This window comes from Streptomyces sp. NPDC003635 (assembly GCF_053587635.1).
On sequence record NZ_JBSFOK010000014.1, the window covers coordinates 112,569 to 170,239 of the forward strand.

Here is a 57,671-nt window from a genome sequence, read left to right on the forward strand (position 1 = left end):
TCGACCTCGTAGCCGCGCCGCTCCAGGATCTCCTTCCACAGGAAGGTGGAGGCGACGCCCTCGTCCCAGGGGATGTAGCCGATGCTGATCTTCTTGCCCTGGCCGACGTCGTCGCCGCCCGCGACCGGCTCGGTCCTGTCTCCGGCGAAGACGCCCATGCCGCCCGCGACGAGGGCGAGCACGACGACGCCGACGACGGCGACGGAGGCGCGTGGGCGGTAGGACCAGATCTTCAGGCCCTGGGCGGCGCGCAGCCGGGCGGCGGCACGGCGGCCGAGCGGGGACACCTGGGTGCCCAGGGCGCTGGTCATGCGGTCCAGGTAGATCGCGAGGATCACGATGGCGAGGCCCGCCTCGGCGCCGAGGCCGATGTTGAGCTGGCCGATGGCCTCGTTGACGTCGCCGCCGAGGCCGCCGGTGCCGACCATGCCGGCGATGGCCGCCATGGACAGGCCGAGCATGATGACCTGGTTGACGCCGGCCATGACGGTGGGCAGCGCCAGCGGGAGCTGGACCCGCAGCAGGGTGTCGCGCGGGGTGGTGCCGAAGGCCTCGGCGGCCTCGACCAGTTCCTTGTCGACCTGGCGGATGCCCAGCTCGGTCATGCGCACCCCGGGGGCGAGCGCGAAGACGAGGGTGGCGACGATGCCGGCGGCGGCGCCGGAGCCGAAGAACAGGATCGCCGGGATGAGGTAGACCATCGCGGGCAGCGTCTGCATCAGGTCGAGGCCCGGCCGTACGAGCGCGCTGACCCGGTGGGAGCGCGCCGCCCAGATGCCCACCGGCACCGAGATCAGCAGCGCGATGACCGTGGCGACGAGGACCAGCGACAGCGTCACCATCGCGTCCTCCCACAGGTCGAGGGAGATCACGAAGGCGAAGCCGACGAAGGTGAGCACACCGGCGAGCGTGCCGCGCAGCCAGAACGCGATCACCGCGAAGATGCCCACGAGCAGCAGCGGCTCGGGGGCCTGGAGGACGGCGTCGACACCCTCGTAGGCGCCGCGGAAGACCTGCTCGAAGAAGTCGAACAGCCAGCCCATGTGAGTGGTGAGCCACTCGACCGCGTCGTTGACCCACGAGCCGAACTCGATCCTAGGCACGGGTCACCTCCGGCATGCCCTCGCCGAGGAAGCCGACGAGGCGGCTGCTCGGGACCACTCCGACGAGCTTGCGGCTGTCGTCCAGGACCGCCACGGGGTGCGTCAACCGGGCGCTGATCGCGCAGAGTTCGGTGAACGGCGTGTCGGGGCGCGCGGTCTCGCACCCGCTCTCGCACCCACAGTCGGCCTCGTCGCCGCTGACGTCACGGTCCATGACGGAGGCCGCGGTCAGCACGCGCGAGCGGTCGACGTCCTGGGTGAAGGAGGCGACGTAGTCGTCGGCGGGGCGGACCAGGATGTCCTCGGCGGTGCCGATCTGGACGATCCGGCCGTCGCGCATGACGGCGATGCGGTCGCCGAGGCGCATCGCCTCGTTGAGGTCGTGGGTGATGAAGACGATGGTCTTCTTCAGCTTGGTCTGGAGTTCGAGGAGCTGGTCCTGCATGTCACGGCGGATCAACGGGTCGAGCGCGCTGAACGACTCGTCCATGAGCAGCAGGTCGGCGTCGGTGGCGAGGGCACGGGCGAGGCCCACGCGCTGCTGCATACCGCCGGACAGCTCGTCGGGCCAGGACTTCTCCCAGCCCTTCAGGCCGCACAGGTCGAGGGCCTCGGTGGCCCGCTCCAGGCGCTCGGCCCTGGCGACGCCCTGGACCTCCAGGCCGTACGCGGCGTTCTCCACGACACTGCGGTGCGGGAACAGCGCGAAGTGCTGGAAGACCATGCTGATCTTGTGAGCGCGGACCTCGCGCAGGTCGCGGGCGCTGAGCGCGGTCAGGTCCTGGCCGTCGAAGCGGACGTGTCCGGCGGTCGGCTCCAGCAGACCGTTGAGCATGCGCAGCAGCGTGGACTTGCCCGAGCCGGACAGGCCCATGACGACGAAGATCTGGCCCGGTTCGACGGTGAAGGAGGCGTCGATGACGGCCGCGGTGGTGCCGTCGGCGCGCAGTTCCTCCCGATCGGCTCCGTCACGGAGCCGCTCCACGGCTTCGTCCTGTCGTCTGCCGAACACCTTGTAGAGATGTTCGGCCTCTAGCCTGGCTGACACGCGTACCTTCTCGTCTCGACGGCAAGAACCTCGATACCGGGGGCGAACCCCAATAAAGAGGGAGCGACGCGGCGCACGTGGCGGCATCGCTCCGAGGCCGCGCCTCCCCTCGATCCCCGGACCCAAACGCACAAGTGGTCCAGGCCACATCGCGGGCCGCTGTCAGTGGCGTACGGCATGATGCGAGGCGTGACCGGACGACTGATGCTGCTCGACACCGCCTCGCTCTACTTCCGCGCCTACTTCGGCGTGCCGGACTCCGTGAAAGCCCCGGACGGCACCCCGGTGAACGCCGTGCGCGGACTGCTGGAGTTCATCGACCGTCTGGTGAAGGACCACCGGCCGGACGCCCTGGTGGCCTGCATGGACGCCGACTGGCGCCCCCAGTGGCGGGTGGAGCTGATCCCCTCCTACAAGGCGCACCGGGTGGCCGAGGAGCACGAGACCGGGCCGGACGAGGAGGAGGTGCCCGACACGCTCTCCCCGCAGGTGCCGGTCATCGAGGCGGTCCTGGACGCGCTCGGCATCGCGCGCGTGGGCGTCGAGGGGTACGAGGCGGACGACGTCATCGGCACCTTCACCGCCCGGGCGAAGGGCCCGGTGGACATCGTCACCGGCGACCGCGACCTGTACCAGCTGGTGGACGACGCGCGCGGGGTCCGGGTGCTGTACCCGCTCAAGGGTGTCGGCACGCTCCAGCTGACCGACGAGGCGTGGCTGCGCGAGAAGTACGGCGTCGACGGCCGTGGGTACGCGGACCTGGCGACGCTGCGCGGCGACCCGAGCGACGGGCTGCCGGGCGTGCCGGGCATCGGGGAGAAGACGGCGGCGAAACTGCTGGCCGAGTTCGGGGACCTGGCCGGGATCATGGCGGCGGTGGACGACCCGAAGGCGAAGCTCACCCCGAGCCAGCGCAAGCGCCTGGACGAGGCGCGGCCGTACATCGCCGTGGCGCCGACGGTCGTCAAGGTCGCCGACGACGTCCCCCTGCCGGACGTGGAGACGGCACTGCCACGCGTTCCGCACGATCAGGCTGCGCTCCAGGGGCTGGCGGAGCGGTGGGGGCTCGGCGGATCCTTGCAACGGCTGCTGGCGACGCTGGCCGTGTGAAAGACGTTCCCCATCGAGTGAATGAGGTTCGATGGGCAGGGAATTCGTCCCTTAAATTCTCCTTCACGCGCTTTGCCTCAGGGGGCCATCACCGGGCGAAGGTGCTAACTTAGGTAAACCTAAGCTTATGACGAGGGAGGCCGTCATGGCAGAACGCCCTGCCCGCAAGCCGCGTACGCCCCGCTCCGCGCAGGTCGTCCGTACCGAACGGCTGACCCCGCACATGCAGCGCGTGGTGCTCGGCGGGGAGGGCTTGGCCGACTTCACGGCGGACACCTGCACGGACCACTACGTGAAGCTGCTCTTCGGCCCGGAGAGTGTCACCTACCCCGAGCCCTTCGACCTGGAGCGGATCCGGGAGGAGTTCCCGCGCGAGCAGTGGCCGGTCACCCGTACCTACACCGTGCGGGCCTGGGACCCCGAGCACCTGGAGCTGACGCTGGACTTCGTCGTCCACGGCGACGAGGGCCTCGCGGGCCCCTGGTCCCTGCGGGCCCGACCGGGCGAGACCGTGCGGTTCATGGGCCCGGGCGGCGCCTACGCCCCCGACCCCACCGCCGACTGGCATCTGCTCGTCGGCGACGAGAGCGCCCTGCCCGCCATCGCGCGCTCCCTTGAGGCCCTGCCGGCCGGCGCCAAGGCCTACGCCTTCGTGGAGGTCTCGGGCCCGGAGGAGGAGCAGAAGATCGACTCCGACGTGGACGTGACCTGGGTGCACCGCGGGAACCGCCCGGTGGGCGAGACGCTGGCCGAGACGGTCCGCGCGCTCGACTTCCCGGAGGGCCGACTGCACGCCTTCGTGCACGGCGAGGCGGGCTTCGTTAAGGACCTGCGCCGACTGCTGCGCGTCGAGCGCGAGATCCCCCGCGAGGACCTGTCGATCTCCGGCTACTGGCGTCTCGGCCACAACGAGGACGGCTGGCAGGCCTCCAAGCGGGAGTGGAACGCCCGCATCGAGGCCGAGCAGGAGGGCGCGCCGGCGGCGTGAGGAGCGGGGCCCGCGCAGGCGGGCCCGCACGGCTCTGTCGCGGTCCCACACCCGCGCCGGCTCATGCGCTCCTGGTCGGCCCCATGATCGTCGTCGCGCCGTACCCTTGATCGTGATGAGACGCCGGACCCCTCCCCCGCCTTCCCCCCTGCCGCAGCGCGACGGGGTGGACCCGGTACGGGTGCGGCTGCCGGGGGACGGACGGTGGGCCACCGTCCGGGAGCATCTCGTCGAGCGGCTCGCCGCCACGAACGGCGTGGTCGATCGGATGTTCGCACAGGGGCTGTTCGTCGGGGCCGACGGACGTGCGCTCAGCGCAGAGACGCCCTACGCGCCGGGGATGTTCGTGTGGTTCCACCGGCAGATCGCCGACGAGGTGCCCGTGCCGTTCGCACTGGACGTCGTGTACCGCGACGAGCACATCGTCGTCGTCGACAAACCGCACTTCCTCGCCACCACCCCGCGCGGCAGCCATGTGAGGCAGACCGCGCTGGCCCGGCTGCGGCGGGAGCTCGGGCTGCCCGCCCTCGGGGCCGCGCACCGGCTCGACCGGCTCACCGCGGGACTGGTGCTCTTCACCGTGCGGCCCGAGGAGCGGGGTGCCTACCAGACGCTGTTCCGGGACCGGCTGGTGCGCAAGGAGTACGAGGCCGTCGCGCCGTACGAGCCCTCACTCCCCCTGCCCACGACCGTGCGGAGCCGCATCGTCAAGGAGCGGGGGGAGCTGGCGGCGCGGGAGGTGGCGGGGGAGGTCAACGCCGTGAGCCGGGTCGAGCTCGTCGAACACCGGCGCGAGGGGGCCGGTCAGGACCGGCAGGAGGAGGCCGGTCAGCACCGGCACGAGGGGCTCGGGCGGTACCGGCTCACCCCCGCCACCGGGCAGACCCATCAGCTGCGGGTCCACATGAACGCCCTCGGTATCCCGATCCTCGGGGATCCGCTCTATCCCGTGGTGGCCGACGCCGTGCCGGCCGGTGACTTCCGGCGGCCGCTGCAACTGCTCGCGCGAGCGCTGGAGTTCACCGATCCGGTCACGGGGGCCGAGCACCGGTTCCGGAGCGGGCGGGTGCTCGGGGCCTGGGCGTCGTACGAGAGCTGGCTCGGCTGAGGCCGAGCCGCTCGCGGCCCGGGACGGTCAGTATCCCCTCCACCAGCGCACGAAGCGGCGCCAGGCGCTCGGCCCGCGGGCGGGTTCCGGGGTCGCCACGGGCGCCGGCTGTGCCGGTGGGACCGGCTGAGGGCTCGGTGCCGTGCCGACCGACCAGACCGGGCGCTGCTGCGGCAACGGGTTGAGGCTCGGCTTGTGCGTCACGTCCTGCTGGGGCCTCGGCTCGAAGGCGACCGGTAGTTCCACCAGGTGCCGGGAGGCGATGGACTGACGCCAGGTCAGGTCCTCCTCGGGGCAGTCGAGCCGGATGTCCGGCAGCCGCAGCAGCAGCGCGTCGACGCCGACGTCGGCGATGCCACGGGCGATGTCCTGGCCGGGGCACTCGTGCGGACCGCCGCCGAAGGCCAGGTGCGAGCGGTTGCCCTGCATGTTGACGGCGAGGTCGGGCCGGATCCGCGGGTCGACATTGCCCGGCGCGATCCCGAACAGCAGCCCGTCGCCCTTGCGGATGCGCTTGCCGCCCAACTCCGTGTCCTGCTTGGCGTAGTAGGCGAACACGGTGCTGAACGGCGGCTCGTCCCACAGGGACTGCTCGACCGCCTCCGGCACCGTCATCGTGCCGCCGTTGAGCCGGGCCCGGAAGCCGGGGTTGGTGAGGACCACCCGCAGCACGTTGGCGATGAGGTTGGCGGTCGCCTCGTAGGCCGCCATGAGGACGACCCAGATGTGCTTGGTCACCTCGTCGTCGGTGAGCCGGGCCGGGTGGCTCATCAGCTGGCTGGTGAAGTCCTCGGCGGGCTCGGCCCGGCGGCGCTCGGTGAGCCGCTGCAGGGTGCTCATGACGAAGGCGTGGCTGGCGATGGCGGTCTCGGTGCCGCGCAGCATGTCACGGGTGGCCTGCACCATCCGGTCGCTGTACTCCTCGGGCATGCCGAGGATCTCGCACAGCACCGCCATGGGCAGATGCTCCGCGAACTGGCCGACCAGATCGGCCGTGCCCTGTTCGCAGAACTGGTTGACCAGCCGCTGGCTGGAGCGGTTGATGTACCGCCGCAGGGCGCGCTGGTCGATGGTCGCCATGGCGGCGGTGACCGCGGCGCGCAGCCTGAGGTGCTCGTCGCCCTCGGCGTAGGAGCAGATCGGCTCCCAGGCGATGTGCGGCATGAGCGGGTGGTCCGGCTTGACCATGCCCTCCAGCAGCGGGTTCCAGATGCGGCTGTCCCGGCAGTACTGCGAGGGGCTGCGGATCATGTGCAGGTTCTCGGCGTGTCCGAGGACCACCCACATCGGCACGTCGTCGTGGAGCAGCACGGGCGCCACCGGGCCGTGCTCCTCGCGCAGTTCCTCGTAGAGCCGGTCCAGCTCCTCGGCGCCGGGGCCGTAGAGCCGGCGCAGTCCGCCGGGCCCGGTGTTGTGGGCGGGGCAGCCGGGGGGCGGTCCGGAGCGCGGGTCGTCGGTGCCGGTCAGGGAGTGGGATTCAGACGTCACGTGGTCGCTCCGAAGTGGATCCGGTGTCAGGGGGGTTCGGGTCGGATACGTCGGTCAGGTGAGCGCGCCCGACATGGCGAGCGAGTGCAGGAAGCGCATGAGGGTCATGAGGGTGTCCCGGCTGGAGGCTCGGCGCCGGGCGTCGCACTCCACGATGGGGATCTCGGGCGGCAGGTCGAGCGCCTGGCGCAGCTCCTCGATGGGGTAACGCGGGGCGTCCGGGAAGGAGTTGACGGCGACGACGAAGGGCACGCCACGCTCCTCGAGGCGCCCTATGACGTCGAAGCTGACCTCCAGGCGGCGGGTGTCGATCAGCACGACCGCGCCCAGCGCGCCCTCGAACAGGCCGTTCCACAGGAACCAGAAGCGTTCCTGGCCGGGGGTGCCGAAGAGGTACAGGACCAGTTTCTCGGTGATGCTGATCCGGCCGAAGTCCATGGCGACGGTGGTGGCGGTCTTGGTGTCGGAACCGAAGTTGTCGTCGACACCGATCCCGGCCTGCGTCATGGTCTCCTCGGTGGTCAGCGGGCGGATCTCACTGACCGAACCGACCATGGTGGTCTTCCCGACGCCGAAGCCCCCCACGATCACGATCTTCACCGCGGCCTGAGCCGTCTGCGGCAGCCGGTCCTCGGCCCGTGGGCCGGGGATGGTGTCAGAGCTTTTGAAGTCCATGCATCACCGCTTCGAGGAGGGAACGGTCGGCGACCGACTGCCGCGCGAGCGGCTGGTGCGCCTTCACCAGGTTGTCCGCCAGCATCTCGGTGAGCACGACGGACACCACGCTGAACGGAAGGCTGAGGTAAGCGGACAGCTCGGCCACCGACAGGGGGGCCGTGCAGAGCTCGAGCAGCGCCGTCTGCTCGGGCGTGGCGGAGGGCGGTGGATCGGCGCGCGCCACGATTAAGGTGACCAGGTCGAGTTCGGAGCGCGGTGCGCCGTCGCCGCCGAACACGAACATCCGCTCGGGGTTCGGGCGGTCGCCTTCCTTGGCCGGGGTCTGGAGCTCGGGCGGCGGGACGGGCTGTGGTGCGGGGGAGCGCCTCTGGCGTCGCGGAGGAGTCATACGGTCTGCCCGTTGCGCCGGGGCGGGCTGGTCAGGTGCGGTCCGATCCGGTCCACCAGGTCCCGCATGCGGTTGCTCATCAGTCCGGGTTCGGCGAACGTGTCGGAGAGCACCGACAGGTAGGCGTTGGGCCCCGCGGCCATCAGATAGAAGTAGCCGTTGTCGATCTCGATGATGACCAGTTTCATCGAGCCGTCGCTGTTCGGGATCTCCTGGGCGACGGCGGTCGCAAGGCTCTGCATGCCCGCACAGGCCGCGGCCACGCGGTCGGCGGCGTCGGGATCGCCGCCGTGCCGGGCGATGCGCAGACCGTCGGCGGAGAGCACCACGATCATCTCGATGCCCGGTACGCCGTCGGCAAGATCCTTGAGGATCCAGTCCAAGTTGGCTCGCTGCTGGATCACTTGAGGTCCCCCTCGTCATCGGCCGAGGCGCGGGCCGGTTCGTCGGTCGGTTTGTCGGTGCGGTAGGCGTTGGGAAACGCGTTGGGGTCGGGGTCGCGCTTGAGGCCCTCCCAGAAGGCCTCGACCCACATGCCCGGCGGGGTGTCGTCCTTCTTCACCGGCTCGGGGTCGGGGGTGGCGGGCTTGGGCTTGATCGCGTCGCCCCACAGGGGCTTCTCACCACGGGCGATGCGCTCCGCGTCCTCGCGCTCGGCCTGGGCCTGCGCCGCGATCCGCTCGCTGAGGGAGGTCTTGACCCGGCTGCGGCGCTGCGGCAGGCCGTTCGCCGTCCACTCGGTGACGACCGGGACGTCGTCCTCCATGGAGAGCCCGGCGGGGAGCTTCGGATTGGTGGGACGCCGGGTCTTGGGCGTCCGCTTGGGACCCTCGACGGCGCCGAGTTCCGGCATGGGCGTGGCGCTGACGCCGATGCCGTGGGCGAGACCGACACCGGGGTCGCTGGTGATCATCTCGCGCGGGATGACGAGGACGGCGCGGACTCCGCCGTACGCCGAGGTGCGCAGCGAGACCTGCATGTCGAAGGCGGTGCACAGGCGGCCCACGACGGCGAGGCCGAGGCGGGGGGTGGTGCCGAGGTCCTGGATGTCGACGCCGCGCTTGGCGTCCTCCAGCATGCCCTCGACCTTGGCCCGGGCCTCCTCGCTGAGGCTGACGCCGGCGTCCTCGATCTCGATGGCGACACCGGTCTGCACCTCGGTGGCGGTGACGTGGACCTTGGACTCGGGCGGCGAGTAGCGGGTGGCGTTGTCGAGGAGTTCGGCGACGGCGTGGATGACCGGTTCGACGGAGATGCCGCGGATGTTGACCTTAGCGATGTTCTCCAGCTTGATGCGCCGGTACTGCAGGATGCGCGACATGGCGCCGCGCAGCACGCTGTACAACACGACCGGCTTGGGCCACTGACGGCCGGGCCGGCCGCCGCCGAGGACGGAGATGGAGTCGGCGAGCCGGCCGATCAGCGCGGTGCCGTGGTCGAGGCGCAGCAGGTCGTCGAAGACGTCCGGGTTGTTGCCGTGGTCGTACTCCATTTCCAGCAGTTCGTTGTTCTGCTGGTGCACGATCGCCTGGACGCGGCGGGCGATGCTGACGAAGGAGCGCTGGGCGGAGTCCCGCAGGGCTTCCTCGTGGTCGATGATCTGGAGCACGCGCTCGATCAACTTCAGTTGCGGCGGGGTGAGTTCGCGGTACGAGGGGTCCAGGTCCCCGAGGTCGCGAATCACCTCCCGGGGGGAATTGCCGCAGTGCAGGTAGTCGATCGCCGCGGGCATGATCTCCCGGGCGAGCCGCTCCATCTCCTGCTCGTGGACGGCGACCCGCCGCTCCAGATACGCGGTGGCACGGGCGTGCTCCTCGCGCGCGGCGCGCAGCTCGCGGCCGCGGCGCACGACCTGGGCCGCTGTGGCGATCACCAGGACCGTGGCGACGGCGCCGCACCAGCCGACGGCCGCCCGAGCGGGCCCCGTCACCAGGGCGGCTGCGGCTCCGGTCGCCGCGGCCATCAGTATGGCTGGGAGCAACAGCACGCGCGCGTAAGGCAGTTCACGGCGTCGGGGCTGGGCTGCGGGAGGAGGTTGAACACTCACCATGTGGGCCCTCTGAAAGGAATCGGCTGGGAGTCGGGGGACTTGCAGGGGGGTACGCGTCATGGAACGTTCTGGGTGTACGGAAGGTTCTGCACCAAGGGGAGGTTTGGGAACAAGCACACGAATACGCCTCAACTCGGTGCGCTGCGGGCGAGCTTAGTCCGACCGGATCATCGCCGTGTCATATTCAGCAAGCACCTGAAATCACCCCTGATGCAGGAGTACGCTCAACTCCTTTTGCACACAGGGAAATCACTCGCACACGGCGCGTCACGGCGCACGCCGGTGCGAGAACACTCACCGTCACGAGTGAATGTCGCCCCACACACGAAAGGGGCCGGACCCCAGTGGCCCGGCCCCGTCTCCTGCTGCCCGTCGTCCGGGCCGTCACCCCACCGACGAGTACGCCACAACCCCCCGCAACAGCTGATCAACAGCCTTGCGCGCGGTCTTCGCCACGGAAGACCCCTCCACAGGAGCAGCCGCGGAGATCTGGCCCAGCACGTCGATGACCTGCTTGCACCACCGCACGAAGTCACCGGCCGGCATCTCCGCCTCCCGGAGCACCTCGTCCAGCCCCTTGCCGCTGGCCCACATGTACGCGGCCCAGGCGAACCCGAGATCGGGCTCCCGCTGCCCGACTCCCTCGGTCTGATTGATCCGGAAGTCCTCCTCGAGGGCGTCCAGCCGCCCCCAGATCCGAACCATCTCCCCCAGCGCGGCCTTGGCGTTGCCCGAGGGCAGCTTCGGCGCCATCGCGTCGTCCCCGACCCGCGCCTCGTACACCAAGGCGGAGACGCACGCGGCGAGTTCGGCCGGACCGAGGCCTTCCCAGACCTTCGCCCGCAGACACTCACTGGCCAGCAGGTCCAGCTCGCCGTACAGTCGCGCCAGCCGCTTGCCGTGCTCGGTGACCTCGTCACCCCGCAGATAGTCCAGCTCGGTCAGCAGCGCGACGATCCGGTCGAAGGTCCGCGCGATGGTGTTCGTGCGCCCCTCGATGCGCCGCTCCAGCTGCGAGGTGTCCCGCAGCAGGCGGTGATACCGCTCGGCCCAACGCGCGTGGTCCTCACGGTCGTTGCACCCGTGGCAGGGGTGGGAACGCAGCGCGGTGCGCAGCCGGTTGATCTCCCGGTCGTCGGCGGCCTGCGACCGCTTCTTGCGAGCCCGCTCCGGCGGGATGTGCCCGGCCTTGGTGCGCAGCGCTGAGGCGAGGTCCCGACGGGACTGCGGGGAACGGGGGTTGAAGGACTTCGGGATCCGCATCCGCTCCAGCGCCTCGACCGGCACCGGGAAGTCCATCGACGCCAGCCGCTTGACCTGCCGCTCGGCGGTGAGCACCAGCGGCCGCGGACCGTCGTGGTGCTCGAAGCCCCGGTGGCCGTTGGACCGCCCGGCGGGCAGCCCCGGGTCCAGTACCAGCGCGAGACCGGCGTACTTGCCGGTCGGGACGTGGATGACATCGCCCGGCTTGAGCTTCTCCAGCGCGACCGCGGCCTCGGCACGCCGCTGGTTCGCGCCCTGCCGGGCCAGCTCGTTCTCCCGGTCCTTCAGTTCGCGCCGCAGGCGCGCGTACTCCTCGAAGTCGCCGAGGTGGCAGGTCATCGACTCCTTGTAGCCCTCGAGCCCTTCCTCGTTGCGCTGCACCTGCCGGGAGATCCCGACGACCGACTTGTCGGCCTGGAACTGCGCGAAGGAGGTCTCCAGCAGCTCGCGCGAGCGATGCCGCCCGAACTGCTCGACGAGGTTGACCGCCATGTTGTACGACGGCTTGAAGCTGGAGCGCAGCGGGTACGTACGGGTGCCGGCGAGCCCGGCGAGGTGCTCGGGGCTCATCCCCCGCTGCCACAGCACCACCGCGTGGCCCTCGACGTCGATACCGCGTCGGCCCGCGCGCCCGGTCAACTGCGTGTACTCACCGGGTGTGATGTCGGCGTGCTGCTCGCCGTTCCACTTGACGAGCTTCTCCAACACCACCGACCGCGCGGGCATGTTGATGCCCAGCGCCAGCGTCTCCGTGGCGAACACGGCCTTCACCAGTCCGCGTACGAACAGCTCCTCCACGACCTCCTTGAAGGTCGGCAGCATGCCCGCGTGGTGGGCGGCGATTCCGCGCTCGAGGCCCTCCAGCCACTCGTAGTACCCGAGGACGTGCAGATCCTCGGTCGGGATGGACGCCGTGCGCTCCTCGACCAGGGCGCGCACCTTCTCCCGCGCCTCGTCGTCGTTCAGCCGCAGTCCGGCGTACAGGCACTGCTGCACGGCGGCCTCGCAGGCGGCGCGGCTGAAGATGAAGGTGATGGCGGGCAGCAGGCCCTCGGCGTCGAGCCGCTCGATGACCTCCGGCCGGCCCGGGGTCCACACCCGGGAGCGCTGTCTGCGCTCCCGCTCGCGGTCGGCCTCGCGCATGGCCCGCCCGCGACGGCGGTCCTGGTACGAGGGCCGGGTCGCCTCCATGCGGGCCAGCCGCGTCAGATCGGGGTTGACGGCCTTCTTGTGGCCCTCCCCCTCCTCGAACAGGTCGTACATCCGGCGGCCGGCCAGCACATGCTGGAACAGCGGGACGGGCCGGTGCTCGGAGACGATCACCTCGGTGTCGCCGCGGACGGTGTCGAGCCAGTCGCCGAACTCCTCGGCGTTGGACACGGTGGCCGAGAGGGACACCAGGGTCACCGACTCGGGGAGGTGGATGATCACCTCTTCCCATACGGCGCCCCGGAAGCGGTCGGAGAGGTAGTGCACCTCGTCCATGACCACATGGCCCAGGCCGATGAGGGTCTGCGAGCCCGCGTACAGCATGTTCCGCAGCACCTCGGTGGTCATCACGACCACGGGGGCGTCGGAGTTGACGCTGTTGTCGCCGGTGAGCAGGCCGACCTTGTCGGCGCCGTAGCGACGGCACAGGTCGGAGTACTTCTGGTTCGACAGCGCCTTGATGGGTGTCGTGTAGAAGCACTTCTTGCCCTGCTGCAGGGCGAGGTGGACGGCGAACTCGCCCACGATCGTCTTGCCGGAGCCGGTGGGGGCGGCCACCAGCACGCCCTTCCCCGCTTCGAGTGCCTGGCAGGCCTCGATCTGGAAGGGGTCGAGGCCGAAGTCGTACATCTCGCGGAAGGAGGCGAGCGCGGTGGCCTGCTCGGCGGCCCGCAGACGGGCAGCCGCATACCGCTCGGCCGGTGAGAGGTCCTCTGTCATCGTGCTTTCGAGCGTACCGGGCCCCACTGACAACAGGACGATCATTATCCGGATCCAGGCTCCGTAAACCCTGGATCCGCGCAGCTCACGGCCCTACGACCCGTACCGCCCCGGGTACGCAGCGTGCGGTCAGCGGCAGCGGCCCGAGGGGCTCGCCGTCGGCGTACCCGGTGACGGCCTCGGCGGCGATCTCGACCTGGGCGGCCCGGACGACGGTGACCTTGGGATGGCTGACGTGACCGCCCCGGTAGACGCTGGGGAAGACCCTGAGCAGGGTGGCGCGGGAGCAGTCCCCGACGATCGTGATGTCGAACAGCCCGTCGGTGAGGTCGGCGCCGGGACAGATCCGCATGCCGCCGCCGTAGGAGGATCCGTTGCCGACGGCCACCAGCGTGGCCTCGATCTCGCGGACCTCGCCGCCGTCGAGCGTGATCCGGTACGGGAAGGGCCGGAAGGCCGCCAGCTCGGCGAGCATCGCGAGGTCGTACTTCAGGCGGCCGGTGGGCCACCGCATCCGGTTGCCCCGGTCGTTGACCCGGGAGTCGAAGCCGGAGGCGAGGACGGTGCCGAACCAGCGGTCGCCGATCTGCCCGAGGTCGATGTCGCGCAGCCGGGCGCCCTTGAGCCCCTCGGCGATCGTCCGGCCCGCGGCGGCCGGGTTCCGGACGGGCAGGCCGAGCGCGCGGGCGAAGTCGTTTCCGGTGCCGACGGCGACCAGGCCGAGCGGGACGCGGCTGCCCGCGACGGCCTGGAGCGCGAGGTTCGCCATGCCGTCGCCCCCGACGGCCACCAGCGCGCCGGTGCCGTCCGCGACGGCGGACCGGGCGCGGACGAGGGCGTCCCGCGCGTCCTCGCCGATGACGGTCCGCACGCTGAATCCGGCTGCCCGCAAAGCGGAAGCGGCCGGCTGCGCCGCACTGGCGCCCCGGCCGCGACCCGCGGTGGGGTTGACGAAGAGAGTGATCTCGCTGCTCACGGAAGAGACCCTATGAGCTGCCCGGAGATCTTCAGGTCACGTCGTCATAACCGTTGATTCGCTCCGTCGTCGCCTGCTCGGGCAGGGCCCGGCTGGCGGAGACGGTCTCGACCTCGCCGATCTCCTCGGGGGTGAGATCGAGGTCGGAGGCCTCGTCGTCGGCGGGGCCCAGGGCGTCGCGGTGGCGCCTGCGGCGGTCGTTGAGCAGCGAGACCAGGACCGCGGCGAAGTACAGGACCCAGATCGGTCCGGCGAGCGCCAGCATGGTCAGCGGGTCGGTGCTCGGCGTTGCGATGGCCGCGAACACGGTGATGCCCATGATCATGCCGCGCCACCAGCCGAGCATGCGCTGGCCCGTGATGGCGCCGCTGAAGTTCAGCATGACCAGCAGCAGTGGCAGCTCGAAGGAGAGGCCGAAGACGACGACCATGCGCGTGACGAGGTCGAGCAGATCGTCCAGCGGCAACAGGTTGTCCACGCCGAACGGTGTGAACTCGATCAGCACCTTGGCGGTGGTGGGCAGCACCTTGTACGCGAAGAAGGCACCCATGAGGAACAACGGGAAGCCCGTGGCCACGAAGGCGTACGCGTACTTCTTCTCGTGCTTGTGCAGACCCGGGGCGACGAAGGCCCACAGCTGGTAGAGCCAGATCGGGGAGGCCAGGACGACGCCGGCCATCAACGACACCTTCAGCGCGAGGGTGAAGGGGGTGAGCAGACCGTTGATCGTGATCTGCGCGCACTGCTCTTCGGTGCTGGTCTTCGCCAGTTCCTCAAAGCTCTTCGCACAACCGACCGACTCCAGGATCGGCTTGGTGAAGAAGCTGATGATGTCCATGTAGAAGAAGGCGGCGACGATCGTCACGGCGACGATGGCCAGCAGCGCCTTGGCGAGCCGGTTGCGGAGCTCGCGAAGGTGCTCCGCGAGGGGCATGCGCCCCTCGGGATCCTTCTCCTTGGTGCGGGCAGGCTTCAGCAACCCACGTTCCCATCTCGTGCGGCGGGCCGGAGGTCACCGGCCCTGCGTCAGCGCTTGGTCGTGTCCGTCGGCTCGTTGACCGGGCGCGAGCTCGTCACGTCGCCGGGGGCCGCCTGGATGATGCGCTGGGCCGGGGGCTGCTCGTCGGTGTTGTTCGGCGGGTCGGCCGGGGCGGTGGTCTTGCCGTCGTCCTTCATCGCCTTGGCCTCGCTCTTGAGGATGCGAGCGGACTTGCCGAGCGACCGAGCCATGTCCGGAAGCTTCTTCGCGCCGAACAGCAGGATGATGACGACGAGGATGAGAATGATCTCGGGGGCTCCGAGCCTTCCGAACATAAGTCTTTACCTTCTCACCGAGGCGGCTTGGGTTGGGTGCTGTCCGACCGGTCGGACAAGTGTCCGAACGATCGTGTTGCCAGCGATCGTAACGCTCAGGGGTGAACGCGAGGCAATCCCCGTGCGTACTCCCGGTCCGCGGTCCGGGCCTCGTTCTCCGAGCCGCGACCAGCAGCGTACCTGGCACAGGCGCCAGGTTGACAGGGCGAAGTGGCCCAAAACGCATGCGGCGCAGGACTCACACCTGGTTCTCAGCCGGACTCACAGGGAGTCCACAGTCCGCGCCGTGCTCACGGCCGCCCGCTCCAGGTCCTCCGCCGCCCTGTTGATGCGCCGCGCGGACTCGGAGACCTGCCTGCCGAGGCGCTGGGCCTCCAGGAAGACCCGCACCGCGAGCACACCAAGAACGACAAGACCCAGAAATCCGACAGCTACCGCGAACATCGGCCAGAACATGACGCCGAGCCTAGAGGGTCGAGTGGAGTCGCAAGGTGCGGACCCCACCTCCGGTGAGCAGCTCGACGATCCGCTCCCCGGCCGGCTTGCGCACGGACGCGCCGCACTCCGGGCAGGTGAAGGAGTAGAAGGTGGTGCGGCTCGTGGCGCCGATGGCCAGGCGCAGAGCGCCGGCGGCGAGTTCGAACCGGCCCCGGCAGTCCGGGCAGCCGGCCCTGAACACCACGGGGGCCACGCTTCTCATCCCCGCGAACGCCGATGCCACGGAGACGCCGGACAACACGGAATCACTCAAGACCATCCACCCCTTCTGATCGGTCGTTCACCCACGGGCGGCGGATGCCGGTGGCGGGAGCGCGACGGTGCTCGGCCCTTCCGGACCTCCGCGCGCTCGCGCCCTCACTCCCGGTCGCCGTCCTCCCGCGCGCCCTGTGCCTCGATTCCGTCGTAGGCCGCGAGCGCTTCCCGGGCCGCCCGGCGGGCGCTCTCGGCCAGCTCGGCCGGCGCGACGATACGGCCGTCGCGACCGAGCCGGAGCGCGAGCCGCCGCAGCGACGCCGGATCGGGCGTGCGCAGAGAGATACGCAGCCCGCCGTCGGGCAGCTCATCCGCACTGTCGTGCGGGTAGTACTCGGCGACCCAGCGGCCGCCCGGACCGACCTCGACGACCACCTCGGGATCCTCGGCGGCCGGCTGCACCAGCCCCTCGGACAGGTCCCGCAGCTCGACCTCCGGCGGCGCGGAGGGCTCGTCGAGGATCTTGATCTCGGCGACCCGGTCGAGCCGGAAGGTGCGGCGTGCCTCGGAGCGGCGGCACCACGCCTCGACATAGGTGTGGCCGACGCTGACCAGCCGGATCGGGTCGATCTCGCGCTCGGTGACCTCGTCGCGGGCCGGGGAGTAGTAGCGGATCCACAGCCGGCGGCGCTCGGAGATCGCCCGGTCCACGTCGGCGAAGACCCCGCCCTCGGACTCGAAGGTCACCGAGAGCCGGGCGCTGGCCCCGGCCGCCTCACCGGCCGCCGTCTCCACCTTGGCGGTGGCCCGCAGCAGTGCCTGCCGGTCGCCCTCGCGCAGCCCCGGCAGTGTGGACACCGCGCGGGCGGCCACCAGCAGGGCCGTGGCCTCGTCGGAGGCCAGCCGCAGCGGCTCGGCGACATCGTCGGGGTTGTGCCACCAGATGCGCTCGCCGTCGGTGTCGATGTCGAGCAGGTCCCCGCCGCGGAAGCTGGTGCCGCACATGGGCAGCACGTCGAGGTCCGAGACCAGCTCGTCCTCGGTGATGCCGAAGGCGCGCGCGACGTCCTCGACCCGGGCCCCGGGACGCTCCTTCAGGTAGGTCACCAGGGAGAGCATCCGCCGGGTCTGGTCGATGGCGTTCACGGGCCTGACCGGTTTGCCTGCCACTGTCTTCGTCCGCTCCCCCTCAGCCCTTGGCCACGGCACGCAGCCGGTCCATCACATCGGCCCGCAGTTCGGCGGGCTCCAGCACCACCACGTCCGGGCCGAACTCCACCAGCCAGGCGTCCAGGCCGTGCCCGTACGGAATCTCCAACTCGTCCCAGCCGTCGCCGAGTTCCCGCACCCAGGTGGCTTTCGCCCGCAAGGGGTACCCGGCGCCGGTGCGCAACCGGATCAGCGCCGAGCGGTCCGCGGTCTCCCCCGCCCAGCTCGCGACCGTCTCCCGGACGGTGACGACGTCCGGGACCGGCGCGCTGAACCTGCCGCCGCGCGACCGTACCTTGCCGGTGATCCGGGAGAGCCGGAAGACCCGCTCGGCGCCCCGTTCGCGGTCCCAGCCCGCCAGGTACCAGTGGCCGCGCCAGCACTCCAGCGCCCACGGCTCCACATGGCGGGGCTCGGGGCGGGCGGCGGTGGCCTTGCGGTAGTCGAAGACGACCGGCCGGCGGTCCCGGCAGGCCAGCATCAGCGGCTCGAAGGCGGCCTCGTGCACGGGGATCCGTGGCTCCAGCGCCCCATGGGCCTCGTACGGGTCGACGTCCTCGGGCAGGCCCGCCGCGCGCAGCTTCTGCAGGGCACCGCTGGCCGCCCCGGCGAGCCGGGCCTGCTGCCACACCTTGGCGGCCAGGCCCAGGGCCGCGGCCTCTTCCGCGTCGAGGGTGATGGGGGGCAGCCGGTTGCTGTCGCGGCGGGCCAGGTAGCCGATCTCACCGTCGAGGCTCTCGACGGTCTCGATGACCAGGCCCAGCTCGCGCAGATCGTCCTTGTCCCGCTCGAACATGCGGTTGAAGGAGTCGTCGGAGCCGGCTTCCAGGTAGGCCTCGATGGACTCACGCAGCTCGCGCTTGCTCAGCGGCCGCCGCGTCCCGAGCAGACACAGCGCCAGATTCATGAGCCGCTCGGCCTTGGCAATGGCCATCGACGCCCTTCGCCTCCCTATGGTGCTTACGACCGATGACCGTACCGCCCCCAGGTGGCGCGGCAAAAGCCGAGGGCCCATGCCCGGACAGGCATGGGCCCCAGGTGATCGGGTCCGGTCGTACCACGATCGGTCGTACGACGATCAGACCCCAAGTGATCAGACCAAATGATCAGACCCGGAAGGCGCGCTGAAGCGGGCAGGCCCAAGGGGTCGGACCCAAGTGATCGGACGGCGAGGCTCAGACGCCCAGCAGGTCGACCACGAAGATCAGGGTCTCACCCGGCTGGATCGCCGGCGTCGGGCTCTGGTTGCCGTAGGCGAGGTGCGCGGGGATGGTCAGCTGACGACGGCCGCCGACCTTCATGCCCTGCACGCCCTGGTCCCAGCCCTTGATGACGCGGCCGCCACCGAGCGGGAAGCGGAACGGCGTACCGCGGTTCCAGCTGGCGTCGAACTCCTCGCCGGTGCTGAAGGCCACGCCCACGTAGTGCACGGTGACGGTCTGACCCGCCTGCGCCACCTCGCCGTCGCCCTCCCAGATGTCCTTGATCTCGAGATCCGCCGGCGGCGCGCCCTCGGGGAAGTCGATCTCGGGCTTGTCGATGCTCACGTCTTCAGCTCCATGCTTGTTGTGAAAAGGCAGCGGTCACAGTCTTACATCCCGCACGGCGTCACATCTTCGCGAGGATGTCCACCGAGAAGACCAGCGTGGAGTCCTTCTTGATGCCGCTGCCCTGCGGAGGGTTGTCGCCGTAGCCGAGGTCCGGCGGAATGACGATGAGGACGCGGCTGCCGACCTTCTTGCCGGTCAGGCCCTGCGCCCAGCCCTTGACGACCTGCTGGAGCGAGAAGGAGGCGAGCTGCTTGTTGGTGTAGGTGGCGTCGAACTCCTTGCCGCCGTCCCACAGCACGCCCTTGTACTGCACCAGCACGCTGTCCTCGGCTCCGACCTCGGCGCCGTCGCCCTCCAGGACGTAGTTCGCCACGAGCTTGGTCGGGGCGTCCGCGTCCGGGATCTCGATGGAGGGCGCCTTGCCGTCGGTGTTGGTGCCGACCTTGGGCAGGTCCACGTTGTCCTGGGCGACCTCGGTGCCCTTGGCGGAGCTCTTGGCGTTGAAGGTGCCCTCCACGTCCACCACGAACACCAGCGTGTCGGTGCCCTTGATGCCCGCCTGGCTGTTGCCCTGGGTGCCGTAGCCCCAGGTCGGGGGCACCGCCATCTGCACGCGGCTGCCGACCTTCTTGCCCGCGAGGGCGTAGCGCCAGCCGTCGATGATGCTGCCCTGGGCGAGCTGGATCACCAGCGGGGTCTTGCGGTCGTAGGAGTTGTCGAAGACCTTCGCCGTGGCCCAGACCTGGCCGAGGTAGTTGGCCTGGATGTAGTCGTTCTCCGCGACGGTCGCGCCGCCGCCCGCGATCACCGTCTTGACGGCGAGGTCCTTCGAGGGGTCACCGCTGCCCTTGGCTACGGTCGGCTTCTCACCGAACTTCGTGCCCGCCGTGATCGCCGGCAGCGGTCCGTCCACGATCTTCGGCGACGGCGCGGCCGACGTTTCGGGGGCCGAGGGCGACGGGCTGTCGGCGGACTCGGCCGAATCGGCTCCGTCGTCGTCGCCGCACGCGGCGAGCGTGGCCAGTCCGGCGGGTACGGCAATGAGAAGTGAGCGTCGGCGCACGGTGGGGGCCTCGTAATCGGTCGATCTTGTAGATGGCGTGCGCGCAACTCTACGGCGTGAGAAGGGCGCCGTACGGCAAACGTACGGCGCCCGTGTTGCGTTCCGGGGTTTGCGTCCGAAACGCGTCGCTCACATACCGGCGATCAGTTTCTCCACCCGGTCGTCCACGGAACGGAACGGGTCCTTGCACAACACAGTGCGCTGGGCCTGGTCGTTGAGCTTGAGGTGAACCCAGTCGACGGTGAAGTCCCGGCGCTGTTCCTGGGCCCTGCGGATGAAGTCGCCGCGCAGCCGGGCCCGAGTGGTCTGCGGCGGAACGGACTTGCCTTCGAAGATCTTCAAGTCGTTGCAGATCCGCGCTGCTTGACCCTTCTTCTCCAGCAGGTAGTACAGGCCACGACGGCGGTGGATGTCGTGGTAGGCGAGGTCTATCTGAGCGACCCGCGGATGCGACATCGTCATGTTGTGCTTGGCGCGATAGCGCTCGATGAGCTTGTACTTCATGACCCAGTCGATCTCGGTGCCGATGCGGTCGAGGTCCTCCGACTCGATCGCGTCCAGCGTGCGGCCCCACAGCTCCAGCACCTGCTCGACGGTTCCGGTGCGGATCCCGCGGCGCTCGCAGAAGTCCACGGCCTTCTCGTAGTACTCGCGCTGCACCTCCAGCGCGGAGGCCTCCCGGCCGCTGGCCAGACGCACCTTGCGCCGGCCGGTGATGTCGTGGCTGACCTCGCGGATGGCCCGGATCGGGTTCTCCAGGGTCAGGTCCCGCATCACCGTGCCCGCCTCGATCATGCGCAGCACCAGGTCGGTGGCGCCGACCTTGAGCAGCATGGTCGTCTCGGACATGTTGGAGTCGCCCACGATGACGTGCAGCCGGCGGTAGCGCTCGGCGTCCGCGTGCGGTTCGTCGCGGGTGTTGATGATGGGCCGGGAGCGGGTCGTCGCCGAGGAGACGCCCTCCCAGATGTGCTCCGCCCGCTGGCTCACGCAGTACACCGCTCCGCGCGGGGTCTGCAGCACCTTGCCCGCGCCGCACAGCAGCTGCCGTGTGACGAGGAACGGGATGAGGATGTCAGCGAGCCGGGAGAACTCCCCGTGCCGCGCCACCAGATAGTTCTCGTGGCAACCGTAGGAGTTGCCCGCCGAGTCGGTGTTGTTCTTGAAGAGGTAGACGTCGCCCGCGATTCCTTCCTCGTGCAGGCGTCGTTCGGCGTCCACCAACAGGCCTTCCAGAATGCGCTCGCCTGCCTTGTCGTGCGTGACCAGTTCGGTCACGTTGTCACATTCGGGTGTCGCGTATTCCGGATGTGACCCCACGTCGAGATAGAGGCGGGCGCCGTTCCGCAGAAAGACATTGCTGCTGCGGCCCCATGACACGACACGGCGGAAGAGGTACCGCGCCACCTCGTCAGGCGACAGGCGGCGCTGTCCCCTGAACGTGCACGTGACGCCGTACTCGTTCTCCAGCCCGAAAATGCGGCGGTCCATGACTGAACATTACGCCCGATCCCCCGAGCTGAAACGGGGTTCGACGGCACGGTTTGGATCATTTTCCGATGAAGCCGCAACGACCGCCGTCTGGGCGGGCGCCGCGAGGACCCGCCCCGTGGCCAGCAGGACCAGCAGGGACACGCCGCCCGCGACACCCGGAACGGCGAAACCCCACAGGGCCCCGCCCGCCTCGACGACCGGGCCGGTGAGCCCTGTTCCGACCGAGGCGCCGACCGTGAAGGTCGTCACGAGCCAGGAGAAGGCCTCGGTGACCGTCCCGCGCGGGGCGTGCCGGTCGACGAGCACAAACGCACAAGCGATGCAGGGTGCCAGGAAGACGCCGGACAGCACGGCCAGCAGCACCATGGGCACCGCGCCGGGCATCAGCATCAGCGGCAGGTAACACACCGCCAGAAGGGCCGTCAGGACGGTCAGTCGCCGCCCGGGCTCGCCCGCCCACTGCCGCGCCCCGTACACGGTGCCGCCGATCAGCGCCCCGAGCCCGAGGCCCGCCATCAGCCAGCCGTACACGGCGTCACCGCCGTTGTCGTCCGCGTACGGCACCGACGCGACCGTGATGGAGCCGAGCGCGATCCCCACGAACAGGAACGCGCCCAGCAGCGCCAGCAGTCCGGGCGACCGCAGCGCGCCCAGCCAGTGCGCCTCGCGCGGGGCCGAACGCCACGCGCGCGAGGGCGGCGAGAGCACCACCGAGAGCGCGCCGAGCACGCCTATGACGTTCAGGACGAGCAGTGCCGCCTGCGCCGACCACAGCGCGGTGCACAGCGTCACCAGCAACGGCCCGACGGTGAACATGACTTCCTGCGCCACGGCGTCCATGGCGTACGCCGTGTGCACCTGGTCCTCCTTGCCGAGGACCGAGGGCCACAGCGCCCGCAGGCCCCCCTCCAGGGGCGGCGTGAACAGCCCGGCGGCCGCCACGGCCGCATACGCGAGCGGCAGCGGCCCGATGCCCGCGACGGCGAAGACGGCCATCCCGAGCGCGGACACCACGGCGGCGGGCAGCTGCACCCGCGGCTGCCCGTGCAGGTCGACCAGCCTGCCGAGCAGCGGCTGTCCTACGGCGTTGGCGACGCCGTAGACGGCCGCGAGCACCCCGGCGAGGCTGTACGTGCCGCCCTCGGCGCGGACGAACAGCACGATCGCGATGGCGGCGGTGGCGTTCGGCAGCCGGCCCACCAGCGTGCCGACGAGCAGCCGCGTGGCGTGCCTCGCCCTGAGGATCTGCAGGTATCCCGCGGCCATGGACGACCACTCCTCGCCGAGACGGATGACGTTTTACGTATAACTTCCTTCGTCATACGTACCATGTGCGCTGTTCGGGAGTCCAGACGAAAGAGCGGGGAGACGGTGGCACGAGGCAGCACCCGCCCCACGAGCCGGGACGTCGCCCAGGCGGCCGGGGTGTCCCAGGCCGCGGTCTCCCTGGTGCTGGGCGACAAGTGGCGGGGCCGCGTCTCCGAAGCCACCGCCGAGCGGGTCCGCGCGGCCGCCCGGGAGCTCGGCTACCGGCCCAACCTGGCCGCCCGCAACCTGCGGCTCGGCCGCACCCGCACGGTGCTGCTCGTCGTCCCCGCCCTGACCACCGAGTTCTTCGCGGGCGTCTACACCGGCGCCGCCCGCGTGGCTGCCGAGAACGGCTTCGGCGTCGTCCTCTACCCCTCCCCCGAGGGCATCGGACCCGCCCGCGACCCCTTCGCCTCCGCCCAGGCCGCCCTGGACGGGGTCATCGCTTCCTCCATGGCCGCCGACGCCCTCACCGCCATCCGCGGCGACCAGCTCCCGCTCGTCATGCTGGACAGCGACCCGGCGGGCAGTCACGGCGCGGCCACCGTCAATCTCGACATCGCCGACGGCGTGCGCCAGATCGCCGAGCACCTGCTGGGCCTCGGCCACCGGCGCTTCCTGCACCTGGCGGCGGACGTCGCCTCCTGGACCTTCGAGGTCCGCGCCCGTGAGCTGCACGCGCGCGTGGCCGCCGTCCAGGACACCTCGCTGCGGACGGCCCGCGCACCGATCTCCATCGAGGGCGCCCAGCGCGCCGCCGAGGCCGCCCTCTCCGCCCCAGGGCCCCGGCCCACCGCCCTGATCTGCGACGACGACAAACTCGCGGCCGGCGCCTACAAAGCCGCCCGGCGCCTGGGCCTGAGCGTCCCCGAGGACCTCTCCGTCACCGGCCTCGACGACCTCGCCCTCGCGACCGCCATCGACCCCGAGCTGACGACCGTACGGCTCGACGCCGAACTCTTCGGCGAACGCGGCATGCGGGCCCTGCTGGCCGTCCTGGAGGGCCGTGAGCCGGAGGGCGGAGACATTCCCGTCGAACTGGTCGTCCGGGGCTCCACGGCCCCGCCAGGACCCTTCTGAACGCCCTGTGCCCCGGCCGAGCGGTCGGCCGGGGCACAGAAAGGGTGAGGCGGGGGCGGACTACTCCTCGTCGGAGCTCTCGGCGCCCTCGTCGGCGCTCTCGGCCTCGGTGGCCGCGCCGCCGGCCTCCAGCAGCCGGGCGAGCTGACGGCCGACGATCCGCTTGAACTTGCGCTGCTGCGGACGCGTACGGTCCAGCACCGCGACCTCGAGACGCTCGGCGGGGATCTCCCGCTGGGAGCCGTTGGACTCACGGGACAGCGCCTGCACGGCCAGCTTCAGGGCCTCGGCGAGGCTCATGCCGTCCTGGTGACGCTGATCCAGGTAGCTGCTGATCAGCTCGGCGTTGCCGCCGACCGCGACCGAGCCGTGCTCGTCCACGATCGAGCCGTCGTGCGGCAGCCGGTAGATCTGGTCGCCCTCGGGCGTCTCCCCGACCTCGGCGACGACCAGCTCCACCTCGTACGGCTTCTCCGCCGCGGAGGAGAAGATCGTGCCCAGCGTCTGGGCGTAGACGTTGGCCAGACCGCGAGCGGTGACGTCGTCACGGTCGTAGGTGTAGCCCCTCAGGTCGGCGTAGCGCACGCCGCCGATCCGCAGGTTCTCGTACTCGTTGTACTTGCCGGCGGCGGCGAAGCCGATCCGGTCGTAGATCTCGCTGAACTTGTGCAGCGCGCGGGACGGGTTCTCGCCGACGAACACGATGCCGTCGGCGTACTGCAGCACGACCAGGCTGCGACCGCGGGCGATGCCCTTGCGGGCGTACTCCGCCCGGTCGGCCATGGCCTGCTGGGGGGAGACATAGAACGGCGTCGACACCGGTTATCCGTCCCTTTCTGTGGAAGTCACTGGATCACCTTGCAAGAGGGCCTGCGGCTACAGCAGCGCGGCCCGCGGGCCGTCGGGCTGCTCCAGGCGCCGCTCCAGGATCGAGCGGGCGATCTCGGACGACTCCTCGTCGGTGAGCCGGCGGAAGCCGTCATCGGTGATCACGGTGACGATCGGGTAGATCCGGCGGGCGACATCGGGACCACCGGTCGCCGAGTCGTCGTCAGCCGCGTCGTACAGGGCCTGCACCACCAGCGTGGTGGCCTCGGCCTCGCTCAGGTCGTCACGGAAGAGCTTCTTCATGGCACCGCGCGCGAAGATCGAACCGGAGCCGGTGGCCGCGTAGCCCTGCTCCTCGGAACGGCCGCCGGTGACGTCGTAGGAGAAGATCCGGCCCTTGTCCCGGTCCACGTCGTAGCCCGCGAAGAGCGGCACCACCGCCAGCCCCTGCATGGCCATGCCCAGGTTGGAGCGGATCATGGTGGAGAGCCGGTTCGCCTTGCCCTCCAGCGACAGCTGGGCGCCCTCGACCTTCTCGAAGTGCTCCAGCTCCAGCTGGAAGAGCTTCACCATCTCCACGGCCAGACCGGCCGTGCCGGCGATGCCGACGGCCGAGTACTCGTCGGCCGGGAAGACCTTCTCGATGTCGCGCTGGGCGATGACGTTGCCCATGGTGGCGCGGCGGTCACCGGCGAGGACGACGCCCCCGGGGAAGGTCACGGCCACGATGGTCGTGCCGTGCGGCGCCTCGATCACGCCCTGCACGGGCGGCAGTTGACGCTTGCCGGGCAGCATCTCCGGCTGGTGCTCGGAGAGAAAGTCCATGAAGGACGAGGACCCAGGCGTCAGGAAGGCAGCTGGTAGACGCCCGGCGCCACGAGTGTTGGCTTCCACGAGTTTCCTTCCACGTAAGAGCAGTTGAAGCACGGTATGCCACGGACCCTACCCGTCTCGGGAGAGTGATCCACATCTGAGCCCGTGCCGTTCACAGGCCGCTTCGCCGCCGACGAAGACTGCCCGCGGCCCGACCCACCGGCACCGCGAGCAGCACTTCGCCGTCTGCTCCCCGGCCACACGCCACCCCGAACCCTGAGAGCCTGCTGGAGACCTTGGATTCAAAGGCGAAGGTGACCTACTGTCCACCCTTTTGAACGAAGGACCGCACGAAGTCCTCTGCGTTCTCCTCGAGTACGTCGTCGATCTCGTCCAGGACGGAGTCGACGTCGTCGCTCAGCTTCTCCTGGCGCTCCTTGAGGTCCTCCGAGGCCTGCGCCTCCGTCGCCTGCTCCTCGACCTCCTCCGTGGAGCGCGTGGCCTTCTGCTGTCCGCCGCCGGTGTCCTTGGTTGCCATATCCCTCACCCCGCTCAGTTCGCCCGACATGGTCGCCAGGTCGACATTCCTGCCGATCGGTGATGATCAGACCCTACAAGCCCGGTCTGACATCGGCCCCGCACTTTCCTCAACGTGCGGGGATCACCTCGATGATTCCCGGACGGCGGGTTTTCCACCCTGCCGGGACTTGCGCCCCCGGGTACCCGTTCAGCCGCCGGACAGCACCCTGACCAGGTCTTCCGCGGTACGGCAGCGGTCCAGGAGCTCCTTGACGTGATTTCGCGTTCCGCGAAGCGGTTCGAGGGTTGGAACGCGCTGGAGGGAGTCCCGGCCCGGCAGATCGAAGATCACGGAGTCCCAGGAGGCGGCCGCGACGTCATCGGCGTACTGCTCCAGACACCGCCCGCGGAAGTACGCGCGGGTGTCCTCCGGCGGCTTCGCCCGGGCCCTCTCGACCTCGGACTCGTCCAGCAGGCGCTTGATGCGCCCACGGGCCGCGAGACGGTTGTACAGGCCCTTCTCGGCGCGTACGTCGGCGTACTGGAGGTCCACCAGGTGCAGCCGGGCGGCGTCCCAGTCGAGGCTGTCGCGGCGCCGGTAGCCCTCCATCAGCTCCCGCTTGGCCACCCAGTCCAGCTCGCCGGCCAGGCTCATCGGGTCGTTCTCCAGCCGGTTGAGGGTGTCCTCCCAGCGGCTCAGGACGTCCTTGGTCTGGTCGTCGGCGTCGGCGCCGAAGCGCTCCTCGACGTACTTGCGGCTCAGCTCGTAGTACTCCATCTGGAGCTGGACCGCGGTGAGTGTCCGGCCGCTGCGGAGCGTGACCAGGCGCTTCAGGGACGGGTCGTGGGAGACCTGGTGGAGCGTGCGGACCGGCTGGTCGACGGCGAGGTCGACCGCGATGAAGCCGTCCTCGATCATCGACAGGACCAGGGCCGTCGTGCCGAGCTTGAGGTAGGTGGAGATCTCGGAGAGGTTCGCGTCGCCGATGATCACGTGCAGGCGACGGTACTTCTCGGCGTCCGCGTGCGGCTCGTCGCGGGTGTTGATGATCGGGCGCTTCAGCGTGGTCTCGAGGCCCACCTCGACCTCGAAGTAGTCGGCGCGCTGACTGAGCTGGAAGCCGTGCTCGTGGCCGTCCTGGCCGATGCCGACGCGGCCCGCTCCGGCGAAGACCTGACGGGAGACGAAGAAGGGCGTCAGGTGGCGCACGATGTCCGAGAAGGGGGTCTCCCGCTTCATCAGGTAGTTCTCGTGCGTGCCGTAGGAGGCGCCCTTGTTGTCGGTGTTGTTCTTGTAGAGGTGGATCGGCTGGGCGCCGGGCAGCTGGGCGGCGCGTTCCGCGGCCTCGGCCATGATCCGTTCGCCGGCCTTGTCCCAGAGGACCGCGTCCCGCGGGTTGGTCACCTCGGGGGAGCTGTACTCGGGGTGGGCGTGGTCGACGTAGAGCCGTGCGCCGTTGGTGAGGATGACATTGGCCAGGCCGATGTCCTCGTCGGTGAGCTGACTCGCGTCGGCGGCCTCGCGGGCGAGGTCGAAGCCTCGCGCGTCGCGCAGCGGGTTCTCCTCCTCGAAGTCCCAGCGGGCCCGGCGGGCCCGGTGCATCGCCGCCGCGTAGGCGTTGACGATCTGGGATGAGGTGAGCATGGCATTGGCGTTGGGGTGACCGGGGACGGAGATCCCGTACTCCGTCTCGATGCCCATCACTCGCCGTACGGTCATGCGGCCCTCCTTGCCCGGCGGCGTCCTCGGTCGGGGACGCTGCTCAAGTACCGCTGGCGCTCCGGTGCGTGTGCGGTGCCCGTCCCCGCACTGCGCGACTCGGCGGTACGGAAGAGCCTAGAACGCCTTTGCGCTGGTGGGGAGATCATTTGCGTCATTGCCTTGCTCCGGTCTTCGCCGCAAAAACAGTCGGCTGCGGGTACCCGCTGAGGGCACCCGCAGCCGCCCTGTCTTTTACAGGTACTGACCGGTGTTCGCCACCGTGTCGATGGAGCGTCCGGTGTCCGCGCCCTGCTTTCCGGTGATCAGGGTGCGGATGTAAACAATCCGCTCACCCTTCTTTCCGGAGATCCGGGCCCAGTCGTCCGGGTTGGTGGTGTTCGGCAGGTCCTCGTTCTCCTTGAACTCGTCCACGCAAGCCTGGAGGAGATGGGAGACGCGCAGACCCTTCTGGTTGTGCTCCAGGAAGTCCTTGATCGCCATTTTCTTGGCGCGCCCGACGATGTTCTCGATCATGGCGCCGGAGTTGAAGTCCTTGAAATACAGGACTTCCTTGTCTCCATTGGCGTAGGTGACTTCCAGGAAGCGGTTCTCCTCGGATTCGGCGTACATCTGTTCCACCGCGGTCTGGATCATTCCCTGGACCGTGGAACCCTTGTCGCCGCCGTGCTCACCGACGTCCTCGGGGTGCAGCGGGAGGCGCTCGGTGAGGTACTTGCCGAAGATGTCCTTCGCGGCCTCGGCGTCCGGACGCTCGATCTTGATCTTCACGTCCAGCCGGCCGGGGCGCAGGATGGCGGGGTCGATCATGTCCTCACGGTTGGAGGCACCGATCACGACCACGTTCTGCAGGCCCTCCACACCGTCGATCTCGGCGAGCAGCTGCGGGACGATCGTGTTCTCGACGTCCGAGCTGACTCCCGAGCCACGGGTACGGAAGAGGGACTCCATCTCGTCGAAGAAGACGATGACGGGGGTGCCCTCGGAGGCCTTCTCACGCGCACGCTGGAAGACGAGGCGGATCTGCCGCTCGGTCTCACCGACGTACTTGTTGAGCAGCTCGGGACCCTTGATGTTGAGGAAGAAGCTCTTGCCCTGGGCCTGGCCGGTGACCTCGGCGACCTTCTTGGCCAGCGAGTTGGCGACGGCCTTGGCGATGAGCGTCTTTCCGCATCCGGGGGGTCCGTAGAGCAGGACGCCCTTGGGCGGGCGCAGTTCGTGCTCCTTGAACAGGTCCGGGTAGAGGTAGGGGAGCTCGACCGCGTCGCGGATCATCTCGATCTGGTTGCCCAGACCGCCGATCTGCTCGTAGCCGATGTCCGGGACCTCTTCGAGGACGAGTTCCTCGACCTCGCTCTTGGGCACGATCTCGTAGACGTAGCCGGAGCGGGGTTCGAGCAGCAGGGCGTCGCCGGGACGGATGGTGACGTCCAGCAGCGGCTCGGCGAGCCGCACCACCCGTTCCTCGTCGGTGTGCCCGAGCACCAGGGCCCGCTCGCCGTCCTCGAGGATCTCCTTGAGGGTGACGATGTCCCCGACGCGCTCGAACTCCATGGCCTCCACCACGTTGAGCGCTTCGTTGAGCATGACTTCCTGGCCGCGGCGCAGGTCGTCGAGTTCCACGCTTGGGCTGACGTTCACCCGGAGTTTGCGTCCTCCGGTGAAGATGTCGGCCGTGCCGTCCTCGTTCGCCGTGAGGAAGACACCGAAGCCGGCCGGCGGCTGTGCGAGCCGGTCGACCTCCTCTTTGAGGGCCACGATCTGGTCGCGGGCCTCACGGAGCGTGTTGGCGAGTCGCTCGTTCTGGGCGGACACGCCGGCCAGGTTGGTCTGCAGCTCGACGATCCGCTCCTCGAGAATCCTCGTGTGTCGCGGAGAGTCGGCGAGCTTACGTCGCAGGACGGCGATCTCCTGCTCAAGGTAGGCAATCTGCCCGGCAGGGTCTTCGGACCCTCGTCCCGGGCGGATGCCGCGGTTCATGTCGTCGTCGTGGGCTGCCACGGTCCTCACCTCCTCCAAGGGGAGCTGGACGCTTCCAGACCCTACCTGGGTGGGTGTCGATTGAAACCCCTAGATCACAAAGACTGTCAAGGTGTGTCGTCGGCCACACCCTGAGCTGTTCTCACGCCGTCTGGATACCCACTCAACGTCTTCCGGAAGCGGGCTGTTCCTGGCCGGAGTAGTCAAACACCGTCGAGTTTGGCCGGAGTTGCGGTCGTGGGTACCTCGAGAGCGGCCCCGCGAGGGGCCGGAACCGCTGGTGCCGGGGGCGGATGCGGGCGGCAGCGACGGTGACGCACGGTGCGCGGGCGGGCGGAGCGCGTCACCGGCGGTGGGCGATCGCCGGTGGCGGGCCGGAGGTATGGTCGAGACGTCCCACACGGAGAACGGCAGGAGAGATGGACGTGGAGCAGGCGGCCGGTGTCGGCGAGGCGCTCGAGGTCTGGATCGACCAGGACCTCTGTACCGGCGACGGCATCTGCGCCCAGTACGCGCCCGAGGTGTTCGAGCTGGACATCGACGGGCTCGCCTACGTGAAGAGCGCGGACGACGAGCTCCTGCAGGACAAGGGCGCCACGACCCCCGTACCACTGCCGCTGCTCACCGATGTCGTGGACTCCGCCAAGGAGTGCCCCGGCGAGTGCATCCATGTGCGCCGGGTCGCGGACCGGGTCGAGGTGTACGGGCCCGACGCCCAGTGACGCCGCGGGCGCGGAGGGTCCTCAGACGCTCCGCGCTCCAGCGGGGGTCGAGCGGACGAACGTACCGTTGTCCCACCGCCATTTCGCGCGGTCGGTGACGTCGGGGCAGCAACTGGGCACGTCGGACGACGAGTAGCCGAGCAGGGTCGCCACGACGGCTCCGTCCCGCACGGCGAACTCGCTGACGGTCTGGCGGTCCTTCGGGTCGACGAGGGTGGCCACGACCCGGGGACGCTCGGCGTCGCTCGCGCGCGTGAGGACGTACACGCCGTCCGGCGGGGTGCCCATGGGGGCGTCGCAGTGCACGACGGCCACGGTCTCCGGGCGGCCGTCGCCGTCGAGGTCCCCGGACCCCTTCTTGACCACGACCGCCTTCACGGGGCCGCATTCGAGGCCGAAGTCCACGCCTTTGGTGTCGGGCGCCGCGACGGCGGCGGGTGCGCTCCTCGGCGCCGTGCCCGAACCCTGGGCCGCGTTGGCCGCGTCCGGTTGCAGGACCGAGGAGAGGGCCACGACGCCGGCCAGCGCGGTGGCGGTCGCGACCCAGTGGATCGGACGGGTGTGCGTGTGTGCCAGTTCCGGGACGGCGGAGTGCTGCACTAGGAGTGTCTCCCGTGAGGGCTGTGCCGGTGGGGGTGCCAGGCATCGTGCCACACGTCACACCGTGGGGGAACGGCGGGGTGCGCAGTTCGCGTGCTGCTTCGAATGCCGCTGCGCCGGGCCAGGTGGCAGGCCGTCAGCGAAAAGGCGCCGTGGCCGAGTTCCCGGTGTTCCGGGGGAACTCGGCCACGGCGCCGTTACGTTGTACGCGGCACGGGGCCGCCTCAGCGGCCGGAGCCGCCGTCGGCGTTGGGCCCCGCGTAGTCCTCGCCGTAGGCGCCCTTGGCGGGGCGTCGACGGCGCATGGGCGGCTCGACCCCGTCGGCGAGACGGCGGGCGGTGAGCAGGAAGCCGGTGTGGCCGATCATCCGGTGGTCCGGACGGACGGCCAGGCCCTCGATGTGCCAGTTGCGGATCATCGTCTCCCAGGCGGTCGGCTCGTTGAAGGAGCCGATCTCGCGGATGGACTCCACGGTCCGGGCGAGCTGGGTGGTGGTGGCGACGTAGCAGCACAGGATGCCGCCGGGGACGAGCGCCTTGGAGACGGCCTCCAGGCACTCCCACGGGGCGAGCATGTCGAGGATGACGCGGTCCACGTCCGTGTCGCTCAGGTTGTCCTGGAGGTCGCCGACGGTGAGCTGCCAGGCGGGGTGCGGGCCGCCGAAGTAGCGCTCCACGTTCGCCTGCGCGATCTCCGCGAAGTCCTCGCGGCGCTCGTAGGAGTGCAGCATGCCCTGGTCGCCGATGGCCCGCAGCAGGAAGCTGCTCAGCGAGCCGGAGCCGACGCCGGCCTCGACGACGCGCGCGCCGGGGAAGATGTCGGCGAAGGCGAGGATCTGCCCCGCGTCCTTCGGGTAGACGACGGCTGCCCCGCGGGGCATGGACAGGACGTAGTCGGGGAGCAGGGGGCGCAGCGCGAGGTAGGCGACGTTCCCGGTGGTGCGGACAACGCTGCCCTCGGGAGCGCCGATCAGTTCGTCGTGGGGGAAGGAACCCTTGTGGGTGTGGAAGTTCTTCCCGGCCTCGAGCGTGAACGTGTAGTGGCGGCCCTTGGGGTCGGTCAGCTGAACCTGGTCCCCGACCTTGAAGGGCCCGCGCCTGCGGGCGGCACCGGTCGGTTCGGACATGTGAACAGCCTACCGGGGTTTACCGGGGCCGCCGACCACTAGGAGGGGCGGGCCATGGCCTTGACGAAGGCGCGCTCCACGTCGGCGGCGGACAGGACGCCGTAGATCTCGCCGGTCTCCTCCACCACCAGGTACTCGGTGGCCGGGGTGGCCCTCAGGGCGTCCAGGAGGTCCTCCCCCGCCAGTTCCGCCGAGACGCGCATGCCGTCCGTGAGGTCCTGGGCGAGGCCGCTGACGGCGACCCAGGGGCGCCGGTGCTCGGGAACGCCGACGATGGCGGCCTCGCGGACGAGGGAGAGGGGGGCGCCGTCGGCGTCGACGACGACCAGGGCGCGGGCGCCGGCGGCGTTGGCGCGGCGCAGGGCCTCGGAGAGCGGGGTGTCCGACTCCACGGGGACGGCGCGGCGGGTGAGGGCGCGGGCGCGGAGTTCGGGCAGGTGTTCGCGCAGTCGGGCCATGCGGAGGCTGTTGCCTGCGCCGGTCCAGATGATCGCGGCGAGGATGGCGGCCAGCAGGGCGTCCATCACGGTGTCCATGCCGACGTTGTCCTCGGCGTCGGCGCCGAGAGCCCCGGACTGGGTGAGCAGCGGGAGCCCGACGAGGACGGAGACGGCGAGGGCGCGGCCGACCCAGGCGGCGGCGACGGTGCCGCTCATGGGCTTGCCGGTGATCTTCCAGACGACCGCGCGGAGCATACGGCCGCCGTCGAGGGGGAGGCCGGGCAGGAGGTTGAAGGCGGCGACGATGAGGTTGGAGATCATCAGGCCGGCCAGCAGGACACCGGGGACGGTGCCGGGTTCCACGGTCTGCATGGCGGCGTAGAAGACGCCGGCGAGGACCAGGGAGAGCAGGGGGCCCACGAAGGCCAGGACGAACTCGCGCCCCGGGGTGTCGGACTCCTTCTCGATCTCCGAGACCCCGCCGAAGAACTGGAGCTGGATGCGGCGGACGGGGAGCTTGAAGCGGAGGGCGGCGACGGTGTGGGCGAGTTCGTGGACGAGGACGGAGGCGTAGAAGGCGACCGCGAAGAAGAGGGAGACGAGATAGCGGGCGGCGCCGAGCTCGGGGAGCACGCGGTCCAGCTGGCCGCCGAAGACCCAGGTGATCAGGGCGGCGACGAGGAACCAGCTGGGGGCGACGTAGACGGGTACGCCGAAGGGGCGGCCCATGAGCAGTCCGCCACGCGGCTCCGGGGGCTTCGGGGGGCGGGGGTGTGCTCCGGTGGTCTCGGCGCCCCCGTCGGCCTTCCGCTTCCCACCGGCCGCGTCCGGCGCCCGGTCCTCGCCCTGCCGCGACGTCCCGGCCCAGCCCCGGTCCCCGCTCCGCCCGGTCGCCTCACCCCAGACCGAGGGACGCTCCTCGTGGCCCCGGTCGGGCTGCTCTTCGCGGGCCGGCGCGTCATCCCGGCCGGACGTCTCACCGCCGCGGGGCGCCTCGCCCGGCCGCTCGTCACCGCCCGGCACACCCTCCCGGCCGGGCGTCCGCCCGCCGCCGGACTGCGCACCGCCGCGGGGCGCCTCGCCCGGGTCAGGTGTCCGGGCTCCGCCCGGCTGCTCCTCGTTGCGCGGCGCCTCGTCGCGGCCCGCGGTCTCGGCCCTTTCCGGCCGCTCGTCGGCGCGCTGTGCCTCGTCGCCGTCCGATGTGTCGTTCTTCGGGGGGTGTTCGTTCCGTGGGGTCGCCGAGGGGTCGGGGGCGGGGGGTGGCGTGGGCGGGGTCGATGGTGGTGCGTGGTGCTGGGTCGGCTGCTCGGTGCCGGACCGCGGCTGCCCGCTCCCGCCGCTCTCGTCCACGGTGTCCCCTCGTTCGAAGCGTCTTCCGCGCCTGCCGTGCGGAAGGGTCTCGGGTCGATGGTATGCGGCCCTCGCGACGCCTTCCGCCCCGGCACCCCCTGTGTTCGTCCGATGACGGTCGGGTGACTGTCAGTGGCGGGCCGTAAGGTCTGGGGCATGGAGACGAGCACGGAGGACGTGGAGCCGTCGGTGGCGGGCGAGGCCACCTCGACGGCGGGGGACGGGGCGACGGAGCGGCGGGCGGTGCCCACCGCCATAGCGCCCGCCTCCCTCTCGCCCTCGCGCGCCGGTGACTTCATGCAGTGCCCGTTGCTGTACCGGTTCCGGGTGATCGACCGGCTCCCGGAGAAGCCCAGCGAGGCGGCGACCCGGGGCACCCTGGTGCACGCCGTGCTGGAGCGGCTCTTCGACGCCCCGGCGTCCGAGCGCACCGCCCCCCGCGCCAAGTCACTGATCCCCGGGCAGTGGGACCGGCTGCGCGAGTCCCGGCCGGAGATCCAGGAGCTGTTCGCCGACGATCCGGAGGGTGAGCGGCTCGCGCGGTGGCTCGGTCAGGCCGAGCAGCTCGTGGAGCGGTGGTTCACGCTCGAGGACCCGACCCGTCTGGAGCCGGCCGAGCGCGAGCTGTTCGTGGAGGCCGAGCTGGACTCGGGGCTGCGGCTGCGCGGGATCATCGACCGGGTCGACGTGGCGCCGACCGGCGAGGTGCGGATCGTCGACTACAAGACGGGCAAGGCGCCCCGGCCCGAGTACGCCGAGGGCGCGCTGTTCCAGATGAAGTTCTACGCGCTCGTGGTCTGGCGGCTGAAGCACGTGGTGCCGCGCCGGCTCCAGCTCGTCTATCTCGGCAGCGGGGACGTCCTGACGTACGACCCGGTCCTCGCCGATCTGGAGCGGGTCGAGCGCAAGCTGCTCGCGCTGTGGGAGGCGATCAGGCTCGCGACCGAGACGGGCGACTGGCGCCCGAGGCCGACCAAGTTGTGCGGCTGGTGCGACCACCAGGCCCACTGCCCGGAGTTCGGCGGCACTCCCCCGCCCTACCCGCTGCCGCTGTCGGTACGAGGCCCCGAACCCGACGCCCCCACGGATCCGTTGGCCGTCCCGGGGACGGAGGGCCACGAGATCGTCAGGGCAGTCGAGTCGGGCGTGGAGGCGCAGGGCAGAATGGGGCCGGACTAGCGAAGGAGACTTACGTGGCCATCCGCGTCCTACTGGTCGACGACCAGCCGCTGCTGCGTACCGGCTTCCGGATGATCCTGGAGGCGGAGCAGGACATCGCGGTCGTGGGTGAGGCCGGAGACGGCCTGCAGGCTCTCGACCAGGTACGGGCCCTGCAGCCCGATGTGGTTCTGATGGACATCCGCATGCCGCGGATGGACGGGGTCGAGGCGACCCGGCAGATCACCGGCCCCGGGCGGGACGGCCCGGCGAAGGTGCTGGTCCTCACCACCTTCGACCTCGACGAGTACGTCGTGGAGGCGTTGCGGGCCGGCGCCAGCGGCTTCCTGCTCAAGGACGCGCCGGCGAACGAACTCGTGCAGGCCATTCGTGTCGTGGCCGCCGGAGAGGCGATGCTCGCGCCCAGCATCACCCGTCGGCTGCTCGACAAGTACGCCACGCATCTGCCCTCCGGCGAGGAGCCCGTCCCGGACACCCTGCACACCCTCACCGACCGTGAGGTGGAGGTGCTGAAGCTGGTGGCGCGCGGGCTGTCGAACGCCGAGATCGCCGCGGATCTGTTCGTCAGCGAGACCACCGTCAAGACGCACGTCGGGCACGTCCTGACCAAGCTGGGGCTGCGCGACCGGGTGCAGGCCGCCGTGTACGCGTACGAGAGCGGGCTCGTGCGCCCCGGCGCTCAGTAGGAGTTTGACGGCAATACACGCGAAGGGCGCCCGACTTCCCCGAAGGGAAGCGGGCGCCCTGTGCGTCGGGTCAGTCGCTGCTCTTGCTGAGCTCCCAGAAGCGGAACACCGTCGAGGCGTCGAGGCAGGACTCGAGGCCGTAGACGTTGTCCCGGACGACCGCGTACTGCTTGGCCTGCCAGACCGGCAGGATGGGCAGTTCCGCGGCCACGATGTCCTGGAGGCGGCCGTAGTCCTCCTCCGTCGCGGTGCGGTCGCTCTGGGCGCCGGTACGCGGGATCAGCGTGCCGGTGATGGTGTCGTTGCTGTAGTTGTTGCCCAGCACGTTGCCCTTGCCGAAGAACGGCGACGTGAAGTTGTCGGCGTCCGGGTAGTCCGGGATCCAGCCCTTCACGTACACGCCGTACTTGCCGGCCTCGATGTCCTGCTCGTACTGGTCGTACGCGACGGACTTCACGTCGGCGTCGAACAGGCCGCTGGCGTTGAGCTGTCCGGCGATCGCCTTCAACTCCTGGTCGGTGGCCGGGCCGTAGCGCGACGGGGTCGACCAGAGCGTCAGCTTCACCTTGTCGCTGATGCCCTCGGAGGCCAGTGCCGCCGCGGCCTTGGCCTTGGAGGGCCGCTCGCCGTAGGTGTCGAAGAAGGCGGTGTTGTGGCCGCCGATGCCCGCCGGGATGATCGAGTACAGCGGGGTGGCGGTGCCCTGGTAGACGTCCTCGATGAGGGCGTCGCGGTCGAGCAGGTAGGCGATGGCCTTGCGGACCCCGAGCTTTCCGGTCACCGGGTCGTCCATGTTGAAGACCAGGTGCTGCACCTCGGCGCCGGTGCCGTCGACGAGCTCGATGCCGGAGCTGGAGCTGTCGTCGGCCTTCTCGGTCTCGGCGATGTCGGCGGCGCTCAGGCCTCGGTAGGCGATGTCGACGTCGCCGTCGAGCAGCGCGGTCTTCAGGGCCGCACGGTCGCCCTTGTAGAACTTCATGGTGACGCCGGAGTTCTTGACCTCGGCGGCGCTGCCCGTGTAGTGCTCGTTGACCGAGAAGACGGCCTCGTCCTCGCTGAACGAGTCGAGCTTGTAGGGGCCGGAGCCGACCGCCTGGCCGTCCTCGCGCAGACCGTCCGCGTCGTACTGGCGGTGGTCGACGATGGAGCCGGCGCCGGAGGCGATCTTGCTCGGGAAGGTGGCGTCCGGGGTGTTCAGCCGGAAGACGACCGTCTTCTCGTCCGGGGTCTCGACCTTGTCCAGCATCGGGAACATGATCGCGGGACCGGCGTCGTCGTTGATGTTCAGCATGCGGTCGAACGAGAACTTGACGTCCTCCGAGGTGAGCGAGTCACCGTTGCTGAACTTCAGACCGTCCTTCAGCGTGCACTTGTACACCTTCGTCGAGGTGTCGGTGAACGCGCACGACTCGGCCGCGTCGGGCTCGGGGTCGGTGCCGCCCTTGGGGAAGCTGAGCAGGGACTGGAAGACGTTGTTGAACAACAGCCACGAGCCCGGGTCGTAGCCTGAGGCCGGGTCGGTGGCGAGGACGTCGTCGGACATCCCCACGACCACGGCGGTGCCGTCGCTCGCGGAGCCGCCGGTCTCCGTGCCGCAGCCGGTCAGCAGGCCGGAGGCCAGCCCCGCCACTACGGGCAGGACCGGCCACTGGTTGCGCATGTTCACGTGCAGGTGCCTTGTCGTCGGTATCGGTAATCGGGGCCGCCGTCCCGACGGCCCGGGCACGGGAGACGTCAGCCGCTCACGCCACGGCCGAGCTCCCACAACTGAAGGGTGGAGGACGAGTTGAGCGCGTACGCGGTACCCGTGACGTCGTCGCGGGCGGCGACGTACTGCTTGCCCTGCCACAACGGGAGCACGGGCACGTCCTCGGCGACGATGTCCTGGATCTCGGTCAGGCTGTCGACCGCGGACTGGCGGTCGGCCTCGCGCCGGGAGTCCGGGATCAGGGAGTTGCGGATCTCGCTGTTCGCGTACGGCGAGCCGAGGAAGTTGTCCTTGTCGAGGAACGGGGCGAGGTAGTTGTCGGCGTCCGGGAAGTCGGGGAACCAGCCCATGCCGTAGACGTCGTACTCGCCCTTCTGCTCGGCGGGACGGAAGGTCTCCCAGGGGGTGCCCTTGACACTGACGTCGAACAGGCCGCTGGAGTTGAGCTGCTCCTTCAGCAGCTCGAACTCCTTCTCGGTGCCCGCGCCGTAGTGGTCGGTGGTGTAGTGCAGCGTCAGCTTCACCGGGGTGGTGACGTTCGCCTCGGCGAGCAGGGCCTTGGCCTTGGCGGTGCTGGGCTCGCCGTAGGTGTTGAAGAACGCGTTGGAGTGGCCGGTGAGGCTGGCCGGGACCAGCGAGTACAGCGGCTCGGCCTGGGTGCCGTAGACCTTGCTGACCAGTTCGCTGCGGTTGATGACCTGGGCCATCGCCTGGCGGACGGCCTTGCTCTTGACGCTCGGGGCCTCGGTGTTGAAGCCCAGGTAGCGGATCTCCAGGCCGGACATCTCGACCAGGTCGACCTCGCTGTCGGAGGCCGTGGACAGCCTCTGGATCTGCTCGGGCGACATGGTGCGGGTCATCAGGTCGATGTCGCCCTTCTCGATGGCGGCGCTCATGGCGTCGGCGTCGGCGAAGGAGCGCAGCTCGACCTTGTCGTTGTTCACCTTCAAGGTCCCCGTGTAGTTGGGGTTCTTGGTGAACACGGCCTTGACCAGCTTGCCGTCGCTCTCCTCGGCCTGGAAGGTGTACGGACCCGAGCCGTCCACCTCGAAGCCCTCGCGGAGCTTGTCCTTGGCGTACGCGTCCTGGTCGACGATGCCCGCGACCGGCGTGGAGAGCTTGTACGGGAAGGTGGCGTCGGCGGTCTTCAGGTGGAAGATGACCTCGCGGTCGCCCTTGGTCTCGACGGTGTCGACGGTGGAGAGCAGGGCGAAGACGCCGCCTGCGTCCTTGATCCTGAGCGCGCGGTCGATGGAGTACTTCACATCGGCCGCGGTGATCGCGTCGCCGTTGGCGAACTTCAGGCCCTCGCGCAGGGTGCAGGCGTAACGCTCGTTGCCGGTGTCGGTGAAGCCGCAGCGCTCGGCGGCCTCGGGCACGGGCTCGCCCTCGCCGCGCGGCTGGATCATCAGCGTCTGCACGGTCTGGCGCAGGATGTTCCAGGTGCCGACGTCGTAGGCGGCCGCCGGGTCGAGCGGGGCCGGGGCGTCACTCGAGGCCGTGAACTCGTCCGTGGTACCGACGACGATCGCGTCCCCACCGCCGCTGCCGCTGTCCGATCCGCCGCAGGCGGCGAGAACCGGGGCCAGCAGGCCGATGACGGCCGGCAGCACCAAAGTCTTGCGGTTCATGCTCGAGTTTCTCCAGAGCTGTCACGTCCGTGTACCCGGCATGCAGGGGTGTTGCGGCGGATCACGGCGATAAGGGGGATGTTCTCCCGATGAGATTAGTCGGCGTCCCGAGGACCCCTCGCGGCCACCGGAGTTGGGCCTCCATCACGCTGCGAAACCGGGCGTGGACGCACCGAAAAACCGACAGCGGAAGGATTCGTGCAGCATCTCCCCAATCAGGACACAAAGACGCCCAGTTGGGGCCCCAAAGGGGGTGAACAGCACATGGGGTGCGACCTGTCGAGGTCGCTCGGGGTGGCGAACGTCACACCTGTGAGAAGTGTGGGCGCTGAGCGGAATTCGGCCATCCGATCGGAACCAATTCCGTCGGCGCCACCCTCGTGGGATTTTCCCTGTATCGCGGTTGCACGCTCGGTGAACGGCTAGCGCATTTCCGTCATCAGACCGCGCAGAAATGCCAGGTCGACCTCTTCCAGCGAGCCGACGACGGTCCGCCGGTGGGCCGGGGTGATGGGGGCGACCGAGGGCACCGCCACCACATGGCAGCCGGCCGCCTCCGCCGCCGCTACGCCCGTCGCGGTGTCCTCGACGACCGCGCATCTGGCCGGATCCACGCCCAGCCCGGCCGCGGCGGTCAGATAGGGGTCCGGGTGCGGCTTGGTACGCGGCACCTCGTCGCCGGCCACCGTCAGGGCGAAGTGCTGCGGGCCCAGCGAGGACAGCACGCGGTCGATGATGCGGCGGTGCGAGGCGGAGACCAGGGCGGTGGGGATCTCGTACTCGGCGAGCTCGGCCAGCAGGCGGGCGGCGCCCGGCATCAGCGGCAGGGCCAGCCCGATGCGCTCCTCGAACCCCTGGTTGAGCAGGACGCTGATTTCGGCGAGGGTGATGTCGGCGCCGGTGGCCTCGATCAGGAACCCCGCGCTGCGGCTCATGGGGCCGCCGACCACGACATGGCGCCAGGAGTCGTCCAGGGTGTGACCGAGGCGGGCGAAGATCTCGACCTCGACGTCCCACCAGAACCCCTCCGTGTCCACGAGGGTGCCGTCCATGTCGAGGAGTACGGCCTGCAGGGCCGAGCCCTCCGCCGTACGGGTTACTGGCGCGGGGACCGTGCTGGTCATCCGGGCGCACCTCCTTGAGGGACGATCAGGCCGGTTCCCACACGGGGAACCGGCCTGCAGTGGACCGACCAGTGTACGTCGTGCGTCGCTGCGACGCTCTTCTTATCCGCTGTGGCCCGGGACACGGCGGAGGAACGGTCGAGGACCCCTCAGCGCGCGTTGAAGTACTTCGCCTCCGGGTGGTGGATCACGATGGCGTCCGTGGACTGCTCGGGGTGCAGCTGGAACTCCTCGGACAGGCGGACGCCGATGCGCTCCGGCTGGAGCAGCTCGGCGATCTTGGCGCGGTCCTCCAGATCGGGGCAGGCGCCGTAGCCGAGGGAGAAGCGGGCGCCGCGGTACTTCAGGGCGAACATGTCCTCGATGTCCCCCGGGTCCTCCCCGGCGAAGCCCAGCTCCGAGCGGACGCGCGCGTGCCAGTACTCGGCGAGCGCCTCGGCCAACTGCACGGACAGACCGTGCAGTTCGAGGTAGTCCCGGTAGGAGTTGGCCTCGAAGAGCTTCGCCGTCCGCTCCCCGATGCGGGAGCCGACGGTGACGACCTGGAGGCCGACGACGTCGGTCTCACCCGACTCCTCGGGGCGGAAGAAGTCGGCCAGGCACAGCCTGCGGCCGCGGCGCTGGCGGGGGAAGGTGAACCGGGTCCGCTCATTGCCCTGCTCGTCCAGGATGATCAGGTCGTCGTCCTTGGACACGCACGGGAAGTAGCCGTAGACGACGGCGGCCTCGAGGAGGTTCTCGGTCTGCAGCTGGTCCAGCAGACCCCGCAGCCGCGGCCGGCCCTCGGTCTCGACGAGCTCCTCGTAGGTCGGGCCGTCACCGGTGCGGGCCTGCTTCAGACCCCACTGCCCCTTGAACAGCGCGCCCTCGTCCAGCCAGGAGGCGTACTCCTTGAGCTGGATGCCCTTGATGACCCGGGTGCCCCAGAACGGCGGCGTGGGCACGGGGTTGTCGGTGGCGACGTCGGAGCGGACGTGCCCCTCCTCCGGCCGCTCCTCCGGGACCGGTACGGCGCCGGCGCGCACCCTGCGCTGCTTCAGTTCGGGGAGCTTCGCGCCGGGCACGCCCCGCTTGACGCCGATGAGGGCGTCCATCAGGCGCAGGCCCTCGAAGGCGTCCCGGGCGTAGCGGACCTCGCCCTCGTACAGCTCGTGCAGGTCCTGCTCGACGTAGGCCCGGGTCAGGGCCGCGCCGCCGAGGATGACGGGGAAGTTCGCCGCGAGGCCGCGCTGGTTGAGCTCCTCCAGGTTCTCCTTCATGATCACCGTGGACTTGACCAGGAGCCCGGACATGCCGATGACGTCGGCCCGGTGCTCCTCGGCGGCCTCCAGGATGGCGGAGACCGGCTGCTTGATGCCGAGGTTGACGACGTTGTAGCCGTTGTTGGACAGGATGATGTCGACGAGGTTCTTGCCGATGTCGTGCACGTCGCCGCGGACCGTGGCCAGCACGATGGTGCCCTTGCCGTCGGCGTCGGACTTCTCCATGTGCGGTTCGAGGTAGGCGACGGCGGCCTTCATCACCTCGGCGGACTGGAGGACGAACGGCAGCTGCATCTGGCCGGAGCCGAAGAGTTCACCGACGACCTTCATGCCGTCCAGCAGGGTCTCGTTGACGATGTCGAGGGCCGGACGCTCCTTGAGGGCCTCGTCGAGGTCGGCCTCCAGGCCGTTGCGCTCGCCGTCGATGATGCGGCGCTTGAGGCGCTCCTCCAGCGGCAGGGCGGCCAGTTCCTCGGCCTTGCCGGCCTTCAGGGACTTGGCGGTGGCGCCCTCGAAGAGGGCCATCAGCTTCTGCAGCGGGTCGTAGCCCTCGGCGCGGCGGTCGTAGATGAGGTCCAGGGCCGTGGTCACCTGCTCCTCGTCGAAGCGGGCGATCGGCAGGATCTTGGAGGCGTGCACGATCGCCGAGTCCAGGCCCGCCTTGACGCACTCGTCGAGGAAGACCGAGTTCAGCAGGATGCGGGCGGCCGGGTTGAGGCCGAAGGAGATGTTGGACAGGCCGAGGGTGGTCTGGACGTCCGGGTGGCGGCGCTTGAGCTCGCGGATCGCCTCGATGGTGGCGATGCCGTCCCCCCGGGACTCCTCCTGGCCGGTGCAGATGGTGAAGGTCAGGGTGTCGATGAGGATGTCGGACTCGTGGATGCCCCAGTTCCCGGTCAGGTCCTCGATCAGCCGCTCGGCGATCTCGACCTTCTTCTCGGGGGTGCGGGCCTGTCCCTCCTCGTCGATGGTCAGCGCGATCAGCGCGGCGCCGTGCTCCTGGGCGAGCCGGGTGACCTTCGCGAAGCGGGACTCGGGTCCGTCGCCGTCCTCGTAGTTGACGGAGTTGATGACCGCGCGGCCGCCGAGCTTCTCCAGGCCCGCCTGGATGACGTCGACCTCGGTGGAGTCCAGGACGATCGGCAGGGTGGAGGCGGTGGCGAAGCGTCCGGCGAGTTCCTCCATGTCGGCGACGCCGTCCCGGCCGACGTAGTCCACGCACAGGTCGAGCATGTGCGCGCCCTCGCGGATCTGCTCACGGGCCATCTCCACGCAGTCGTCCCAGCGGGCCTCCAGCATGGCCTCGCGGAACTTCTTGGAGCCGTTGGCGTTCGTCCGCTCGCCGATCGCGAGGTAGGAGGTGTCCTGCCGGAACGGGACCGTCTGGTAGAGGGAGGCCGCACCGGGCTCGGGGCGCGGGTCGCGCTCGCCGGGGGTGAGGGTGCGGGCGCGCTCGACGACCTGGCGCAGGTGCTCGGGCGTGGTGCCGCAGCAGCCGCCGATCAGGGACAGGCCGTAGTCGAGGACGAAGTTCTCCTGGGCGTCCGCGAGTCCCTCGGGGCCGAGCGGGAAGTGGGCGCCGTCCTTGGTGAGGATCGGCAGACCGGCGTTCGGCATGCACAGCAGCGGGATCCGGGAGTGCCGGGTGAGGTAGCGCAGGTGCTCGCTCATCTCGGCGGGGCCGGTGGAGCAGTTCAGGCCGATCATGTCGATGCCGAGCGGCTCCAGCGCGGTGAGCGCGGCGCCGATCTCGGAGCCGAGGAGCATGGTGCCGGTGGTCTCGAAGGCCATCGAGACCAGCAGCGGGACCTCGACGCCGGTCGCCTCCATGGCGCGGCGGGCGCCCAGCACGGAGGCCTTGGTCTGCAGGAGGTCCTGGGTGGTCTCCACGATCAGCGCGTCGGAGCCGCCGGCCAGCAGGCCCTCGGCGTTGGCCTGGTAGCCGTCGCGGATGGTGGCGTAACCGACGTGGCCGAGGGTGGGCAGCTTGGTGCCGGGGCCGACCGAGCCCAGGACCCAGCGGGTACGGCCGTCGCGGGCCGCGTACTCGTCGGCCACCTCGCGTGCGAGGCGGGCGCCCGCCTCGGACAGCTCGTGCACCCGGTCGGCGATCTCGTACTCCGCCGCGGCGGTGTGGTTGGCGCCGAAGGTGTTGGTCTCGACGCAGTCCACGCCCACCGCGAAGTACGCGTCGTGGACCGAACGGACGATGTCGGGCCGGGTCAGGTTCAGGATCTCGTTGCAGCCCTCGAGATTCTCGAAGTCCTCGAGAGTGGGGTCCTGGGCCTGGAGCATGGTGCCCATGGCTCCGTCGGCGACCACCACCCGGGTGGCGAGCGCCTCGCGGAGGGCGGACACACGGGTCCGGCTGTCGGCGGAAGGGGTCTGCGGCAACGAGGCCATGAAAGGGCTCCCTGGGGTGCGACGGCTGTCGGCTTTGCGCCCTTGCGGTCGGCTCCGCGGGGTGGCGCACCTCGCCAGCGTAGCCGGGACCGGGACCTGATGGTCAGGGCGTCCACGGGACGGACGAGGATGACGGTCGGGTCACCCACGGGATACGAGTGACGCAACAGATCCCTGCCGACCATTGGCGGTTGGTCGGCATGGACCGGTAGTGTTCGGCATTGCCGAACAACGGCAACAACATCCGAACAGCGGCAGCGGCATCGTCGAGGTCGGCGGATCGGGACGGAGGGCAGGACGGCGATGGCACGGAACATCCAGTCGCTCGAACGGGCGGCCGCGATGCTGCGGCTTCTCGCGGGCGGCGAGCGTCGGCTCGGCCTGTCGGACATCGCCTCCTCGCTGGGGCTCGCCAAGGGCACGGCGCACGGCATTCTGCGCACCCTGCAGCAGGAGGGGTTCGTCGAGCAGGACGAGATCTCCGGGCGCTACCAGCTGGGCGCGGAGCTGCTGCGCCTCGGCACGACCTATCTGGACGTGCACGAGCTGCGGGCGCGCGCCCTGGTGTGGACCGACGACCTGGCCCGCTCCAGCGGCGAGAGCGTCTATCTGGGCGTCCTGCACCAGCAGGGCGTGCTGATCGTGCACCACGTCTTCCGGCCCGACGACAGCCGGCAGGTGCTGGAGATCGGCGCCATGCAGCCGCTGCACTCCACGGCGCTCGGCAAGGTGCTGTCGGCGTACGATCCGGTCGCCCACAGCGAGGCCCTGGAGGCCGACCGCAAGGCCTTCACCGACCGGACCGTGTGCGAGCTGGAGGACTTCGAGCGCCTCCTCGACGTCACACGCGCGCGGGGCTACGCGGCCGACGTCGAGGAGACCTGGGAGGGCGTCGCCTCCCTCGCCGCCCCCATTCACGACCGGCGCCGCATGCCGGTCGGCGCGGTGGGCGTCACGGGCGCCGTGGAGCGTTTGTGCCAGGACGGCGAGGTGCGCCCCGAGGTGATCGCCGCGGTACGGGACTGCGCCCGCGCGGTGTCACGGGACCTGGGCGCCGGGCGCTTCTGACCCACGAACCCCACCCTCACCGGAGTGCCGGACGGCGCTCCGGCCTTCGTCATGCCCTGACCCGGCCGAACAGGGATGATCGGGTACGTAACGACATCGCCCATAGATAGTTCATGTCGATCAATAACGATCGCGTTTTCGATAACAGAACCCTTGACGCATGCGTAACGCCGGAGCAAGACTCCCGTCCATCGGTCGGCATTGTCGAACACCTACCGGCAATACGCGCTAGAGTGTGACAACGCCAAGGGCCGGTATCGCTCTCACCCCCGAGGGCGCGAACCACCGGTGGGACCCGGGGTTCGGCTTCCCCTGGACGAATGACAAAGGAGTCGCGGGTGTCCAGCTCCGACATCTTCCTCGGCGAGACCATCGGTACCGCCATACTCATCCTGCTCGGCGGCGGCGTCTGCGCCGCTGTCACGCTGAAGGCCTCCAAGGCCCGCAACGCCGGCTGGCTCGCCATCACCTTCGGGTGGGGTTTCGCGGTGCTCACGGCGGTCTACACCTCGGCGCCCCTGTCCGGCGCCCACCTGAACCCGGCCGTGACGCTCGCGCTGGCGATCAAGGACAACGGCATCGAGTGGAGTGACGTCCCGACCTACATGGGCGGCCAGCTCCTCGGCGCCATGATCGGTGCGGCCCTGGTCTGGATCGCCTACTACGGCCAGTTCCAGGCCCACCTCACCGACAAGGAGATCGTGGGCGGTCCGGGCGCCCAGGCCACCTCCGCCAAGGCCGTGGAGGCCCAGGAGCAGGGCGCGGGCCCGGTCCTCGGCGTCTTCTCCACCGGTCCGGAGATCCGTGTCGCCTGGCAGAACGTGGCCACGGAGGTCATCGGCACGATCGTGCTGGTCCTCGCCGTCCTCACGCAGGGCCTGAACGCGGCCGGTGACGGCCTCGGCATCCTGGGCGGACTCGTCACGGCGCTCGTGGTGGTCGGCATCGGCCTGTCCCTGGGCGGTCCGACCGGCTACGCCATCAACCCGGCCCGTGACCTCGGCCCGCGCATCGTGCACGCCCTCCTCCCCCTGCCCAACAAGGGCGGCTCCGACTGGGGCTACGCCTGGGTCCCGGTGGTCGGCCCGCTGCTCGGCGCGGCCATCGCCGCAGGCATCTACAACGTCGCTTTCGTCTAGATCACCGGTAGACACGTACAGCCCGGCAGACACGTAAAGCACTTCGTAGACACGTCTTACAACCACGGACTTCCAGGAGCACACAGTGACCGACGCCCACACCGCCGGCCCCTTCATCGCCGCCATCGACCAGGGCACCACCTCCTCCCGCTGCATCGTCTTCGACCGCGACGGCCGGATCGTCTCCGTCGACCAGAAGGAGCACGAGCAGATCTTCCCGAAGCCGGGCTGGGTCGAGCACAACGCCAACGAGATCTGGACCAACGTCCAGGAAGTCGTCGCCGGCGCCATCCAGAAGGCGGGCATCACCCGCGACGACATCAAGGCCATCGGCATCACCAACCAGCGCGAGACGACCGTGCTGTGGGACAAGAACACCGGTGAGCCCGTCCACAACGCCCTCGTCTGGCAGGACACCCGCACCGACTCGCTCTGCAAGGAGCTCGGCCGCAACGTCGGCCAGGACCGTTTCCGCCGGGAGACCGGCCTGCCGCTCGCGTCGTACTTCTCCGGTCCGAAGGCCCGCTGGCTGCTCGACAACGTCGAGGGCCTGCGGGAGCGCGCCGAGGCGGGCGACATCCTCTTCGGCACCATGGACACCTGGGTCATCTGGAACCTGACCGGTGGTGTCAACGGCGGCAAGCACGTCACCGACGTCACCAACGCCTCGCGCACCATGCTGATGAACCTGCACACCATGGCGTGGGACGACAAGATCGCCGAGTCCATCGGCGTCCCGCTGGCGATCCTGCCGGAGATCCGCTCCTCCGCCGAGGTCTACGGCGAGGTCACCGGCGGCAAGCTGGGCGAGCTGCTCGGCGGCATCCCGGTCGCCTCCGCGCTCGGCGACCAGCAGGCGGCCCTGTTCGGCCAGACCTGCTTCTCCGAGGGCGAGACCAAGTCCACCTACGGCACCGGCACCTTCATGGTGATGAACACCGGTGACAAGATCATCAACTCCTACGCGGGCCTGCTGACCACGGTCGGCTACAAGATCGGCGACCAGCCGACGGTCTACGCGCTGGAGGGCTCGATCGCGGTCACCGGCTCGCTGGTGCAGTGGATGCGCGACCAGATGGGCCTGATCTCCACCGCCGCCGAGATCGAGACGCTCGCGCTCTCGGTCGAGGACAACGGCGGCGCCTACTTCGTGCCGGCCTTCTCCGGTCTGTTCGCCCCGCACTGGCGCTCCGACGCCCGCGGTGTGATCGCCGGCCTGACCCGGTACGTCACCAAGGCGCACCTCGCGCGCGCCGTCCTGGAGGCGACCGCCTGGCAGACCCGGGAGATCGCCGACGCCATGGTCAAGGACTCCGGCGACGAGCTGGTGGCCCTGAAGGTCGACGGCGGCATGACCTCCAACAACCTCCTGATGCAGACGCTCTCGGACGTCCTGGACGCACCGGTGGTGCGCCCGATGGTCGCCGAGACCACCTGCCTCGGCGCCGCCTACGCCGCCGGCCTGGCCGTCGGCTTCTGGTCCAGCACCGACGAACTGCGCGCCAACTGGCGCCGGGCCGCCGAGTGGACCCCGCACATGGACGCGGAGACCCGCGACCGCGAATACAAGAACTGGCTCAAGGCCGTCGACCGGACCATGGGCTGGATCGACGACGACGAAAGCTGACCGAAGCCCGCGGGGAGCTCAGCGGCGAGCTCCCCGCGAGGTCGGCCACATCGTTCTGATGAGGAGTAAGAACCCGAAATGACCAGTCAGACCACCCTGCAGTCCGTGCCTGCCCTCGGGACGCGCCCGGCCTCCGGCTTCAACCCGAGCCGCGCCGAGACCCGGGAGCAGCTCTCCAAGGCGTCGTACGACCTTCTCGTGATCGGCGGCGGCATCCTGGGCATCTCCACCGCCTGGCACGCCGCGCAGTCCGGCCTCAGGGTGGCTCTGGTCGACGCCGGCGACTTCGCCGGCGCCACCTCCTCCGCCTCTTCCAAGCTGCTCCACGGCGGTCTGCGCTACCTGCAGACCGGCGCGGTGAAGCTGGTGGCGGAGAACCACTTCGAGCGCCGTGCGGTCTCCCGCCAGGTGGCCCCCCACCTGGCGAACCCGCTCACCTTCTACCTCCCCGTGTACAAGGGCGGGCCGCACGGCGCGGCGAAGCTCGGGGCGGGCGTCTTCGCCTACTCCGCGCTCTCCGCGTTCGGTGACGGCGTCGGCCACCTGCTCTCCCCGGCCAAGGCCGCGCAGGACGTGCCCGAGCTGCGCACCGAGAACCTCAAGGCCGTGGCCGTGTACGGCGACGACCAGATGAACGACGCCCGCATGGCGCTGATGACGGTCCGCGCGGCCGTCGAGGCGGGCGCGGTCGTCCTCAACCACGCCGAGGTCACCGGCCTGCGCTTCACCAAGGGCCGGGTGACGGGCGCGGAGCTCAAGGACCGTACGACCGGCGACGAGTTCGGCGTCAGCGCCCGACTGGTGCTGAACGCCACCGGACCGTGGGTGGACCACCTGCGCAAGATGGAGGACCCCAATGCAGCGCCGTCCATCCGGCTGTCGAAGGGCGCGCATCTGGTCCTGAAGCGGACCTCGCCCTGGAAGGCCGCCCTCGCCACCCCGATCGACAAGTACCGCATCACCTTCGCCCTGCCGTGGGAGGACATGCTCCTGCTCGGCACCACGGACGAGGAGTTCGAGGGCGACCCGGCGGACGTCTCGGTCACCGAGCAGGACATATCCCAGATCCTGGACGAGGCCGCGTTCTCCATCCGCGACCAGCAGCTGTCACGGGATCTGATCACCTACTCCTTCGCGGGTCTTCGGGTGCTGCCCGGAGGCCCCGGTGACACCGCGAAGGCCAAGCGCGAGACGGTCGTCACCGAGGGCCGCGCCGGCATGCTGTCGGTCGCGGGCGGCAAGTGGACGACCTTCCGGCACATCGGCCGCACCATCATGAAGAAGCTGGAGGCGCTGCCGGGCCACCCGCTGGGCGACGACTTCGAGCCGATCAACTCGCTGCCGAAGAAGCTGCCGCTGCCGGGTGTAGCCAACCCCCGCGCGGTCGCCCACCGCCTGCTGGTGGACCGTCCGGCGCCGGGCCCGCGCATGGCGGCCGACACCGCCCGGCACCTGGCCACCCACTACGGCTCCCTGGCCTTCAACATCGCCCGGCTGGCCAACGACAACCCCGAGCTCGCCGAGCGCGTCCACCCCGACGCCCCGGAGATCTGGGCCCAGGTGGTCTACGCCCGCGACAACGAGTGGGCCGAGACGGCCGACGACGTGCTGCGCCGCCGTACGACGCTGACGATCCGGGGCCTGGCCACGGACGAGGTGCGCGCCAAGGTCCAGGACCTGCTCGACGAGAAGTAGGGCCGGGTCCTGGGAGAGGGGCGGCTCCCCGCCGATGGGGGCCGCCCCCTCCGTACGTGCGTCCATACTGTGCCGAGACATCGGATGTCTGAGCGCACTGGGGGACGTCGTGGCAGTCACCGACGAGGCGATCGAGAAGATCAAGGGCATGATCGTCGCCGGTGCGCTGCGCCCGGGCGACCGACTGCCCAAGGAGAGCGAACTCGCCGCCGAGCTGGGTCTGTCCCGCAACTCCCTGCGCGAGGCCGTGCGCGCCCTGTCGCTGATCCGGATCCTGGACGTCCGGCAGGGCGACGGCACCTATGTGACGAGCCTCGATCCGCAACTGCTGCTGGAGGCGATGAGCTTCGTCGTCGACTTCCACCGCGACGACACCGTCCTGGAGTTCCTGGCCGTACGGCGCATCCTGGAGCCGGCCGCCACGGCCATGGCGGCCTCCCTGATCAGCGAGCGGGAACTGGACGAGCTGGCCGGGCAGTTGGACCGGCTCGGCCCGTCACCCTCGGTGGAGGAACTCGTCGCCTGCGACCTCCAGTTCCATCGGGCCGTCGTGGGCGCCGCCGGCAACTCGGTGCTCTGTTCCCTGCTCGACGGCCTGTCCGGGCCGACCACCCGGGCCCGGATCTGGCGCGGGCTGACCCAGCAGGACGCCGTCAGCCGCACCCTGCACGAGCACCGAGCGATCCTCGCCGCGCTGCGCGACCGGGACTCGGAGGCGGCGCGGTCGTGGGCGACCGTGCACATCGCGGGCGTCGAGCGGTGGCTGCGCGCCGGCCTGTGAGGACCTCCGGATCGGGGGGTGTTCCGGGGTGGCGATCGGGGCAGTGATCCGTTCACTCCCCCGTGCAAGGGGGCTGCGGGCGCCCCCGCCGCACGCCGTAAGGTTGGGTCGTCAGGCGAGGGCACGTCGGAAGGAGGCGCTGGGTGATCGAGCTCGAGGGGGTTCCCGAGCTGATCGACCCGGTCATGGTGGCCGCGTTCGAGGGCTGGAACGACGCCGGCGACGCCGCCTCCACCGCGGTCGCGCATCTGGACAGGGAGTGGAAGGGCGAGGTGTTCGCGGCGCTGGACGCCGAGGACTACTACGACTTCCAGGTCAACCGCCCCACGGTGTGGATGGACGCCGGCGTACGGAAGATCACCTGGCCCACGACACGGTTGTCGGTGGTCCGGGTCGGCGGCGAGAAGCCGCGCGATCTCGTGCTCGTCCGGGGTATCGAGCCGTCCATGCGCTGGCGCTCGTTCTGCAACGAGCTGCTGGGTTTCGCGCACGAACTCGGCGTGGAGCTGGTGGTCATCCTGGGCGCCCTGCTCGGCGACACCCCGCACACGCGTCCGGTCCCGATCAGCGGGACCACGTCCGACGCGGACCTGGCCCGCCGGATGGACCTGGAGGAGACGAAGTACGAGGGTCCGACGGGCATCGTCGGGGTCCTCCAGGAGGCGTGCACGCACGCGGGCGTCCCGGCCGTCAGCCTCTGGGCGGCCGTACCGCACTACGTGTCGCAGCCGCCGAACCCGAAGGCGACGCTGGCCCTGCTGAACCGGCTGGAGGACCTGATCGACGTGCGCATCCCGCTGGGCGAGCTGCCCGAGGACGCGCGCGCCTGGCAGGTGGGCGTGGATCAGCTGGCCGCCGAGGACACCGAGGTCGCCGAGTACGTGCAGACGCTGGAGGAGGCCCGGGACACCGCGGAGCTGCCGGAGGCCTCCGGCGAGGCCATCGCGCGGGAGTTCGAGCGGTATCTGCGGCGCCGGGACGGCGGCCCGTCGGCCGGCGGACACGCCACGGACGGCTCCGACGGCACCTATCTGCGGGACAACCCCAGCGGTCTGACCCGGCCGCCGAAGCCGCCGAAGCCGAACCCCGAGGACGACGAGTCGTCGGAGGACTGAGGCCGTGAGCGAGGGCGGTGCGCCGGCTGCGCACCGCCCTCGGCCGTTCGACTCGGCCGGTGTACGGCTACTTGGGCACGGACACGATCGCGTACGTCGTCTCCGGCGTCGGGGGCGTGGTGAACCGCGCGTTCGGCAGGTAGAGCCGCCCGCGGTACGCGGCCACCGTCGTCGGCACGTCGAAGGCCGGGTCGGTGATCCGGCGCCGGAAGACACCGCTGCGGCCGTCGGCGGCCAGGGTGAAGACGTCCACGGCGTTCTGCCGGTTCTGCACGACGTACAGCGTCCGCCCGATCAGCAGCAGTCCGTCACCGTTCACGAGCGGTGCCGCGTCCCCGAGGTCGACCAGTTCGGTCACACCGGTGCGCGGGTTCACCCGGTGCAGGGCACCGACCCCGGACTGCACCACGAGCAGCGCCGAGCCGTCGGGGGTGCGGGTGATGCCGTTGGCGTCGACGACCTCGCCGGGCCGCTGGCTCCAGGCACCGCCCAGGGTGATCCGTACGACCTGGTCCGCGCCCGGCAGCTGACCGTGCCGGCCGAGCGGGAGGGCGTACAGGGCGGGCTGGTAGGAGTCGGTGAACCAGGCCGCTCGCGGGGTCAGGAACACGTCGTTGGTGAAGGTGGGGGTCGTGGAGCTCAGCACGTACGAGGCGAGGATCTCGCCGCTGCGGGCGTCCACCACGCGGGCGCCCTCCCCGCGCCCGGCGACGAACAGCCGTCCGCGGTCGTCGAGTTTGAGCCCGACCGAGGGCGTGCCGGGTCCGGCCGAGACGATCGATCCGCTGCCGGTGCGCAGGTCGGCGCGGTAGATCGAACCGTCGCCCAGCGAGCCGAGGTAGGCGTACGGTCCGCCGATGGTGATGCCCTCCGGGCGGAAACCGTCGGGCAGCGGGATCAGGGTGGGCCCGGCGGTGGCGCGGGCCGGAGCGCCGACCAGTGCGGCGCCGGTGGCCACCGCGCCGACGGTCAGCAGTCTGCGGCGGCTGAGGGGATGTGCGAAGGAACCGTGTGTGGCCACGGGGAGCCCTTCCACGAGAGGGACCGGCAGTTGCCCGGTCCAGCGGTCAACTGACCGCTCCACCCCATCACACGGGCCGCGCCCACCACAGCATCCATCAGGTGTTCGACAGCGTCCCGACAGCATCCGGCCGGTTTAGGGCGTGACATCTGTTTCCGGCCGGATTGCACAGGTTGCCCAATCAACTTGATTTCAAACCGACTTGAGGAAAACGGTCTGGACGGCTCGCCGAGTCGGTGCTTGGTTGTCTCCCGAAGACGCCGCGCGGACCGAAGGGAGCGGTACCTCATGACCGACCAGGTACAGCCGGCGCAGGGCCCGGGGGCGTCCGGGCCCGGTCCCGACGGAGCGGGATTCACCTACCGAGGAGCGGAGCGGGAACTGATCGTCGTCGCCCGCCCGGAGGCCAGGCTGCGGGCCGAGCCCGAGGGCGTACGGTCGGCGGCGGGCGCCGATGTGTCGGCGCTGAACATGTTCCTCGACGACGAACAGCTCACCCTGGAACCGCTGTTCGGCAGCGAGGAGCGCCATCGGCAGTCCGCGGCACCGGACGCCGAGCACCTGCCCGACCTCGCGCTGTTCTACCGGGTGCGCGGCGGGGAGAGCCGCGCGGCGGAGCTGTGCTCGCGGATCGCCGCGCTGCCGGGCGTCGACACGGCGTACATGAAGCCGGGCGCCGTGCCCGCGACCCTGCGGAGCGAGGAGAACCCCCGGCTGAAGGAGGGCGCGACCGTCACCCCCGACTTCAGCAGCCGCCAGGGCTACTTGCGGCCCGCGCCCGAGGGCATCGACGCCCAGTGGGCCTGGCAGCGGCCCGGCGGGACGGGGCAGGGCGTCACGGTGATCGATGTGGAGGGCGCCTGGCAGCTGGGCCACGAGGACCTGGCGGCCAAGCTGGCCGGCGTCGTCGTCGGCACCCCGGTCGACGATCTCGCCTGGCGCAACCACGGCACGGCCGTGATCGGCGTGATCGGCGGCGACGGCAACGCCGTCGGCGTCCAGGGCGCCGTGCCGGACACGGTGACCGCGGCCGCGTCCTTCCGGGGCCTCGGCACCGCGGCCGCGATCCACGCGGCCGCCGAGCGGCTCGGGCCCGGAGACATCGTGCTGGTCGAAGTCCAGCGGCCGGGACCGCGGTTCGAGTACGCCGAGCGAGACGACCAGCGCGGGTACATCGCGCTGGAGTGGTGGCCGGACGACTTCGCGGCCGTACGGCACGCCACCGCCAAGGGCGTCCTCGTGGTGGCGGCCGCGGGCAACGGCGCCGAGTCGCTCGACGACGCGGTCTACGAGCGCCGCCCGGACGAGTTCCCGCACGGGTGGCGCAACCCGTTCAACCCGTCCAACCAGTCCTCCGGTGCCGTCCTGGTCGGTGCGGGCGCTCCACCGCCCGGCACGCACGGCCGGGATCACGGACCGGACCGGTCGAGGCTCGCGTTCTCCAACTACGGCTCGCGGGTGGACGCCCAGGGCTGGGGGCGCGAGGTCACGACCGCGGGCGGCTTCTGGGACCGGCCCGGCGATCTCCAGGGCGGGCCCGAGGAGATCGCCTGGTACACCGACACGTTCTCGGGGACCTCCGCCGCCGCGCCGGTGGTGGTCGGCGCGCTGGCCGCGTTGCAGGGCATGCTCAAGGCGGCCGGCCAGAGCGCGATGCCCCCGGAACGGGCCCGCGCGGTGCTGCGGGCCTGCGGTTCGCCGCAGGAGGACGCTCCGGGCCGGCCCGCCTCGCAGCGGATCGGCAACCGGCCCGACATCAAGGCGGCGGCCACGCATCTGCTGCCGCACTCGGTCGGCTCGGGCCAGGCCGAGCGGTACTGGGACGAACTGCTGCCGTATCCGCGGGAACTCCCGCCGAGGCTCCGGCTGTTCGTGGCCGGCGGCTGGCGGAACCTGAACAACCCGTCCCCCGAGATCCGCCAGGCGGTGCGCACCGCCTTCGCGGGGGGACGGCCCGACGTCCGTGTGTGGTTCTCGGACGACGAGATCGTCGGCCTGGTGATCACGGGCTGACGACCGGCTCACGACAGCGACACCCACGACAGCCACATCCATGACAGCGAAAGCCCATGACAGCAAGGGAAGGTGACACCCGTATGAGCACCACCCCGCAAATGGGTCAGCAGTACCCGAGCACTTCGCCCTACCAGGAACAGCAATTCGGCTCGCTCGAGCAGCTCCAGAACCTCGGTCAGCAGCAGCCCTACCAGCAGCTGTTGCAGCAGATGACCCCGCCGCAGGACCAGCGGGCCCAACAGGACCAGCAGGCCCAGCAGGCCGAGCGGCAGATGCAGCAGCAGTTCCAGCAGATCGCGCTGACCGCCGTGCAGCAGCTGGTCCAGCAGGTGCAGGCGCAGGACCTCGCCTCCGGTGCGGCGAACGGCTTCGTCGACTTCGTCCACCCGCTCCAGGGTCAGCCGCACCAGATCTTCCTGCGCATCAACGGCCAGTTCCGGGTGCTCAACAACCCGAACCCGCAGATCCACCAGCAGATCCAGCAGGCGTTCGCCTTCGGCCACCAGGTCGTCGGCATCTGGGACACCCGGTCGCCGAACGTCCTGCGCAGTGTGCGGATCCAGCGCTGGTGACGGGCCCCTGAAATGACGGGAGGCGCTTCCCCCTCGGTGGGGGGAAGCGCCTCTTCGTCTGCCTGCGGGGGGGGTCCTACAGGGCCACGCCCAGCAGCGCGTCCACGGCCCGCGTCACCACGCCCGGAGCGCCCTCGTCCGCGCCGCCCCGCTCCTCCTGGAGCGCCGCCCAGCGGTCGACCGCGGCGAGCGCGGCCGGGGCGTCGAGGTCGTTGGCGAGAGCCTCGCGGATCTCGTCGAGGAGGGCGTCGGCGGACGGACCGTCGGGCCGGGACACGGCCGCGCGCCAGCGGCCGACGCGGTCCAGGGCGTCCTGGAGCACCTGGTCGGTCCACTCCCAGTCGGCCCGGTAGTGGTGAGCGAGGAGCGCGAGCCGGATGGCGGCCGGGTCGACGCCGTCGCGGCGCAGCGCGGAGACGAAGACCAGGTTGCCCTTGGACTTGGACATCTTCTCGCCGTGCAGCGCGACCATGCCGGCGTGCACATAGGCCTTGGCCATGGGGAACTCGCCGGTGAGCACCTGGGCGTGCGAGGCGCCCATCTCGTGGTGCGGGAAGGCGAGGTCGGAGCCGCCGCCCTGGACGTCGAAGCCCATGCCCAGGTGGTCCAGGGCGATGGCGACGCACTCGATGTGCCAGCCGGGACGACCGCGGCCGAGCGAGGCTCCGTCCCAGCTCGGCTCGCCCTCACGGGCGGCCATCCACAGCATCGGGTCGAGCGGGTTCTTCTTGCCCGGGCGGTCCGGGTCGCCGCCGCGCTCGGCGGACAGCAGCCGCATGGCGGCGGCGTCGAGGTTCGAGACCTTGCCGAAGTTCGGGTCGGCCTCGACGGAGAAGTAGATGTCGCCCTGGAGTTCGTAGGCGGCGCCCGCCTCACGCAGCCGCTCGACGAGCGGCACGATGCCGGGTATCGCCTCCACCGCGCCGATGTAGTGCTGGGGCGGGAGCATGCGCAGGGCGGTCATGTCCTCGCGGAAGAGGACGGTCTCCTTCTCGGCGAGTGCCACCCAGTCGATGCCGTCGCGCTCGGCCCGCTCCAGCAGCGGATCGTCGACGTCGGTGACGTTCTGGACGTAGTGGACCTGCCGCTTGGTGTCGAGCCACACGCGCTGCACGAGGTCGAACGCGTTGTAGGTCGCCGCGTGTCCCATGTGGGTCGCGTCGTACGGGGTGATGCCGCAGACGTAGAGACGGGCGACGGGACCGGGCTCGAGGGTGACGAGTCCACCGGTCGCGGTGTCGTGGATCCGGAGGTGGCGGCCCTTGCCGGGCAGGGCGGGGACCTCAGAAGCGGGCCAGGCATACATGTCATGAGCGTAACCGGACCGCGGTTCCATATACGAACCGGACCGACCCGGATGGCCGGTAAGGCGCTCTTGCGCGCCACCAGCTCATATGCCGTGGCCGCTACGGCTACACGGGCGGCCACGGGATCGCCGGCCACTCCCCGCTCGGCTCGGGGTGGACGCCGGAGGTGAGCAGCGCCTCGACACGCGCGCGGGTGGCGTCGATCTCCGCGGCGGTGATCAGGGGGGCGAGTGCGGCCGTGAGGGTGCCGTCGGCCTCCAGCGCCTTGCTCAGGCCCTTCAGCACCTCGACCGCCTCACCGGTCAGGGCCTCGCCCGCCCAGCCCCACAGCAGGGTCCGCAGCTTGTTCTCGACGTTGAAGGTGACCCCGTGGTCGATGCCGTAGAGCCGCTCGTCGGCGGCGGGCAGCAGGTGGCCGCCCTTGCGGTCGGCGTTGTTGATGACGGCGTCCAGGACCGCGAGCCGGCGCAGCCGCTCGTCGTCGGCGTGCACCAGGAGCGCGGTACGCCCCTCCCCCACCTCGGCGAACCCGATGGCCTTCCAGCCCGCCTCCGGCTCCTCGCGGTCCACCAGGGCGAGCAGCTCGGCACCGGGCACGACGTCGATCCACAGCTGGCACATGCCCTCGCCGTACGGCCCGTCCCGCAGCACGGTGGGCGGGACGAGACCCCAGCCGGTCGCCTCGGACACGGCGTACGCGGCGACCTCCCGCTCGGCGAGGGTGCCGTCGGGGAAGTCCCACAGCGGGCGCTCCCCGGCGATCGGCTTGTAGACGCAGGAGGCTTCCCGGCCGTCGTACGCCACCGAGCAGAACAGGGCCGCGTTGGAGGCCTCGCGGATGCGGCCGCGTACCGTCAGCTCGCCCTCGGTGAGCAGTTCCAGGCCGGTCACGCTCCGCGGCGGTATCCGTTCTGGCGCGGACATACGTGTCCCTCCGGGTCCAGGGGCAGGCTGCACAGCGGACACGGCGGCCGCCCGGCGTTGACGACGTCCAGGGCGCGCTTGGCGAAGGCCCTCGCCTGTGCGCCGGTGAGCCGGACCCGCAGCATCGGGGGGCCGTTCTCCTCGTCCTGCAGCAGCCGCTCCTCGGCCTCGGCGAGGTCCTCCTCGGACTCCGCCTCCAGCTCGACCAGCGCCTGGGCCTCGACGATCATGCGCTGTTCCTCGCCGTCCCAGGCGAGGGCCATGGTGCCGACCCGGAACTCCTCCTCGATCGGGGTGTCGAGAGGGGCGGTGTCGGCGACCTCGGTGGGCGCCATCGCCGGCACGGCGGCACTGCCGCCGCTGCGTCGTACGACCTCGTCGAGCAGTTCGTCCATGCGCTCGGCGAGTGCCGCCACCTGTGTCTTCTCCAGGGCCACGCTGGTCACCCGGGAGCCGGCGGACGCCTGGAGGAAG

Annotated in this window: 50 protein-coding genes and 1 pseudogene (2 of these 51 cut by a window edge); 15 read left to right on the plus strand and 36 right to left on the minus strand. The window is 70.3% G+C overall.

The annotated features are described in order from the left end of the window. Positions 1–1,103, minus strand: the start of a protein-coding gene (locus ACWDRW_RS16120) for an ABC transporter permease/substrate binding protein (RefSeq protein ID WP_451723617.1). 1,507 nt of this gene lie to the left of the window's left edge; the window shows 1,103 of its 2,610 coding nt (coding positions 1–1,103); the start codon lies at positions 1,101–1,103; its stop codon lies beyond the left edge, outside the window. Beyond that, positions 1,096–2,151, minus strand: a complete 1,056-nt coding sequence (locus ACWDRW_RS16125) for a quaternary amine ABC transporter ATP-binding protein (protein WP_451723619.1) — start codon at positions 2,149–2,151, stop codon at positions 1,096–1,098. Before ACWDRW_RS16125 ends, ACWDRW_RS16120 begins: the two co-directional genes overlap by 8 nt. Positions 2,152–2,331: 180 nt before the next feature. On the opposite strand from ACWDRW_RS16125, the gene ACWDRW_RS16130 reads away from it, so the two are divergent. The 3 genes from ACWDRW_RS16130 (at position 2,332) to ACWDRW_RS16140 (ending at position 5,357) form a co-directional block, all read left to right on the plus strand. After that, positions 2,332–3,261 carry a 5'-3' exonuclease gene (locus ACWDRW_RS16130; protein WP_451723718.1) on the plus strand — a complete coding sequence of 310 codons (930 nt, stop codon included), beginning with the start codon at positions 2,332–2,334 and terminating at the stop codon, positions 3,259–3,261. Between the two features lie 145 nt (positions 3,262–3,406). Continuing rightward, a complete protein-coding gene (locus ACWDRW_RS16135) occupies positions 3,407–4,249 on the plus strand; it encodes a siderophore-interacting protein (RefSeq protein ID WP_451723620.1) in 843 nt (280 codons plus the stop codon). A 115-nt stretch (positions 4,250–4,364) separates the two neighbouring features. After that, positions 4,365–5,357, plus strand: a complete 993-nt coding sequence (locus tag ACWDRW_RS16140; protein ID WP_451723621.1) for an RluA family pseudouridine synthase — start codon at positions 4,365–4,367, stop codon at positions 5,355–5,357. Positions 5,358–5,384: 27 nt separating this feature from the next. Here ACWDRW_RS16140 and ACWDRW_RS16145 read toward each other — a convergent pair whose 3' ends face one another. The 17 genes from ACWDRW_RS16145 to ACWDRW_RS16225 form a co-directional block, all read right to left on the minus strand. Continuing rightward, positions 5,385–6,845, minus strand: coding sequence for a cytochrome P450 (locus ACWDRW_RS16145; RefSeq protein WP_451723623.1), 1,461 nt, complete (start codon positions 6,843–6,845; stop codon positions 5,385–5,387). A gap of 54 nt (positions 6,846–6,899) precedes the next feature. Continuing rightward, positions 6,900–7,520, minus strand: a complete 621-nt coding sequence (locus tag ACWDRW_RS16150; RefSeq protein ID WP_451723625.1) for a GTP-binding protein — start codon at positions 7,518–7,520, stop codon at positions 6,900–6,902. Next, positions 7,501–7,911, minus strand: coding sequence for a DUF742 domain-containing protein (locus ACWDRW_RS16155; RefSeq protein WP_451723626.1), 411 nt, complete (start codon positions 7,909–7,911; stop codon positions 7,501–7,503). The genes ACWDRW_RS16150 and ACWDRW_RS16155 overlap by 20 nt, the downstream gene beginning before the upstream one ends. Next, positions 7,908–8,315 (minus strand): roadblock/LC7 domain-containing protein, encoded by a 408-nt coding sequence (locus tag ACWDRW_RS16160; RefSeq protein WP_451723629.1) that lies wholly within the window; start codon positions 8,313–8,315, stop codon positions 7,908–7,910. Before ACWDRW_RS16160 ends, ACWDRW_RS16155 begins: the two co-directional genes overlap by 4 nt. Further along, the gene (locus ACWDRW_RS16165) at positions 8,312–9,961 is read right to left on the minus strand and encodes a sensor histidine kinase (protein ID WP_451723630.1); all 1,650 of its coding nucleotides are present in this window, start codon (positions 9,959–9,961) and stop codon (positions 8,312–8,314) included. Before ACWDRW_RS16165 ends, ACWDRW_RS16160 begins: the two co-directional genes overlap by 4 nt. A 384-nt stretch (positions 9,962–10,345) precedes the next feature. Continuing rightward, the gene (locus ACWDRW_RS16170) at positions 10,346–13,198 is read right to left on the minus strand and encodes a DEAD/DEAH box helicase (RefSeq protein WP_451723633.1); all 2,853 of its coding nucleotides are present in this window, start codon (positions 13,196–13,198) and stop codon (positions 10,346–10,348) included. Positions 13,199–13,238: 40 nt separating this feature from the next. Then, positions 13,239–14,129 carry a diacylglycerol kinase gene (locus ACWDRW_RS16175; RefSeq protein ID WP_451723635.1) on the minus strand — a complete coding sequence of 297 codons (891 nt, stop codon included), beginning with the start codon at positions 14,127–14,129 and terminating at the stop codon, positions 13,239–13,241. Between the two features lie 31 nt (positions 14,130–14,160). Further along, complete coding sequence (tatC, locus tag ACWDRW_RS16180; protein WP_451723637.1) at positions 14,161–15,108, minus strand: twin-arginine translocase subunit TatC; 948 nt, start codon at positions 15,106–15,108, stop codon at positions 14,161–14,163. Between the two features lie 47 nt (positions 15,109–15,155). Then, positions 15,156–15,443, minus strand: a complete 288-nt coding sequence (gene tatA, locus ACWDRW_RS16185; protein WP_451723640.1) for a Sec-independent protein translocase subunit TatA — start codon at positions 15,441–15,443, stop codon at positions 15,156–15,158. Between the two features lie 261 nt (positions 15,444–15,704). Then, positions 15,705–15,899: a hypothetical protein gene (locus ACWDRW_RS16190; RefSeq protein ID WP_451723641.1), complete on the minus strand. Its 195-nt coding sequence runs from the start codon at positions 15,897–15,899 to the stop codon at positions 15,705–15,707. Between the two features lie 10 nt (positions 15,900–15,909). After that, positions 15,910–16,200: a hypothetical protein gene (locus ACWDRW_RS16195; RefSeq protein WP_451723643.1), complete on the minus strand. Its 291-nt coding sequence runs from the start codon at positions 16,198–16,200 to the stop codon at positions 15,910–15,912. A 98-nt stretch (positions 16,201–16,298) separates the two neighbouring features. Beyond that, a complete protein-coding gene (locus ACWDRW_RS16200) occupies positions 16,299–17,306 on the minus strand; it encodes a helix-turn-helix transcriptional regulator (RefSeq protein ID WP_451723645.1) in 1,008 nt (335 codons plus the stop codon). A 19-nt stretch (positions 17,307–17,325) separates the two neighbouring features. Further along, positions 17,326–18,279, minus strand: a complete 954-nt coding sequence (locus ACWDRW_RS16205; RefSeq protein WP_451723647.1) for a helix-turn-helix transcriptional regulator — start codon at positions 18,277–18,279, stop codon at positions 17,326–17,328. Positions 18,280–18,520: 241 nt separating this feature from the next. After that, the gene (locus ACWDRW_RS16210; protein WP_451723649.1) at positions 18,521–18,892 is read right to left on the minus strand and encodes an FKBP-type peptidyl-prolyl cis-trans isomerase; all 372 of its coding nucleotides are present in this window, start codon (positions 18,890–18,892) and stop codon (positions 18,521–18,523) included. A gap of 61 nt (positions 18,893–18,953) precedes the next feature. Beyond that, the gene (locus ACWDRW_RS16215; RefSeq protein WP_451723651.1) at positions 18,954–19,958 is read right to left on the minus strand and encodes an FKBP-type peptidyl-prolyl cis-trans isomerase; all 1,005 of its coding nucleotides are present in this window, start codon (positions 19,956–19,958) and stop codon (positions 18,954–18,956) included. A gap of 129 nt (positions 19,959–20,087) precedes the next feature. Then, positions 20,088–21,449, minus strand: coding sequence for a Pup--protein ligase (gene pafA, locus ACWDRW_RS16220; protein ID WP_093722625.1), 1,362 nt, complete (start codon positions 21,447–21,449; stop codon positions 20,088–20,090). A gap of 9 nt (positions 21,450–21,458) precedes the next feature. Further along, positions 21,459–22,718, minus strand: a complete 1,260-nt coding sequence (locus ACWDRW_RS16225; protein WP_451723653.1) for an MFS transporter — start codon at positions 22,716–22,718, stop codon at positions 21,459–21,461. A 105-nt stretch (positions 22,719–22,823) separates the two neighbouring features. Here ACWDRW_RS16225 and ACWDRW_RS16230 point away from each other — a divergent pair, with 105 nt between their 5' ends. Further along, positions 22,824–23,840, plus strand: a complete 1,017-nt coding sequence (locus tag ACWDRW_RS16230; protein ID WP_451723655.1) for a LacI family DNA-binding transcriptional regulator — start codon at positions 22,824–22,826, stop codon at positions 23,838–23,840. A gap of 60 nt (positions 23,841–23,900) precedes the next feature. Here ACWDRW_RS16230 and prcA read toward each other — a convergent pair whose 3' ends face one another. From prcA to arc, 6 genes and pseudogenes are all read right to left on the minus strand, one after another. After that, entirely contained in the window at positions 23,901–24,659 is a 759-nt protein-coding gene (gene prcA / locus ACWDRW_RS16235) for a proteasome subunit alpha (protein WP_451723657.1), read from the minus strand. A gap of 57 nt (positions 24,660–24,716) precedes the next feature. Continuing rightward, complete coding sequence (gene prcB / locus ACWDRW_RS16240; RefSeq protein WP_451723658.1) at positions 24,717–25,562, minus strand: proteasome subunit beta; 846 nt, start codon at positions 25,560–25,562, stop codon at positions 24,717–24,719. After that, a pseudogene (locus tag ACWDRW_RS16245) lies at positions 25,514–25,636 on the minus strand (endonuclease VII domain-containing protein); the annotation flags it as partial. The gene prcB and the pseudogene ACWDRW_RS16245, both read right to left, overlap by 49 nt. Before the next feature lie 164 nt (positions 25,637–25,800). After that, on the minus strand, positions 25,801–26,019 hold the full coding sequence (locus ACWDRW_RS16250) for a ubiquitin-like protein Pup (RefSeq protein WP_062722796.1): 219 nt from the start codon (positions 26,017–26,019) through the stop codon (positions 25,801–25,803). 189 nt (positions 26,020–26,208) lie between these two features. Next, positions 26,209–27,720, minus strand: coding sequence for a depupylase/deamidase Dop (gene dop / locus ACWDRW_RS16255; RefSeq protein WP_451723659.1), 1,512 nt, complete (start codon positions 27,718–27,720; stop codon positions 26,209–26,211). Positions 27,721–27,954: 234 nt separating this feature from the next. Next, a complete protein-coding gene (gene arc, locus ACWDRW_RS16260) occupies positions 27,955–29,721 on the minus strand; it encodes a proteasome ATPase (protein ID WP_451723661.1) in 1,767 nt (588 codons plus the stop codon). Between the two features lie 398 nt (positions 29,722–30,119). Between arc and ACWDRW_RS16265 the strand changes: the two genes are divergently transcribed. Then, a complete protein-coding gene (locus ACWDRW_RS16265) occupies positions 30,120–30,422 on the plus strand; it encodes a ferredoxin (protein WP_451723662.1) in 303 nt (100 codons plus the stop codon). Between the two features lie 21 nt (positions 30,423–30,443). Here the strand turns inward: ACWDRW_RS16265 and ACWDRW_RS16270 are convergent, their stop codons facing one another. The 3 genes from ACWDRW_RS16270 to ACWDRW_RS16280 all read right to left on the minus strand — a co-directional run bounded on the left by ACWDRW_RS16270 (position 30,444) and on the right by ACWDRW_RS16280 (position 33,939). Then, positions 30,444–31,022, minus strand: coding sequence for a hypothetical protein (locus ACWDRW_RS16270; protein WP_451723664.1), 579 nt, complete (start codon positions 31,020–31,022; stop codon positions 30,444–30,446). 224 nt (positions 31,023–31,246) lie between these two features. Beyond that, positions 31,247–32,149 carry a tRNA (adenine-N1)-methyltransferase gene (locus tag ACWDRW_RS16275; protein WP_451723665.1) on the minus strand — a complete coding sequence of 301 codons (903 nt, stop codon included), beginning with the start codon at positions 32,147–32,149 and terminating at the stop codon, positions 31,247–31,249. 38 nt (positions 32,150–32,187) lie between these two features. Beyond that, the gene (locus ACWDRW_RS16280; protein WP_451723667.1) at positions 32,188–33,939 is read right to left on the minus strand and encodes a site-2 protease family protein; all 1,752 of its coding nucleotides are present in this window, start codon (positions 33,937–33,939) and stop codon (positions 32,188–32,190) included. A gap of 156 nt (positions 33,940–34,095) precedes the next feature. On the opposite strand from ACWDRW_RS16280, the gene ACWDRW_RS16285 reads away from it, so the two are divergent. Further along, positions 34,096–35,118 (plus strand): RecB family exonuclease, encoded by a 1,023-nt coding sequence (locus tag ACWDRW_RS16285; protein ID WP_451723669.1) that lies wholly within the window; start codon positions 34,096–34,098, stop codon positions 35,116–35,118. Between the two features lie 14 nt (positions 35,119–35,132). Continuing rightward, on the plus strand, positions 35,133–35,804 hold the full coding sequence (locus tag ACWDRW_RS16290; RefSeq protein ID WP_014671700.1) for a response regulator: 672 nt from the start codon (positions 35,133–35,135) through the stop codon (positions 35,802–35,804). Between the two features lie 70 nt (positions 35,805–35,874). Here the strand turns inward: ACWDRW_RS16290 and ACWDRW_RS16295 are convergent, their stop codons facing one another. From ACWDRW_RS16295 to metH, 4 genes are all read right to left on the minus strand, one after another. Beyond that, a complete protein-coding gene (locus ACWDRW_RS16295) occupies positions 35,875–37,470 on the minus strand; it encodes an ABC transporter substrate-binding protein (RefSeq protein ID WP_451723672.1) in 1,596 nt (531 codons plus the stop codon). Between the two features lie 68 nt (positions 37,471–37,538). Next, on the minus strand, positions 37,539–39,143 hold the full coding sequence (locus ACWDRW_RS16300) for an ABC transporter substrate-binding protein (RefSeq protein ID WP_451723673.1): 1,605 nt from the start codon (positions 39,141–39,143) through the stop codon (positions 37,539–37,541). 422 nt (positions 39,144–39,565) lie between these two features. Further along, positions 39,566–40,267 (minus strand): HAD family hydrolase, encoded by a 702-nt coding sequence (locus ACWDRW_RS16305; protein WP_451723675.1) that lies wholly within the window; start codon positions 40,265–40,267, stop codon positions 39,566–39,568. Positions 40,268–40,416: 149 nt separating this feature from the next. Continuing rightward, positions 40,417–43,932, minus strand: a complete 3,516-nt coding sequence (gene metH, locus ACWDRW_RS16310) for a methionine synthase (protein ID WP_451723676.1) — start codon at positions 43,930–43,932, stop codon at positions 40,417–40,419. Positions 43,933–44,235: 303 nt separating this feature from the next. Here metH and ACWDRW_RS16315 point away from each other — a divergent pair, with 303 nt between their 5' ends. The 6 genes from ACWDRW_RS16315 (at position 44,236) to ACWDRW_RS16340 (ending at position 51,357) form a co-directional block, all read left to right on the plus strand. Beyond that, a complete protein-coding gene (locus tag ACWDRW_RS16315) occupies positions 44,236–45,000 on the plus strand; it encodes an IclR family transcriptional regulator (RefSeq protein ID WP_451723678.1) in 765 nt (254 codons plus the stop codon). 338 nt (positions 45,001–45,338) lie between these two features. Further along, the gene (locus ACWDRW_RS16320; protein ID WP_451723680.1) at positions 45,339–46,139 is read left to right on the plus strand and encodes an MIP/aquaporin family protein; all 801 of its coding nucleotides are present in this window, start codon (positions 45,339–45,341) and stop codon (positions 46,137–46,139) included. Between the two features lie 85 nt (positions 46,140–46,224). Next, positions 46,225–47,766: a glycerol kinase GlpK gene (glpK, locus tag ACWDRW_RS16325; RefSeq protein WP_451723681.1), complete on the plus strand. Its 1,542-nt coding sequence runs from the start codon at positions 46,225–46,227 to the stop codon at positions 47,764–47,766. A 78-nt stretch (positions 47,767–47,844) separates the two neighbouring features. Then, positions 47,845–49,461, plus strand: a complete 1,617-nt coding sequence (locus tag ACWDRW_RS16330) for an FAD-dependent oxidoreductase (protein ID WP_451723682.1) — start codon at positions 47,845–47,847, stop codon at positions 49,459–49,461. Between the two features lie 109 nt (positions 49,462–49,570). Beyond that, positions 49,571–50,242 (plus strand): FadR/GntR family transcriptional regulator, encoded by a 672-nt coding sequence (locus tag ACWDRW_RS16335; RefSeq protein WP_451723683.1) that lies wholly within the window; start codon positions 49,571–49,573, stop codon positions 50,240–50,242. 143 nt (positions 50,243–50,385) lie between these two features. Continuing rightward, a complete protein-coding gene (locus ACWDRW_RS16340) occupies positions 50,386–51,357 on the plus strand; it encodes a PAC2 family protein (protein ID WP_451723684.1) in 972 nt (323 codons plus the stop codon). Between the two features lie 67 nt (positions 51,358–51,424). On the opposite strand, the gene ACWDRW_RS16345 is transcribed toward ACWDRW_RS16340, so the two are convergent. Beyond that, positions 51,425–52,378: an SMP-30/gluconolactonase/LRE family protein gene (locus ACWDRW_RS16345; RefSeq protein WP_451723685.1), complete on the minus strand. Its 954-nt coding sequence runs from the start codon at positions 52,376–52,378 to the stop codon at positions 51,425–51,427. A 288-nt stretch (positions 52,379–52,666) separates the two neighbouring features. On the opposite strand from ACWDRW_RS16345, the gene ACWDRW_RS16350 reads away from it, so the two are divergent. Beyond that, positions 52,667–54,391 (plus strand): S8 family peptidase, encoded by a 1,725-nt coding sequence (locus ACWDRW_RS16350; protein WP_451723687.1) that lies wholly within the window; start codon positions 52,667–52,669, stop codon positions 54,389–54,391. An 83-nt stretch (positions 54,392–54,474) separates the two neighbouring features. Then, a complete protein-coding gene (locus ACWDRW_RS16355; protein ID WP_451723689.1) occupies positions 54,475–54,966 on the plus strand; it encodes a hypothetical protein in 492 nt (163 codons plus the stop codon). A gap of 76 nt (positions 54,967–55,042) precedes the next feature. On the opposite strand, the gene mshC is transcribed toward ACWDRW_RS16355, so the two are convergent. From mshC to ACWDRW_RS16370, 3 genes are all read right to left on the minus strand, one after another. Next, the gene (gene mshC, locus ACWDRW_RS16360) at positions 55,043–56,272 is read right to left on the minus strand and encodes a cysteine--1-D-myo-inosityl 2-amino-2-deoxy-alpha-D-glucopyranoside ligase (RefSeq protein WP_451723691.1); all 1,230 of its coding nucleotides are present in this window, start codon (positions 56,270–56,272) and stop codon (positions 55,043–55,045) included. A 106-nt stretch (positions 56,273–56,378) separates the two neighbouring features. Further along, complete coding sequence (locus tag ACWDRW_RS16365) at positions 56,379–57,197, minus strand: SCO1664 family protein (RefSeq protein ID WP_451723693.1); 819 nt, start codon at positions 57,195–57,197, stop codon at positions 56,379–56,381. Continuing rightward, positions 57,161–57,671, minus strand: the 3' portion of a protein-coding gene (locus ACWDRW_RS16370) for a DUF3090 domain-containing protein (RefSeq protein ID WP_451723695.1). The gene runs 80 nt beyond the window's last position; the window shows 511 of its 591 coding nt (coding positions 81–591); its start codon lies beyond the right edge, outside the window; its stop codon occupies positions 57,161–57,163. The genes ACWDRW_RS16365 and ACWDRW_RS16370 overlap by 37 nt, the downstream gene beginning before the upstream one ends.

Bases quoted from the DNA above. Each gene is read 5' to 3' on its own strand.
- ACWDRW_RS16130 (WP_451723718.1), top strand. From the start codon at position 2,332: ATGCGAGGCGTGACCGGACGACTGATGCTGCTCGACACCGCCTCGCTC.
- ACWDRW_RS16135 (WP_451723620.1), top strand. From the start codon at position 3,407: ATGGCAGAACGCCCTGCCCGCAAGCCGCGTACGCCCCGCTCCGCGCAG.
- ACWDRW_RS16140 (WP_451723621.1), top strand. From the start codon at position 4,365: ATGAGACGCCGGACCCCTCCCCCGCCTTCCCCCCTGCCGCAGCGCGAC.
- ACWDRW_RS16150 (WP_451723625.1), bottom strand. From the start codon at position 7,520: ATGGACTTCAAAAGCTCTGACACCATCCCCGGCCCACGGGCCGAGGAC.
- ACWDRW_RS16155 (WP_451723626.1), bottom strand. From the start codon at position 7,911: ATGACTCCTCCGCGACGCCAGAGGCGCTCCCCCGCACCACAGCCCGTC.
- ACWDRW_RS16165 (WP_451723630.1), bottom strand. From the start codon at position 9,961: ATGGTGAGTGTTCAACCTCCTCCCGCAGCCCAGCCCCGACGCCGTGAA.
- ACWDRW_RS16170 (WP_451723633.1), bottom strand. From the start codon at position 13,198: ATGATCGTCCTGTTGTCAGTGGGGCCCGGTACGCTCGAAAGCACGATG.
- tatA (WP_451723640.1), bottom strand. From the start codon at position 15,443: ATGTTCGGAAGGCTCGGAGCCCCCGAGATCATTCTCATCCTCGTCGTC.
- ACWDRW_RS16190 (WP_451723641.1), bottom strand. From the start codon at position 15,899: ATGTTCTGGCCGATGTTCGCGGTAGCTGTCGGATTTCTGGGTCTTGTC.
- ACWDRW_RS16195 (WP_451723643.1), bottom strand. From the start codon at position 16,200: ATGGTCTTGAGTGATTCCGTGTTGTCCGGCGTCTCCGTGGCATCGGCG.
- ACWDRW_RS16205 (WP_451723647.1), bottom strand. From the start codon at position 18,279: ATGGCCATTGCCAAGGCCGAGCGGCTCATGAATCTGGCGCTGTGTCTG.
- pafA (WP_093722625.1), bottom strand. From the start codon at position 21,449: ATGGACCGCCGCATTTTCGGGCTGGAGAACGAGTACGGCGTCACGTGC.
- ACWDRW_RS16225 (WP_451723653.1), bottom strand. From the start codon at position 22,718: ATGGCCGCGGGATACCTGCAGATCCTCAGGGCGAGGCACGCCACGCGG.
- ACWDRW_RS16250 (WP_062722796.1), bottom strand. From the start codon at position 26,019: ATGGCAACCAAGGACACCGGCGGCGGACAGCAGAAGGCCACGCGCTCC.
- dop (WP_451723659.1), bottom strand. From the start codon at position 27,720: ATGACCGTACGGCGAGTGATGGGCATCGAGACGGAGTACGGGATCTCC.
- ACWDRW_RS16265 (WP_451723662.1), top strand. From the start codon at position 30,120: ATGGACGTGGAGCAGGCGGCCGGTGTCGGCGAGGCGCTCGAGGTCTGG.
- ACWDRW_RS16275 (WP_451723665.1), bottom strand. From the start codon at position 32,149: ATGTCCGAACCGACCGGTGCCGCCCGCAGGCGCGGGCCCTTCAAGGTC.
- ACWDRW_RS16285 (WP_451723669.1), top strand. From the start codon at position 34,096: ATGGAGACGAGCACGGAGGACGTGGAGCCGTCGGTGGCGGGCGAGGCC.
- ACWDRW_RS16300 (WP_451723673.1), bottom strand. From the start codon at position 39,143: ATGAACCGCAAGACTTTGGTGCTGCCGGCCGTCATCGGCCTGCTGGCC.
- ACWDRW_RS16305 (WP_451723675.1), bottom strand. From the start codon at position 40,267: ATGACCAGCACGGTCCCCGCGCCAGTAACCCGTACGGCGGAGGGCTCG.
- metH (WP_451723676.1), bottom strand. From the start codon at position 43,932: ATGGCCTCGTTGCCGCAGACCCCTTCCGCCGACAGCCGGACCCGTGTG.
- ACWDRW_RS16315 (WP_451723678.1), top strand. From the start codon at position 44,236: ATGGCACGGAACATCCAGTCGCTCGAACGGGCGGCCGCGATGCTGCGG.
- ACWDRW_RS16330 (WP_451723682.1), top strand. From the start codon at position 47,845: ATGACCAGTCAGACCACCCTGCAGTCCGTGCCTGCCCTCGGGACGCGC.
- ACWDRW_RS16350 (WP_451723687.1), top strand. From the start codon at position 52,667: ATGACCGACCAGGTACAGCCGGCGCAGGGCCCGGGGGCGTCCGGGCCC.
- ACWDRW_RS16355 (WP_451723689.1), top strand. From the start codon at position 54,475: ATGAGCACCACCCCGCAAATGGGTCAGCAGTACCCGAGCACTTCGCCC.
- mshC (WP_451723691.1), bottom strand. From the start codon at position 56,272: ATGTATGCCTGGCCCGCTTCTGAGGTCCCCGCCCTGCCCGGCAAGGGC.
- ACWDRW_RS16365 (WP_451723693.1), bottom strand. From the start codon at position 57,197: ATGTCCGCGCCAGAACGGATACCGCCGCGGAGCGTGACCGGCCTGGAA.